The organism is Serratia sp. (in: enterobacteria) (assembly GCF_046715635.1).
In the GTDB taxonomy this organism is placed as follows: domain Bacteria; phylum Pseudomonadota; class Gammaproteobacteria; order Enterobacterales; family Enterobacteriaceae; genus Chania.
The window spans coordinates 1-56,258 of sequence record NZ_JBKJYW010000292.1 but is presented as its reverse complement, the minus strand read 5'-3'; the positions used below and the strand labels follow the sequence as shown (position 1 = coordinate 56,258).

Here is a 56,258-nt window from a genome sequence, read left to right as displayed (position 1 = left end):
TCAATAATGTGCTACTCATGTAAACAAGAACATATCGAAGCAAATTGCGATAACGAAACAAGATTTAAGATAATAGATAACTGGGAGAATATGCCTAATGGAAGTTAAAAAATGTGAATACTGCGATAAGGAAATAAACTTCATTAGTAATTCCATGTATAACGGAATTATTATTTTTTGTAATGATGATTGTTTATTAGATTACTGCAAAGATTACGCTAATGAACCACAGGATCACGATTACGAAGATAAGAGGCAAGATTTAGATTGAAATTAACAACAAAAGACTTAACAAATTTGGCATTATTCTTTGACGAATACCTACAAGACGGAGATATTGATTTAGAAGACGGATTAACTAGCACAGTAAATAAAATATTTAAAATTACTCACTGGTGGGATTAATGAATAAAATAAAAGATGTTAGAAAATTATTAGAAGAGTTAAACGAAATAGAAGATAAAAAAAGAACATTAGAATTAAAAATATATCCATATATGAATGATGAATCTATTGGTGAGATCGAAATATACACTTTATGTAATAACTGCAATGAAGAGTATACAATAATTCAGGATAACGATAATATAGATTCAGATAGGGGAATATGTCCTAATTGTGAGGATAAAGGATATTGAATAAATTCACTGCAAAATTAAACGACGTTAATAGTCCTTTACCTAATGCAGTAAAGATAAATAAAAAATGGTTAAGAACGTCTTCCCCTATTGAAGTGTTTATCACTGACGGCAACAAACTAAACTTTTATCAAAATAAAAATTATGTATCTCTTAGCAATAAGAAAAATGTCGATATTGTAGAATCAAAAAACATATCGATAAACTGGGATAAAATAATCGGATACACAGAAATTAAGGCAGTGATCACGTCAGCTTTAAACACAACAAGTAAGAAAAAAACTCATATCTTAATAATTGGCAGTGCGGGCACAAGTAAGACAGTATTCCTTAAAGTGCTAGAAGAGAATCTATTAACGCAAAAAAATGACGTTCATTATTTAGATTCTACAACTTTAAGCAGTTCTGGCGTTATTGATTACATGTTTAACAATGATGTAAGATACTGCCTTTTAGATGAAATTGATAAACTCGAAAAAATTCACCAGAATACTTTTTTAAATTTGTTAGAATCAGGAATATTGCAGGAAACAAAAAGCAAAAAGATAAGGAAAAAATCCATGAAAGATACTATTGTGATCGCCACTGGTAATTATAAAGAAAAATTAATCGAGCCGTTATTAACTAGATTCTTAGTTATGGATATACCAAAATATACAAAAGATCAATTTTTTAAAATCAGTGTTAAACTACTAACAGAGCAATATAATAAAGAAAAATCAATCGCAGAATATATTACAAAAGAAATATGGCGAGTTTACACGGAAAAAAGAAATATTGAACCTAATATGAGACAGTGTGTCCAAGTTGCTACATTAACGGGCAACGATAAACATCATATCGATATGATAATATCCGCATTAGACAAATACAGTTTAAGGGTTGAATAAAAATTGAGTTATTGCAAACATAAAGGAAAATATCAGATAATTGAGGATAACAAAATAATATGCTCAAAATGTGGATATTGCATAATTGATTATAGCAAATACGGATTATAAATAAAAACTGCTAAATCCCTTTTATCCCATAAATTTTTATTTCTTTATATAATTAATTCAGATTAATGCGTAAAACTGGCACTTCTGAACGTGAATTAATTCTCCGTAGGAATAAGGTATTCATGTTATTAACTCAGGGCAAAAACCCAAAAGAAATATCACATATCTTAAACGTATCATTAGACGCTGTTTACTCTGATCAAAAACAAATTAAAGATAAGGCAACGGAATACTTTAGAACAGAGAATAATAACGCATACGGCTATTATTATCATGTTATGTTTGAAACAATAGATAGATTAGATAATGAGTTATGGCAGTTATACGACAATAAAGATCAGTATTCGATAGGGGATAAATTAGCAGTAATAAAGTCAATACGGGAGAACACTACAGCTAGGAAAGAACTAGTTAAAGATGTAACTAACATATTTGATTTAACTAAACTACAAAAGGACATAAAGGAAATAAAGGAAATAGTAAACTCTGATCCCACTAATACTAAATCATTTATGAATATATCACTGCCACAATTAAACAATAAATCAAACAATAATGATCCACTGTCTAACACCTATATTGTAGATACTGATAATAGTAACAACAACAACAATAAGGATAACAACAATAAACAAGAATCAAACAGCAACACAAAAGACAATAGCAACACAACACACAACACAGACATATCACACACAGATAAAACAGAATAATAATAAATCAAAAGGTGATTAAATAAAACCGATAATAACTAATTGCTAAATCCCTTTAACAGTAACATTATAACATGTTCATAGTATAGTGTTGAATAAGCCTTTAACATGAATGATTATAGTATTCCACTGAGGGCATAAGCATACTACTATGATAAGCATGTATCTATATTATGTAAGATATGTTCTAATAGTATTGTGAATAAATCATAAAAGTCCTGCACACACTGTTACCAATCAACAGAAACATTTATTTTATTTTTTTCATAGTGTTACTAATCATGGTAACTTATAATTCATCCAGTATTTTTATTGTTACTAATGATTGGTAACGATTTGCCCTACCTCTTTATGTATACAGAATTTTTACATGAACTTTTTAGTGTTACTATTGTTAGTATCATTGTATTTTATATGTCGCATCCCAGACCTGCTGTGTATTTTGTCTGGCTTATCCCCTATTGTATGTATGTTAAAAATATACAAGAGAATGGTGGTATTTTAGGAAAGAGTAATATATTAACCTATACTAGAATAGTAAGCACATATTATTTATTTATTTATTTATTAATATTGATTTGTTTGTATAAAGTGTGTGGGTATGATGGGTAGCATAGCAGAGAAGAAAAAAATAATCCTTAAATAGTTTTTCACTTACATCTGGTTAATGGCTAATAAGAAAGAAGAAGAACAGGAATTTATACCACAGGTAGAGAAGGAAAGAAATGCTGCATTGGCAGGGACAGAAGAAGACAGGAAAGAAGCAGAAAAAACGGATAAAGAAAACAAGACAACCGCAGCTAACAAGGAAAGGAGAACACCGAAAAGATATGATATTGATACATTTTCTAAACCATTGAACAAGGAAGAAGAAAAGGAATTCAACAAGTTAGATAAAGACGAACAAAAGAAATTCATCATTAAAAAGTGGATAGCAGAGAATAAGGAACTTGATACACCAGACATGCATGAAGTGAGTCTCGCAGACGAAGCGTTTGTCGGCTACAGACCATCATAAGTAGGCGGTCTAACTTTATTTTTTTTAATGAAAAGAAGCAGTCACGTAGTATAGATAATGAAACTGTAAAAGGATTCTGTGCTGATTTTTCAATTAACGGTAGTCTGGGCAGATTCATGGGTCATGACAAAGACGGCAACATTGTTATCTTGCAGAATAACAAGACACATGACTGGGTTAATACCTAGACCAGAATGATTTCCAGTAATCAACAGAGAAAACGATATAAGCATACCAGGCATTCATAAAATCAAATGACACGGAGAGATACGTATTACTGTGATGCATGTGGTGTAGAAGTTCACATCGATGTCCTAAGTAAACTATACATAAAGATGGATAATACTTTCAGATGGTCATCGGATTACAAATGGAAATATTATGCAGAAGGCTTGCAGCATTTGTGTGAAGACTGTCATGACTCATTTTGGGAATGGAAAAAAGAAAGAAGTGATTTAGGTTTGCTGATTAGAAGAGGAATCGTCTGAGTCTGCATTAGTAAATCCTATTGTCTTTAACATTAGCCCTGCAAAATTTTTGAAATGCTCTTCTTCTAAATTAATTTTCATTTCCTGTCCTGCATACCTGTTTCCTTTTCTATCATGTAATATCTCTGTCATCTGTATGTAATATTTTCCGTTTTCCTTGTTGTGACCCGCCCTTATTTTCATCGTCTTTGGATCTCCTGTGATACATCCTTTCTTGCTTCTTCCGAACATTAGTTGTATTAAAAATCTACATCAGTTTTAAACTATATGCCTATAGTAGTAGGAGATTTATTAATCAGGCTTTCAGGCGGTGCAAGTAACACAGACCCTAACTTATCTTTGGGTGGTGTCATGTCAACTTCAACAACAGTTACAGATAATACGACTCATAATTTGTTTGATGTCGTAAGCGGTTCGGAATCTTTGGCAGGGGATACGGAATATCGAGCATGCTATTTGCTCAATAATCATGGAAGTTTGACAGCACAGGACACTCGAATATACATCTCATCAAATACCACATCTGCTGACACATCACTTGAAATTGCACTTGCAGGAGAAGGTCTTAACACCACGATAGAAACTGTAGTAAACGAAAACACAGCACCAGTAGGAGAAACATTCAGTTCACCATCGACTTATGCAGCAGGTCTGTCAATGGGTAACATACCAAACGGACAGAGATACGGATTCTGGGCAAAAAGAATAGTCAACTCATCAGCAACAGCAGTAAACGATGACACCGCAATAATGAAATTTGATTGTGACACCGCAGCATAGTGAATTGCTATGAAAGCACATTGGGATATGGTTCGGTCAAAAATCGGAGTTCCAACAGAATTCCCTGATTTTTCTTATAACCATTATTATAACAGGTTAAACGATGATGAAATGGAAATTATATTCCTAGTTCCTGAAACAGAGAAAGATGCAATAAAAGCAATGGCACCTAAATCTGAATATCTGTATGAGGTGTCAAAAAGGTAATGGCACAATTTGGTGTTACTGTAAATGCTACATCTAATACAACAGCAAACACAGAAGATACGTTTTTAGAATTAGCAGCAGCAGCAAACAAACTCATAAAGATAAAAAGAATAAGAATTGGATTTGGTAATGGAACTCAGACAGCAGGTGTAGATAATCATTTTCGTGTAAGGATAGTTAGAAAATCAGCAGCAGGTGCTACTGGTGTAGGTTCAACTGAGGTTGCAAGAGACCCAACTGGTGTGGCAACTGCAACTGTGGCAACAGAGAAAAACGGAACAACTGCTTTCTCAGTAGGAACAGTCAGTGATGTAATAGACCAAATAGCACCCAATGGTCGTATGCTGTATGAATTTATAGCAAGAGATGAAGATGATAAGATTGTATCAACAGCAGGTGGTATTCTAGGTATCTTAATACAGAGTCCAGTTGTTTCACAAACATTTCAGGTGACATGTGATTGGCAGGAGTAGTTAATGGCTGTTGGATTTACCACTTTTGTTAATGCCTCTACTCATGCAACTGCTAATACAGAACAAACATTTATTGAATTAGACCCTGCTGCTGGGAAACGAGTTGCAGTATATAGATTCAAGGCATTTAGAGGAAACGGAACTCAGACAACAACATCAAACAGACTATGGAAAATAAGGGCTGTTTTATTAAGTGCAGCAGGTGCAGGTGGTGTATCTGGAACTGTAGTAAAGAAAGACCCGACAGGACCAAATACTGTAGTAACAGCAACAATAAAGACGGGATCCACTAATTTCTCAGTAGGAACGATAGATAAAGCAGTTGACCAGATAATAGCAGATGCAAGTGTCATAACTGAATGGTTTGCAATAGACCAGGATGATATGATTGTTATTCCAGATGGAAGAATATTAGGAATCCTAGTATCAGATCCATCTACTACACAATCAATGACGTTGAATATAGACTGGATAGAATGGTAAAATGACAGGTGGTCCAACAACAGCACAAATGATGATTGCAGTTAGGAGTAGTTATCCAATTTCAATCTCACAATCAAATTCTGTCACAAAACGAGTTCTAGCAAATTCTCATATAGAAAAACAACAGGAGACACAAAAAATTCCATTATCAAGATATGCAATACGAGAATTAGTTACACTTGAAAGGGTGTCTAAACAACTCATACTCAAATGGAATATCACAGGTAGAATAAGCAAATCCCTTACGCTTAAATGGAATATTATTCAGAGAATCTCAAAACAATTAACTCTGAAATGGAACATACTGAGTCGTATCTCTAAACAACTTACCCTCAAGTGGAATATTTTAAGTAGAGTTTCAAAATCTCTAACACTCAAATGGAACATTATAGGGAGAATTTCAAAACAACTCACTCTCAAATGGAATGTAATCGGTAGAATCTCTAAACAACTTACCCTCAAGTGGAACATATTTTCACGAATATCCAAACAACTCACCCTGAAATGGAATATGAGAGCAAGAGTGTCCAAACAACTTACTCTGAAATGGAATATCATTGCACGTATTTCCAAAGAACTTACTCTGAAATGGAATACATTATCCAGAGTAGGAAGATACTCGATTAAACTCGGTCTTGGCAGTATTCCTTTCGGTAATATCAATGCAGGAAATCATGCTTCATTATGGTCACAGACATTAACCAAATTCAGTATTGCTTTTTGGGTAAAATATTGGAAACCCGTAGGTGGTGAAACAAATATCGTTCCGATAAGTCATGGTTATCAAGAAACCGATGCCTTCTTTTTTCAATCACAAATACAAGAAGGAGAAAACGGGACAATGCAATTCAATATTGGAAATCCTACAGGTTCAACATCAATGACAAGTGCGAATATTAAACATGGTGTATGGCTTCATGTAGTAGGACAGTTTGATGAAAGTCTAATAGAAGATCAATTAAGAATATACGTTGATAATGTTCAGGGAGAGAATGTTGGCAATTACGGAGATCCGATAAATGCTCTAAGTCGTAACCTCATAATTGGCGAATCAGGAGATCCAGCAGAAATAAAAGTTAAAGATTTACGATTCTGGAAAAACAAGGATTTAACTACACAGGAAAGGACCGATGTATTCAACAATTCAGCAAATGCACCAACTCCTGACTATTGGTTGAAAATGACTGAGGGAACTGGCAATCCTGTTGATTCAATAGGTTCACTTACTGCAACGCTACAAGATGGTGCAATATGGGAAAACGTTGATGCACCTTCTGTGTGGTCTAATCTTGGAAAATCTCTAACACTCAAATGGAATATTCTAAACCGAATATCTAAACAACTTACATTAAAATGGAATATGTTAGGCAGAGTATCAAAGCAACTCAGTCTAAAGTGGAACATCATTGGTCGTATTTCCAAACAATTAACCCTCAAATGGAATGTGTTGCAACGAATTTCCAAACAACTCACTTTAAAGTGGAATATTCTCAATAGAATCTCAAAGCAACTTACGTTGAAGTGGAACATCATTGCTAGAGTATCTAAATCTCTCATATTACAATGGCATATCCTAAGTCGTGTTTCCAAATCCCTGAGTCTAAAATGGAATATCTTACAACGAGTTTCTAAACAACTGACTCTAAAATGGAATATACTTCAAAGAGTGTCCAAACAACTGACACTAAAATGGAATGTTATTGCAAGAATCAGCAAGCAATTAACACTCAAATGGAATATCATTCAACGAATTAGCAAATCACTCACTCTAAAGTGGAATATAGAAGCAGCACTGGAACGAATCTCAAAATCACTGACGTTAAAGTGGAATATCAACAACAGAGTTTCCAAACAACTGACAGTGAAATGGGATATACTGGGCAGAATCAGCAAGCAACTCACATTAAAATGGAATATCATTGCAAGAGTCAGCAAGACACTGACTCTCAAGTGGCATGTTATACAGAGAGTGTCTAAACAGGTTACATTAAAATGGCATATTTTATCAAGAGTGTCGAAACAGGTTACATTAAAGTGGAATATTCTACAACTTGTCTCTAAATCCCTTACATTAAAGTGGAATATCACTGGCAGAGTGTCAAAGACACTAACCCTGAAATGGAATATCATAGCAAGAGTATCTAAATCCCTAACTCTCAAATGGCATATCCTCAACAGGATAAGTAAACAACTTACCATCAAATGGGATATTAGAAACAGAGTATCAAAATCCCTTACATTACGATGGCATATTCTAAACAAGGTTTCAAAATCACTCATTCTAAAATGGAATATAGATTCACCGTTAGGTCAGATTCCAAAGAAAATCAAAATAGGATTCAAAATAAGAGAAGAGATTCCCAGAATTACATCATTTATGCGTGGTCTATACAATAGGAATTTTGATGACCCCAGGTAGATTTACGGCAAGAAAACCGAATATTGAAAATATGACTGATGCAGAACTAGAAGCAGCAAAAGGAATGGAGAGACTGGCAGTGAGAACATCAGAAGTGATAGAAGTAAGGGAAGGAGAAAAAAAATACAGACGTATCAGAAGAGCATGATAGTTAAATAATTTCATTCTGAATACCAGATAATGTGCTCTGGTTGCGATACGAATTACCATTGTAAAAAATGCGGTGAACCACTTTTACAGGAACAGGGTGTCTGTTTCAAATGTGGACATATAATATTTGATACAATAATAGCGGAGTAGAAGCAATAAACTCCGCTATTTTTTTTGACGATGGGTTGGCTAAACGCCAGAAATATTAGATTGTATGATGATTATTAATAATCATTTTTTCAAACTTTTAAGCATATCATGGGAATATGGGATGACGACCCAACGTTCAAAGCAATAGAAAACAATAAAGATATTCGATTAAAACATCTTTCATGGCATTGTTCCAATCTTTTATGTGAGGACTGCGATGGATTTATTCATTACAAATTCAAAAAGGTAGAATCAGAATTTGTTGATGCATCAACTGGTAAAGTTACACAAAAAATTGTTGATTTTGAATGGGATACCGAACATGAATCAGTGTTACTAGATGGCGGTATTAATCAGAGCAGAGAAAATACGCCAGAAGGAAGCAAATGCGAATGTCATCACTGTCATGGAAGACCTGGCTATGATGAATGGAAGAAAAAGACCAAAGAAAAGAACAGCAAAAGACTTGTTGGTGTTGGATTCGTATCAAAATACAAGCAAAATGAACTAGCACCACAAGAAAAGGAAGATTTACGGTAAATTGGAAGTCTCGATTCCGAAGAAAATCCGTGCAATGTCACGGGAAACAGAGGATTTACGGGAACAGATTGTCAAAAAGAAATACAATATCGATAATTTGCAGATGGTCACGGATTCTGAGGGCAATGTAGTCTACAAAGACCCTCATTTATTCTACCTCTCATTTGGAAAACTCATGCATCCATATACAAGGCAAATTGTAGACCGTCTTACCCCATATCAGTATGAATGGTGGAATGATATTGTCAATAATCAATACAATATTGCAATAAAATCTAACAAAATTGGTCTATCAACTATTACCCTTATGGCATTATTTCAGAACTGCCTTCTGAGAGAAGGTGCGGGGAACGAAAAACTGGTTATTGCCCAGACCAGTCAAATGGCAAAAGACCATCTCTACACGCTTAGACGTGCTATTCTCGCTTCCCCTACATTTAAGCACACGCTGATTATGAGACCAGGCAAATACCTGCTCAAAGATGAGGTTACAAAGGTAACTCAGTTATTCATCCATAATCCGTATGAACCTGCCAGACCGTCAAGAATCATCGCTTTAGGTGCATCAGCAGGTATGGCAGTATCATGGAAGAATGTCGATTTTATCCATGTTTCTGACATTACAAAGGCACAAATCGACTACACAGAGGTCATTGATGGTGCTTTTACCCGTCTAGCCATGTCCAGAGGAAAGTTCGTAATCGAGACGATTCCACGTGGACCCAGAGGCAAGATATACTCATTATGGCAGGATGCAACAGCCAAACCCAAGAAAAACTCGTTTATCGCACACAAATACCCGATAGAAATGGCAATAGAAGCAGGTCTCGTATCACAGGATCATATAGATGAGGAAAGAAGAAGACTGGGTGCATTCTTCCCTGAATACTACGGTGCAGAGTTCATTTCTGTTGGTGGTAACGTATTTGTCCCCGAACATGTTGACAGAGCAACCAAACTGTTTACTGAATTACCCGCATATCCTGGGTTCGACATAATATCGTTACCCAAATCTATGGGTGTAGACCCTGCATTCGGTTCTGATTCTACATTCGCCATTTGTGTTACCATGAAAAGACCAGATGGTATAGTTGAAGTAGTTGATGTCCAGGAATTCCAGAGACAAGACCACGAAACCATGTGTAAATTTATTGTCGGTATGATGCACAGACTCAATATTACAAAGGTATACATCGATGCACAGATGCAGTCAGTAGCAGATAAACTCAAAGAAATGCAAAATGACCAGGTGTCCCCTGACGATATGCATAAAAAGGCAACACCGTTTCATCAGTTAAAATGGTCAAAATACAAGATAAATCCGATACGATTTGGTGGTGCAGCAGGATATGGAATGCAGATGATTCAGCATGCACAGCGAATATTCGCAGAAAATCTGATTGCAATAGACCCACGTTTCGGCAATCTTGTGACACAACTGAAAACAGCCACATTAGTCAATCCATCAGGAGAAGCACCTTCTCTGGACAAGGAAACCTACGGCACAATGGATATTTTTGATGCTTTCAGGTTATCATTGATCAACTATGGTTGGGAAAAAATGGAATCATATACGTAAGCACTATTACTGGGAAGATATTGTATATGATTTCAACTGTATGAAAGGTGGAAGACAAATTCAGTGGGAATTTAATGAAAAAGGGGTTCAATTATTCATGGATGGCAAAGAAGTAAACACAACTGATTATTATTACTGTGGAAACAGGTGTTATCTACATGAAAATTAATGTTCCCAAGATTATTGCATCAGACAGGAAGAAAGTATTCTGTCCACTGTGTATCTACGATGGTAGAGAGATTGTTATGGCATGGGAAGGCACTCTAAAGACTTTCAAATGCAATTATTGCAATTACATCGTTCCCAAACAACAGGATGCAGTCGAAAAAGGTTCGCTTGTCGCAGGAAATGAGGAATTATATCAAAGACCTTATGCCAGAAGTGTATCGATACACAAAAAAGTAAAGCCAATGGTGCAAGATGTCTACAATAATCCTCAAGATGCATGGCAAAATGACGAAATGTAAGCACAAAATTCAGTAATGCTTAATAATGAATTATATAAACAATAATTCTGGGCGTTACGAACTGGAAAAATTAAATCAAGAAGATTTTACGACCAGAGTTGAAGAGATTTCTCGCAATATTTCACGTATCTACGATGAAATGGAGTCAGATGAACGTTTAGGCAAGAGAGTTGAGAACACAAAAGCAGACCAGATTAGAAGACTGATTCAATATTACAAAGAACAGGTAGCTTTAGGCACTTTTGTTGACCCAGAAACGGGCAGAAAAAAGAACATGAATGAAATTTGCAGAACTGTCATGCAGGAGATGGATGCAAGAAATTTTACGGGTTTTACGAAGCACCAGGTATGGATAATTATGCCAAACGAGTGCAAGCGTGCCTGGCGAAAACCTATCGATACCATAGAAGGAAAACTTACTAAGGTAAGTTTACCAAAAGAGGATATTGAAGTTGAAACCGTTTATAATGCTTACATGGACCATGTAAACGAACTGATGGATTTCGATTATAATGAGTTACCCAAGAATTTAAGGATTTCTCTGGGTGAACATTTCTACAAGTGTTACCGTGACCATGAAAAACAATGGCAGACTCATGGAATGTCATTTATCAAACACAGTGATGGGCTAAATATTGACAATCCATTTGCTGATATTGTCAGACTGAGGAAAGGAAAACCGCAGGAAGGCATGTTATACAAAGCATGGATGGAATACATTGAAGTTTGCAAGGAAGTTGCCAAGAAAGTAAAGACAGGGATACTCGATGAGAATGGCAATAGGAGAATCAGCCTTGAAGACGAACAAGCAGCAGCTAACGGTCTTACTGTAATGGCAGGATTCCTAAAACCGATGAAAAATGACAAATGGAAACGTGATATTCTAGGATGGGCTGATATTTTACTAAAAAAGATTGAATTAAGGAGTAAGTCAGGTGCAGCAAAGTCATCTCGCAAGTCCTATGAGGTTGAAGGCATGACTGGCAAGCAATGGCGTGGTATTACCCGTGAAGAAATTGACAAAAATCAGGCTAGAATGATAAAATACTTTAAACAATTTGTCGAATATGTGCCCGCATTCTTTATGATTCATCAGCAATTCATAAAGATGTTTGAAGAACCCAGGGCAATTCACAGTATTGAATTAAGTGATAAATTATCCGATTCCGCATGAGTCTTGTGCAAGCCATCCGTGTAAAACTGTCAATAAGTGGCAGGGATTACGCAACAATCAGAATTCCTCATGTATTTGCCGAAAAATACGGCATAGATGAGAAATGCACTGTCGAAATCACTGACAGGGAAGACTTAGGCGGTATCCTGGTGAAAAAGTGGGCAAAAGAATAGTAGGAATGAATCTGGGATGTCCGAAATGCGGACATCAATGGAATACACAAAATCTCAAGGAAATATTCAATATTATCAAGACAGGGGAAACATATTGTGAAGAATGTCAAAGTCTTTTGGTTAGAAAGTTCTCTTAGTTATCAATTTCAAGTGTGACAATTTTCATTATATATTGAGTAAATTATTCGATGCTACTAACGATTATCATGATATGGTTAGGGGTAACAATATCAACGAAAAACCCCATGTAAGAAGCATCAGGTTTGCAAACAAATACAGATCACAGTATGCCACATACAACAACGGCAATTCTATGGTCATACCCAAACCTGGTGAAAATAGGTCTAACTGGAATCCGTTGGGAGAATCTGCACTTCAAACATTCGTATCAACGGAAATTGAAGAAGAGAAATTCAAAGACCTCTACGGCAGAGAGTTCAAAAAACAACTCTATGATATGTTTGCCAATGACTATGTTGCACAGGAAGCAACGCTTATCAGGTCATGGTCAGGATTTGCCAACCAGATTGAAGGAAAATTAGTGCCCAGAATAGACAAAGACTACGAATCAGAAGAGGCATTAAATTCTGCATTAGATGATGTAATGAAAGAGCAGGAACGAAAGAAATTACTCGAATACATAGAACAGGTTATCAGGATAACTGGATTTCGTTACTATCAGCAAGACCTTACACAACAGGCATCTGTAGGTGGCAGGGCTGCTATATTCTTAGAAACATTTGAAGATGAGAACAACGAATACAAGTTTCCGAAAGGAACACCCGCAATAATCAAACCACTTCACTGGTCATTTCTTGACCAGGTAAGAGTGAATACAGGTGACTGGGGTTTCCAGTCCGTCAGATACACTGATATGGAAAGGTCGATGGATCCAGAACGCAAATTCATACCTGCAAGTAAACTGGTCTATGTTACCAAAAATGACAACATGGTAATGCCAAACAACCTGTTCTACGGTATGTCAGATTACCATTCTATACTCAAACTATCACAGATTGTAAGGCGTTGTGAAGAAGTTGACCTTCCAGAGATAGTAGCATCATACTGGGCACAACCAGGTATTCTGAAATTCAACAACATGAATACGGATGAAATTGACCAGTTCATGGACTCGTTAGGTCCAGGTCTGCTGCGTGGATTTAACTCTAAAGTAGATTATCAACCAGTTCCGCTAAAACACGATGGATATTTCATAATGCAATTACTGGGTCAGATGATAGAGCACATGCTGATGAAACTGCGTGTGCCACAGTTCTTATTCTCATTTTCAGGAAAGTCAACATCCCGTTCAGAAGTCGAAATACAGATGAATGTATTCCGTGATGTAGTCCTGGCTTCTGACAGATGGTGGCTAGAACGACACTTATCAGACCAGTTCTACGACCATCTGATAGCGTTGCATCTGGGAGAAGAGTTTGTAAAAGACCCAAAGAAACTCAAAGTAAGATATGCTCATTCGTATATGCCACTGTCATTTGAGGACATTCTGGCTAAAGCAAACTCGCTAGAATTACTATCAAGACGTGCATTTATCGACAGATATGAGGGTAGAAAGATTATCGGATTACCCCCGCACAACAAGAACTTAGACAAATACTACAACGAAATAGGTCAGCTAAAAGACCTCTCACCAGTAGAAAAGATACAGCAAAAACACCAGGAAGAACAGGCAGAAAAACGCATGGAATCATTTGGCGGTGGAAAACAGACCAAATTCCAACAGTTCGGAGAAAAACAAAGTCAGGGACAGAAGGGATTTCAACCACCATCACAGAGGACTAATTCAAAGGTAGTGGCTTCTGTTGGTGCAGGGCGTGGTAACAAGACATGAGTTGGAAAGATACAGCAATAACTAATCCAGGAACCTCAGTAAAATATGGTGCTGATGACCTTGAAATGGTTATGCGTATGTTCAATGGTGTTACTACAGGAGTTAATACAGTTACAATAAAATCCACAAGCAAATGGGGATTCTGGGATAATGTTCTATATTTCAGAAATCAAGCAGATAGCAAAAACACAACAATAAGAGGTCAATCAAATGTTCCTGCAACAGATGTTACATTAGCGTTACCACCTACTACTACAAATGATACACTTACAGCAATAGGAATAACCAATATATTTTCTGCTTCACAGCGATTCGATGCAGGTGCGATACTAAAACAGCAATCAACCCCTGCAAACCCTGCTTCAACATTTCATCACTTTTATGCTGCTTCAAATGGACATCTGATAAGACGTAACAGTTCAGGTGTAGAAGTTGATTACGATACTCTGATAGCAGGATTGCCATCAGGACTCACCAAACAAATACAGTATAACAATGCAGGTGTATTCGCTGCTGAGGCAGGATTTGAATATGATGCAGCAGTCAACGAAGCAACAATACCAGGTCTAACAGTAACAGAAAACTTAATCCTCAATAATACGATTTCACCACCACAAATTACTGCATCACAGAGTAACTATAATCCAACAGGACTTGCAACCGCAACAACTCTCAGATTAACCTCAGATTCATCAAGAGATATTCATGGAATTGTAGCACAACCCAGCGGAACTGTGTTATTCATTCATAATGTAGGTTCGTTTAATATTGTCCTAAAAGACGAATCAGCATCATCAACAACAACAAACAGATTCGCACTTCCTGGTGATCTTACTTTAATACCAGATAACTCTGCGATGATAAAATATGATGGAACCACAGGAAGATGGAGATTAGTAGCAAGTGATACTGTTCCTGTAGGAGTAGCAGCACTGGCATCATCCAATACTTTCACACAGGACCAAACAATAGAAGAAAATCAAGAACAACTTCTTAGAATAAGAAGATTAAGCAATGCCGTTAGTGATGATATTGCTTTCGCATTTCAAGCGTTAGATTCAGGCAGTAATGTAACAACCTATGCCGAAGTAGAAAGCAGAATATCTGATGCTACAGATACAATAGAAACTGGCACTCTTAGATTCAATGTAAGAATGGCTAATATTTTCAACTGTGTTGGTGAGTTTGATGCAAATGGAAAATTCAGATGTGGTGGTCTTAATCGTAGGGTTATACTTGATGAAACTGGATTATCATCATCACGCACATACACATTTCCAAATGTTACTACATTGCTAGCAGGTGTAAGCACTCCTAATGTATTTATCGAAGAACAACAAATTGAAGAAACCAATGCATTAATTCTCAAACTTTATAGAAAGAGCACTGCAACATTTCAAGGGTCAGAAATATGGTTTGACCATAATAATACTACACCTGCACAAGTTAACAGTGGTAACATAAGAATGGAACTTGAAGATAATACAGCAGGTTCAGAGGATGCAGTATTTTCTGTAGCAACAAAAAGAGCAGGAGTTTTAAATAAAAATTTAATGATTAATGGATGGGGAGTTTTACGTGTTGGACCTGATGAAAGTAATGCAGGGGGTGTTACTAGAAATGTAAGCAGAAGTAATGCAGGAACTGTAATTAGTAACACTACATCAGAAGGAACATTATTCACTCAAAACATTCTAGGTAACACAATGGGTGCTAATGGGATATTGCATCTGAGATTAACGGGATTTCTAAGACAGGACCAAGCAACATCAACTATATATACAATCAGAGTGAAATGGGGTGGAACCACACAATATCAGGAAGATACACAAACTATTGCACAACAATCCAATTGGCTTCCTTATATTCTTGAAATATATCTTTACAATATGAATGCTACAAACATACAGGGAATGGTAGGTTCATGGAAAGTAAATGATGGTGCTAGTGCAACTACAGGTATTGGTGATGCAGGAGATGATGAAGGAATGATAAATGCTGTTATAGCAGGAACATCTGCTAATCTTAACAAGGATACTACAGCGAATCAAACATTCGCAGTTACGATACAACATTCGGTAGCAAGTTCTCTCGTACAAACATACGTCGATATGTCATGGTTGGAGATTAATCCATCTTAGGTGATTGGTTGAATGGCATTAACAAAAGCACAGGTCATAACATTTCTGGGTAATAAGAAAAACATAACACCACATGGTAGTATAAAGTATTATACCATAGGTGCATTGAAAATCCTAGTAGAAAAAGATATTATAACAGTAGCCGATATAGTAGCAGAGTTTCCAGAGTTAGCATAAGATGACAACAGAACCAGAAGATAATAAAAAAGAAGAGAATAAAGAAGAGGACCCAAAAGACAAGAAGATTGCAGAATTAGAAACAAGAATAAAGAAACTTGAAATCATAAACAATACGCTTGCTGGATTCATGCTTAATATAGCAACAGACATGCTTCTGATGTCAAGGAACGCAGGAAAAGAAATGTCAACATAGTTATAAAATTTTTTGATTCAGCACCGTCTTTGTGGAAAGTCAGGTTATCTCAGGATATGAACAAGACGGTGATATTTTTGTTACAGTGGTTCTTGCTGATGGTGATGTTAAGGGCAAGAACGGATTAGGATATAGATCAAAGTTACTTGAAGAATGGCATAAGGCAGGTGCATGGATAGGCAGAGTCCAGAATTCCCATCCATCGAGAAACCATCCATTAGTATACGAACCAAAGCCAGTAAAATTACTTGCGTTAGGTGAATCTGCTGTTCCGCAACTGGCAGAATATTATCAAAGAAAATCAGCAAAGTGGGCATTCGGAACTTACATCAAGACCAAACTTGTTGATTTGAAAAATGGTTCAAAGAGACTGTTAGGATTATTTAGAATCGATAGTGAGGGTGCAAGACAAGCCTGGCGTGAAGGGAAATTCCCTAAATTTAATTCAATGTCATCTTTGAATTATAAATTTGACAAAGATGGATTTGTAGAAAAGGGTATACCAGTTGGTTCTACAAGTGTAGAAATTCCTGCATACGGTGAAGATGTGGGCAAGATTCACAACCAATGTGTTGGTGGACCCGACAAATGTGTTCATGAGTTTGATACCAAATTAGGTGAATCATCTGCTGATTGCGAATATTGCCGATATACTGTGCTTACTTCTTACAAAAATAATTTTAGTTCTCATAGTAGCGTAAAGCTCTCAGAATCATCAATGGTAGACAGTAATGATGGTTCTCAGTCTCAATCTACTGGTGAAGAGCAGAAACCAACTGGCATAGAATCAGAAGGCAAAGTAGTCGATGATTCAGTCAGAATAAAAGGTGACGATACGGAAGAAACTAAACCAGAAGAAGAGAAAATAGACTGGAAAACCAAATTTGAAGAATCAGAAAAAGCACGCAAGAAACTTTTGAAAGATTCTGAGGAATATAAAACAGACACAAATCAAAAACTAGAAAAGATAATCAAGGAAAAATTAGAATCAAAGATTCGAGTAGTATTAGAGAAGATTCCTTTATTTGCTTTTGATAATAAGGAAGAGAACAGAGAAGCCGAAGTAAAAGCCTTTATGAAATTCTATCCTAGATTAACAGAAGAAGAGATAGTAGAACAGGCAACTGCGAAATATATGTTAGCACCAAAGATGAAGGCAGCCGTTGAGAAAGCCAAACTGGGTGAATCAGGTATTACCAATGATGGTAAACTAATTGCGGATAGCAATAACCAATCAAACAGTAATATACTGAATTTAGATGAGGTGTTCGGCTAGTGCCAGCACCACAAAATCAAACAGGAGACATTGAACTAATAGGTTCAATCATTCCTGTTTCAGTCCAGGTTGATGCTACAACCGCTGTTATAAACGGTGGAGATGTAGTTCACATGATAGAAGCCACTGATAACTGGGAAACATGTCCAACATCAGGATTAGGACCATTTGCAGTTGCTACCGTATATGGTAAAGCAGTTAACGCTTCACCATCAAAGGTAGAAATTTGGAGAGGTCCAGGTGTCTATGTATATGTCAAAGCAGGTGCGACAATTCCACCAAACAATCTAGTTGCTTCTTCTGCTGCAACAGCGGGCAGAGTAGATGCATTTGTTGAAGGAACAACAGCAGTAACTCGAAAAGTGGGAAGGTATCATGCAAAGGGTAACGTCAGTCCAATACAGGGTGACGGTGTAACAGCAACGACAACTGCCTCAGCAGGAGATTTGATTCTCATAGAGTTATTTGAGTAGGAGATAGATATACAATGAGAGATTATACCCCAACAAACAAACTGGTTGACCTACCTTACAAATACACACCAATGGATTCACTCTCTGAGACTTACAAAGAGACACCTGAATCTGTTCTGTGGATTAGTGAAGTAGACAAGACCATTACGAAAGGAGAAGAACAACTATCAGTTGGATACAAACCAACATTCAAAGAAGTCATTGTCAATTACGGAGAATACAACAGACAAAAGCAGTTACTAAAAGAAGGCAAGATTACTGACTATAAAGGAACAGCAGGAGTTCACCCACAATGGTATGACGATTTCGTCATGGTCCAAAATGCGTGGAACACCAAAGGCAAACAGGGAGTAGTCGAACTAGGAGAATCTGGTATGCTCACTGGTGCCGACTTTGCTACTGTAAAATCTGCCGTTGTTGCTCTAAAGACAACCTCAACACCAATCCGAAATCATATCTTGACAGACCCATCGATGGTTACAAGAATCCAATCAGACAGACTGGACTTGAAAATCGATGACTATGTAGGATATGATGCGATCAACGAAGAACTCGGTGTATGGAATATTCCTGTATCAGGAAAGGGTGGTTTCACAAGCCAGACTGTAAGCCAGAAGAAATACGGATGGCATTTACAGTGGAGTGAAGACTTTACCATGCAGGTCTACGACATCGATGTAATGCAATATCATGTCAATGCATTAAAAGGACAGATGGAAACTGTTATGGCAAAGAAAGTTGCTGCACAGTTCAACGCACTATCTGCAACCACACTAGCATCATGGTCAGCATTCACAGCAGGTCTTTCAAACAGGAACGCAAAGATTGATGTCAAGAACATTGCCAAAGTAGTAGATTCGTCACTCAGAGGAAGTCCACAAAGGATTGTCTCTAACAGAGATGTCTATGATGTATTCCAATCAAATACAGCAGTAGCACCAGGTGGCGTAGGTTCACAAGCAGGAGTCAACTATTCATTTGGTAACGCACTCATCAGGGGAGTAGGCGGATTCGATTCAATAATATGGGGAGTAGATGACCTGATAACGACAGACAGGTTCACAGTTTATGACCCACTCGGAATCATATTCGTAGACGGTCCACAGCGAACTGCACAATACGAAGACACAAGACAAGGCATCAGAGGAACAATCTTCAAAAGATGGTTCGTCAGCAAGATAGTAGACACATCAGTGTTCAACACTGGTAATACTATCCTCTAATCTTTTCTTTTTTATTTTTATTTTTATCTAAAAGTTTAAATCTAAAGTGTAAGCACATTTTATAAGATGTCATATCGTTTCGTTCCAGAACAAACTTCTTTTGATTTTCCACCCAGAGTAAAGGACATTGCCGATGAATTTGCAAGACACGGATTTGAATACAGACTCGACCAGGATAACGACATGGAATCATGGAAAGAGATGGGCTTTGAAAAGAGAGCAAAAGAAAGACCAGAAACAGTAAAGAAAGAAATCATTTGCGTTTACCGCATAAGAGATGAATCAACAGACAAAGAATACATGATTTACAAGGTAAAGAAATCCGCAGCAGGTGGTGATTCTATCGCAGTATGGATGGGCAAGAAACCCAGATTCGATGTGGTTCCTGTTGTTGATGGCAGCGGTGCAGTAATCAACAAACGTATTACAAGATGGAATATGGTCTACACAATCGAATGGTCACTCAAGGCATTCGATGATATTATGAAAGACTCTGATAAGAAAAACACCAGGCTGTATATTGCAGATGCATCGGAAGAATACCACACAAACTGGACAGGCACATCTATCATGATAAAGGATAGCAAGAAATTCAGAGAACTTTCTCATGAAGAATTAATCATGTATGATGAGAATCTAAAGGTAGAGAACCAGGCTAAACTTCCCAAATTCAAATAATAATGCTTACTTTAATTACATAGTTATTTCAACTAGGACTGTATACAGTAAGTAACTGAAAATATTTGGACCCATTAACAATAGTAGGCATCGTAGGTTCACCTGTAATTAGTGCTGTTGGAATCTATGTCCTGGTCAGACATAACAGTAAGCAAGATAGAAAAGATAATGAAACAAAAACCGAAGCACAGAGAGCAAAGATTTCATCAGAGATAAAAGAAGAAGCAGAAAATCTCGAAAAAAATATTAATGAAAAGTTCAACGGTATGTGCGGTTTACTAACTATTAATAAAGAAAATTTTGATCATCATGTAAGGATGTCAGAAAAAGATATGCAATCAGTTGCCGATGACATTAAAGCAATTCAGGGTAAACTTGTTGACATAAGTGAGAAGACGGTTCTTAATACGCATGATATACCAGAATTAAAAACAGGATTAGAGGCTGTCAAGAAAATGGTGTATGGTCTTGACATGGTTGCTAGCCTGGGATTGAAAAAAGAAGAATGAGTCAAAAAGAAGATAGAAAATATCTGTATATCAGTCTTATAATAATAGTGATACTGGCATTTAGTATCCCAATTTTATCTTATATCACAGTTAGGAACAGTGAAATAATTTTTCATGTTTATGATACATCAAACGATACAAAGGAAATTATAGAACGTGTTGATATAGCAGCAAATGAAACTCATAGACAAGCAGAAGTGGCTAAAAATCAGTCAATGAGCAATAGCAAACAGATAGCAGCATTGAACAGAACTTTTGTTGATTCTATACAGGATAGAAACATGGCATTCAATGAAACATTTGAAAAGTTCAATGAACTGGGAAACCAAACAAAGATAATTGCAGAAATATCAGCAGTAAATATTACCAATGAAGAAAAGAGAATAGAGGCAGTAAACAATATCACAAGCACATTACATGCAGACCATCTAATGTTAGAGAAGAAAATTGATGCATTCTGTGATGTATTGAAAAATGCTACACTGCTGAATACCTGTTGAATCTTATAATAATGTGCTTACAAAAATTATTATGGTAAGCACAAGTAATCTCATTTTAATAATCTGTGTGATATATTTGATACCGTCTTTGTTAACAGTGATTCCAGTATCACTGCATATTGCATTCGGTCAGGCAAAGCAACCAGACATTCCTGCCAATCCTGCTGTAACAAAAATACAGGCTAACAGTCTTTCCACAGATAACCTGAGATTACAGGAACAGAAAGGATGGTTATATGTAGAACCGCCACCAAATTCTAATGTTGCCAGTGCTCAGAACTTAGGCAGTGTTGACCCAGGTAGCATAATGGGATATGTTGCCACTGGTCTTGCTGCATTCAACTCATGGCAAAATAAGAAGCAGGGAGATGTTCAGAAAGCACAGGGTTCAGTTCAAGTTAAACAGGCAACAGTGCAGAAAGAATCTTTGAAACTACAGTATGATACAATGGGTGCAGAAAAGGCAAATGCGATAAACAATAGACCAGAAATAAAACTTGAAAATGTTGATAAACTTGAGCAGAAAGCAATAGACACGAATGCGAAAGCATGATGAATATGTAGAATGGTCAGACCTCTCACTCAAAGAAATCTATCGACTATACAAATGATGATTCTCTAATGGTCAAGACACTGAGTGTGGCTAATGTCAACAGTATTGACAAACGCAATAATCGGCATAATCATAGGCGGATTAGCAAGTGCATTCGGTGCATTCATGGGATGGATTTCATCTAATGATCCATTCATAGCAAGAAAATTTGTTACTGGAATTTTAACTGGAACTGTAGCAGGTATCCTGGTTGGATTCGGTAGTGCACCAGTATTTGCAGAAATCGAAAGTGATTTGGCATTGCTGATTGTATACGGTGAAATATTCGGAACTGCATTAGCAGCAACATTCCTGGTTCCTAAAATCTCACATGCAATCAACACAAGAGTCACTGGCACAGCAGATACAGAAGCACACCCAATAAACCCGCCTTCCTAATTTTTTTAGATAGTTTTATTATCTTTCAAGTAGTAGGTATCGATATGAAACCAAAGCACATGGACAACGTGGATATGAGTTTCGTAGCAGGAGAAGAAGTAAAAACAGAAACACAGAAGCCAAAGGCAACAGAAACATTTGAAAGAGATGGCACTAAAATTTATGAAGAAAGAGAAGACGGCATGACAGTATTCTTTGATAAGGATGGAAAAGAACTTCCCGCATCAACAGTAGAAAATCTAGCAATAGGTTATCCGCCTATCCCAGATATAACCGACAACGGTGCAGAGAAGAAGGGAGATTTGCAAACAAGATATGTAAAACAGGAAAACATTCCTGGTGGTGTAAAGTCTACTGATTGTGAAGAGGGAGATTGCGACATGGTAATACTGAGACAGGACTATGAAGATGGTAACGCTGTCATCCAGACCATACCAAAGAAACTTCATAACGTAGTGAAATTTTTAAGAGGTGAATATAGTGGCAAAGAAGAAGAGTAAAAAAGGACCGAAACCAGGCGTAAGAAAGGTAGCGATGGGCGGAAAGAAAGCAGGTTGGTAAAAGGTTAGGTGGAAGCATCCACCAACCATGTTACCATCTTGAAGACAATAACAGTGTGATGCCAGTCAGTCTGTTCTGGTTCTGGAACATTTCCACCACCAATAAGATACAGATGTTTGATATACCTGTTACCGCCTACAACTATTCCCGTTCTGCAATTTTGTTTTATAACTCGTTTTATGTAACGTCTCATTTTCCATCTAGCCATACCTGCTGTAGTTGAATGAATCGATGCATCACGTTCCCAGATATGACAGTTCATGTAAAACTCATCCTGAGTATATCTGTCTGCCAGGTCTGGTGAGAAATCCTCATTATCAATTTCTTCAATCTTTATGACATAACGTTCTGTTGTGTTAATATCTGGTTCATATCCAAAATTTATTTCTGCTTTTGGAACACCTGATACAGTATCATCCCATATAGCCATTAGAAAATTAGTAAACAGGACTTCTGGATCATCAGGAATATCTGGAAGAAGCGAACCGCTTCCACTAACACCATACGACATTAAAAGTCAGTCCTGGGTGATGAATACGGTAATGCATCTGGATTCAATGCAGGTGTTCTATAACCTCTTGCTACTGATGTTTGAGATTCACCTGGTGCAGAAGGCACTGATGCCATTGACTGATTATCGTTTATCGCACCGCATAATGATTTTGCTCTGTTGAATAATTCCTGTGATTTGTTATCAGGGTCACGCCACATTGATTTTACCATTGATGCAGCAAATAACGCTTCAATTATTTTTGCCTGGTTCCATGCAGCATCAGTGCTTACCCAATTCTTTTTGTTTGTATGAAGTGATAACATATCATGTCCGTATTCCATTGCCTCATCCATTTGTAAATCACTGAATTCTGTTGTCTTTGGATGACCGCCTAATTTTCTTGCTAGTGCAGGATCACCAATATAATCTACCATAGAAAAATGATTCACTGATAATGATTTGATAACTATTTAGTTCCTAATTGGCTGACATCGTGTTTTTGATTCATACATGAGCTATGAAGTTTCAACGATACAAGACTGGACTCGTCAAGTTCAATCAATGGAAGAAACAGTAAAAGGAACAACTAACACTAACGGCACATTCCTAAACATTGGAATCGGAACAAAGATTACAGAAGGTATTCCAATGGTGCATGAAGAAATTCCACTTCTGGGTCTTGAAGACAGATATGATGATTCATTACTGGAAGAGCACAACACCGTTACCTTATCATGGTTACTCATCGACACAAGATTTCTGAGATATTGCACTGAGGCAGCAGCAGGTGCAGGATCAATCAACAGAGGTAATTCTTTGCTGAGAAGTCAAAAGATAAACGATATTGCTAACAGCAAAGTCTACAAAGGTTGTGTGTGTGATAGGGCAACGATCAACCTTGATAAAATGGTAAACGTATCTGCAACATTCAAAGCAATGTCATCAACTGACTGGATGACACAGGCTGCACTTGATACTGCAATAGGTGCAACAACAGTATATGCACCTGCAATGACAACAACTCCCTGGACTCACCTTACATCAGGTGTATCACAACCGTTTACATACGGTGGTTCAGCAAGAGATATTGAGAAAGGAACAATTGAAGTATCAAGAAACGCAATGGAAGTAATGCCATTAGGTTCTAAACTCCCACGAACAATCAGATCAGGATTCAGACGTATTGCATTCAACTTTGATACATGGGTAAAAGACTCTGCATTAATCGGTGATGTAAAGAACATGACATCAAGAACAATCACCATGCAGTTGTTTACTACACCTGTCACTATCACACTGGGTGATTGCAGATTCAATTCCTATACAACTGATGCTGATGCAGGAACGGGAGACATCTTCAAAGAAACCCTAGTAGGAACAGCAAAAACAATTACAGTAACCGCACTAACTGTCGCCTCTTAGTTAGCGACACCCTACACTTTTTATATTTCAGTTCTATTCACATGACTATTGGATGCTAAGAAGGTAGACAAGAAAGAAACAATATCCACATTCGTTGATGATATTAAAACTCAAGACCAGTTAACAACAGAACTGGGTCCAGGTGTAGAGAAACAACCAAAGTTACCAGAAGAACCTGTCCTACAAACAATCAAACTTGATTTATCAGGGGCACTTGATGTAGCTGACCTTACCAAAGTAATCATTGACAAACTGGACATTGATCAGGCAAACAAATCAATGGACAGGTATGATGATTATCAGGGCATTGCAAAAAAGATATGGCGTATCAAAGAATCAGCAAGTGATGATTTTGAAATCAGTCTGAGAAAAGGAATCAAGGATAAAGGTAAATGGAAGTGGGAAAGAGATAAAGGAAGACTTCAATATGAGAAGAAAAGGTTTTACTATGAACCCGTAACACGACAGGAAAAAGAAGAGCATATAAAATTACTCAAGGAAAAAGAATCAGCAAATATGGACCTGATAATCGAGACACAAAAGATAAACAAACTCATAAGAAACATGAATACAGACGAGCAGGAAAAATATCTCAAGAAAAAAGAATGGCTAGAGATTTCTGACAAGTTTGGAAATGCACATTATAAATATTATTCAAATTTATTCCAGTCATACTACGGTGCAACTGATGAGGATATAGAACGAATCAATTTCGATGACATCATAAACTACGTAGAGATAGCCCTTTACAAAGAAGGAATCCGTTCCCCCCAATAAGAAGAACCCTCAAAAGATGGATTTGGGGGTTATCCTTACCAAACCAAGTTCCTGAAAGGGTATACTGGTATTGCAAGATGATAAACATGTATATCGTTTATGACAAATTCCCCTGGGAGTTAGGCTATCCGCCATACGCAGAATTCGATAACCTGTTTCCATTTATCATAAAGGAACTGCACAAGAAAGAAGAGCATCAACGCAAGACAGAACAGGATTTCAATGAGCAGAAAAATAGTAGATAATAGATTGTAAGTATAATTTTGTTTCATGTCAATGAGGCTTACTACAAGTGCCAGAGGCATAAACGAAGTTATCACCAAATTCAAAAACGCCCAGGGCAACTTTGAAGCATGGCGTATTGTAGAGATAATTAGATACTGTTTACAGCATGTGGTTGATGAGGCAAGAGGAAGAGCACCAGTAAGGACAGGTGCACTGCGTGATTCAATAGACCATATAATGTTATCAGAGAATTTTCCCATGATTGTTGGTGAAGCATTTGTAGGTGCACCTTATGGTGCAGCAGTTGAATACGGATATGTTGCAGCAAACGGAACAAAGGTTAAAGGTGCAAATTACTTTATGCCCGCAGCAATGCGTTCTCGAAAGATGTTCAGTGATATGATAAAACAATACATCAAAGCAACAGTTGATGGTGTTGCATATACCCCCCCCTCATCGGGAAGGGGGGGGTCAAAAAGGTTCAAGAAGTTCCAGTTCAAACAGGAAGTAGGTGGAAAGACAAGATACAAATATGGACCTAAAAGGGGAACAGTAGGAAGACAGTTCTCAACATTGAAACCCAGTTCCAGAAAGAAACCATCAACGAGATTCGCAAGCAGATACGGTGGCGGTGCATCAATTATTCGTGGATAGTTAATACTAACATCTTATTAGCATCTGGTTTCATCCCTTGTCCGCTAACAATACAGTTTCTATACAGTTAGTTCTACAAGGGAGTCCCGAAGTTGTTAACCAAATAAAATCTGTTCTTATGGGATTCAACCAGTTAAAGGTAGGTCTTGACGGTGCGAAACAATCAATGTCGGGGGGTTTTCGCTTAGATGGTTTGCAGGGTCTACAGGCAGCAATCGGAACTACCGAACAACAGACCAATAAATTTCGTTCAACATTATCAAAGATAGGCGGTGAAATATCCAAGAACGGTTCAGCGTTTTCTGTTGCTGCTGCATCAGTCTGGGGTGTTTACAACGCTTATGATTCTTTAACCAAAGTGCAAATCAGGGCAAGTCAATCAATAACCAGAGTCTCATCACTTACTACGACACTTGCTACACTGGAAAACAGACTGGCAGAAGCCAGAGATAAAGGAAACCTCTCGGCTGAGGAAATGGCTATACTTGAGCAAAGGATTACTGATACAAAGAGCAAACTCGCAGTAGCACAGGAACGTTCTGCTGACTTGCAGGGAGATGTAAATGAGGCGTGGGGACAGTTTGCATCACAGGTAGGACCGCAGGCAATAGCTGCTACTGGTTCTATGGCACAGGTAGTAACAACAATGAGAGGAAGTCTTACTGGTATTATACCCAGGATAAAAGAGTTCTTTGGTGGAATGTCTTCTATTGCGGGTTCATCGGCTGCTGCTGCAACATCAGTCACCCCTCTGGGTGGAATATTTCAAGCAACAGGAAATGGTGCACAGATAGGTGCTACTGGTATCCGTGCAATGTCAGGTGCAATAAAAGGTCTCTTAATAGGAACTGGTATAGGTGCTGTCCTTGTTGCAATAGGATTACTCACAGAAGGATTCGGTCTTCTTACAGAAGCAACAGGGGAAACATCAAAACAATTAACAGACGAATTTGGCAAGATGGGGGAAGGACCAAAAACATATCAGACTATGGTATCAGACCATCTTTCCAAAGCAAATGAAATAGTTCAGGCACATGCAGAAGTAGTAAAAAAATCCAGCCAGGAACAGACTTCTGCATACGTCAAGAGTGTAGAAGAACAACTGGTAGCAGACAGAGCAGTTCAAGAAATGATGACAAATAAAACTAAACTGCATTTGGATACAGCAAAAACCAGATTACAGCAACTTAAAACAGAAGAAGAAGGAATGATAAAGTTTGGTGTAGTATGGCAGGAACAAAATAGAAAAATCGAAGCACAACAAAATTCGGTAAACGCTTTAGATTCTTCATATAAAACATACAATTCAACATTAGGTCAGATTGATTCAACACTTGTTACTGTAGGTCAAAGATACACTTACCTTAAAGAACAGGAACAGGCAATAGCACAGAATCAGGATTTATTACGTAACAATTTAGGTAATGTAGTCGTTCAATGGGATAACACTGTAGAAAGTATGAAGAAAGCAGTAGATGCAACAATAAAACAGGAAGCAGCAACAATAAGGGCTACTGGTTCATACGAAGATGCAATAGGACCACTAGAAGCATGGGCTAAATCTACATTCGGTCAGGCAGGTAATCTTGATTTACAGGCAGCAGCAGTATCCTATGTTCGTGACAAAGTAAAAGAACTGTTACCAGACCAGGAGAAACTAACAAAGGCACAAGAAAAATCCGATAAAACTATGGATACAATTATAGACAAAATGGCTGATCTCGCAGTGAGATATGGAGTAGATGTTCCAGTTGCAATAGCAACAAGTGTAGAAGCAGTAGATGATTATGGTAAAGCACTTGAAAGAAATCAGAAAGCATTAGATGAATGGAAGGATAAACTATCGTTCCTCAATGATATTTCAGGTGCAGAAAAAGCATTCAAATTAGAATTCGATATTGACAAGGAAGCAAGAGATTTCGTTAAAGATTTACCAAAAGATACCAGGAAGAAACTGAAACTAATCATAGATACACAATCTGATTGGCAGGGAGTCAAGAGTATATTTGAAATCATTGCACCATCCATATTCAAAGGAGTTGTGCAACGCAATGAAAGAGGCGAAGTTATTTCAGCAACAGTAGAGATACACCCAGAACTTGACAATGAAGACAGTATTGGTGATATTGCAGACACAATGATTGAAACAATCAGAGACCACTTTGGAAAAGCAGCAAACAAAGAACCAATATCATCAATCATTGAACAACTTGAAGGTGCAGATACAGCAGCAGAACTTCAAGCAGCATTCCAAAAATGGAATATATATCTTGAAGATATTGTATTTGAAGACCCATCAGCAGTAGCATCAGCATGGGCGGGAAAAGCAACAAGTGCGGTAACTACTAAATTTAGTAATTTAGGTCCACTGGGTGATGCAATACTGAATCCCAAAGGAAAAGGGGGAACCACAGTAAATCAAGGTGGTAAACTTGTTAATGTTCCAAATGAACCAGGCGGTAACGGTGAAACTGCTGCACAGATAGCAGACCAGACAGCATTACAGGCTGCATTACAAAAGACACAGACTGCACTTGCTAATTTATCAAATGAAGGAACAAAGTCACTTGCTGCACTGGCTAAGGCATCGAGTGCAGCGATGAACGGTATTTCGGGTAATCTCAAAGTTGGTGAGGTCGCTGCACAGAAAATACAGACAGGACTTGCAAATCTATCTAATGAAGGCGTAAAATCTCTGGCAGCATTAGCAAAAGCATCAAGTGCAGCAATGAATGGAACAAGAAACAATCTGAGTGTAGGTGAAGTTGCTGCACAAAAATTGCAGAAAGGTCTTGCCAACCTGGCAATACAGGGTTCAAATTCACTGCGTATGCTAGCACAAGCATCAAGCACTCACATGAATGGATTTAGAAACAATCTCAAGGTAGGTGAAACAGCAGCAAGAAGATTACAGTCAGCAATAGATGATTTGAAGAGTAAGAGTATAACAGTAACAACAACTTATGTAACAAAGAAGGTTAATGCTCAGCATGGATTTCATGGTGTGGTAGCAAGTCCTACTAACTTTACTGTCGGTGAAGGATTCAAACCAGAACTTGTAAGCGTTACACCGCTTTCTCCTGGTGCATCATTACCACAATCAACAGGTGTGGAAATACAGTCAGGATCAGTTAATCAGGTTATAACAAGAAATAAAGGCAGAGGTGTAAGTGGAAGTTCAGGTCCAACGTTTCTAAGAATAGAGATGCCAGTATATCTATATCCAGGCGGTGATATGCTGCGTAAAGAAATAAGAGAAATTCCGCTTGAAGATACAGGGAGATTCATGACAGCATGAGCACATTGCTATCAACAGCAGAAGAATACCTGGACCCAACAAAGTTCAAACTCATTATCAAGACACCAGATGAATCTCAAACAACATATACATTTGATTCATTTGATTTATCCAGTCCACCATTTGACCTTACAAGCATTGATGTTAATGCAGGTATAGGTCAGACTGGAAACTTTTCTTTTACCATTGATGATACCAAAGATAGAATAATTGGTGATACAATAGAATGCGGATCTATAGCCATAATACAGGCAGCAAAAAAACAAGCAGACTACAAGAATATAATGTATGGAATAGTGGATGATGTTACTGATGATTATCCAAGTGGTAACAGACTGATATACAAATTCTCAGGTCTGGGTATTGGCGTAATACTTAATTATACATTTCTTAATTTTGTAAAGAGTGCAAATAAAGAAGATATTGTATTACCAGAGACAATAATAAATGATCCTGAATTCCGTATTGATAATCTTGCATTAGAATTATTTCAATCAACTTCTGTATTACCAATAGTAAATTCACCCACACTGCAACAGAGAGGTGGATACAATCTTGACAGTATTGCCAATACAATAAAAGTAATACTGCCTTCCATTAACAATCCATACTCAACTGCATCCACAATTCTTGAGAATTTTGCATCATCAAGCGGAACCGTATCTCATATCGATGCTAACAAAAATGTATACCTCAGACCGCCATACAAGGTTCACTCAGGAATTACAATAAGACAGTGGGAAACAGACCCGATAACAGGTCTGCCAACACGACTCAATGATTCTGCTGAGTTCACATCATACTATTTTGGCGGATGGTCTTCACGCAAGATGATGAGAGCAGATCAGGGATTTTTCAACAGGGTATATCTTACAATAAACACAGAGCAACTTTTATCCACGTCAACAGGACAGACCACGCCCAACTTTACATCTTTAGCAGTCAAAGATATTGGACAGCAATTCCTACCTGGCAGTGTAAAACTATTCAATGTATCACTTCTGTTATCAAAGTCAGGAACAGGTAGAAGCACAGTTGACGATTCATATAATCTCACTGGTGTGCAAGGACTTATCTGCGAAGATAACGGTTCTGATAGACCATCATCAAAGGTAATTGCTACATTCAATATTCCATACGACCAGATAAACACATCACCTACTGCTGTATACAAAATAGACCTTCAATACAACGTATCAAGCATTGATCAGAATAAACTACACTGGATAATACTTTTCAAACGTGGTGAAAGTGAAGATAGCACAATACAATGGTATCATGATTCTGATTTTACAACTGAGTCTACTGATGAACTGCCACGATATTCTGGAACAAAAAAACCGTTTACAGAACAACCACTTCCACAATCAGAAGATTTCGCAGCAGGATGGGGAACTAATTCCAGAGGTCCAGTATACCGTCATTCATTCTTTGTTACTAATAAAACCACAATGGAAGTATCAGACCCAATATCCATTAAAAAATATACACCAAATAGACCAGTAGAGATAAGAGTTAATGCACCCTGGATAACAGATGTCAGGACTGGCTTTAAGTATGCAAATACGTTGTTGCAATATGGGGCTAAACTCAAAAGAATCTATGAGAAAAAGCAGTTATCAATTCCTACAAAGGGATTTTCACCTCTTGAACTCGTAAACATAGTATATCCACCCGCAGGGATTGACAAAAATTCAAATCTCATGGCAGAAATAAACAATGTTCACTGGAATGCAAACGCATACAATCAGGAGAATCCATTTGGTTCATATTTTGTCGATTTGACAGCAGTTGGTTACATGAATCATTATCAAAATAAGGTAAGGGAGTCACTGGTATGCACGCAGTAACTTTTGATAATGTTGATGTAAGCGGTATTGAACGTGCAGTTCTATGGGATTATAAAACAGATTCCATATCAGTTATTAACTATATTAAAACACTGCGTGATTTAGAATATGAAATACGTTACTGTAGAGGGAGATACCCAGAGGAATACCGCAGACTCAAATTAATAAAACATAATATGATGGATGACTATGAGAGCAAAATAGATAGAATATGGAATGACCAAAAGACAGGGACATATTTCAGAAAGGGAGAAAAGTTTGAACCTCACCAGGTAGTCAACAAATTTGAACCACATGCAGAAAAGAATCATAACTTAAACATGTGGGATGGGATAACTGGATATACAGAATTCATAAGCGGTGAATCTACTGATTATTTCAGATACATGGGTGCGGGCACTGGAACCACAACACCCACATTCGCTGATCCTTCACTTGAAGAGGAAGTAGTGCGTGTTGATATTCTTGTTTCTGGTGATCTTAATTCTGATGGTATAGTGCTCAAGAGCACTGCTGCATTTCCACCTGCTATTCCTGATAGTGATATAACAGAATTTGCTTCATTTGATAAACCTACTGGCGGAAGGATGGAATACCGTGTAGTAATAGAAACACCTTTGTTCCATAAAAAGGATATTACATTTGTCCAGGCATCACACTCTACTGTATTTCAGGCGGTGCAGAATGAAGAATGAGTTATAACTGGGCGTTAATAAGAGGTGGAAGTGCTAATCCATCCAGTCTGAAATACACAGCACTTATGAACAAACAGACACTTGCAGAAAATGAATTGTTCAAACCAGAAAGACAGGAACCTCAGATAATATCAACTCATACTGAGGATTTAGTCCTTATTCAAGACCCATTCATGTTTACAAAACTAAAACCAGTAACGTTGATATACAAAGGACCATTTGAACCTGACGGAGTGCATCTAAAACTATGGTGCAAATTTAACCATATTGCAAAGGAGATGAGAGATATGGCATTTTCTGTAAATTTAGAGGATTATCCGTATCTTCCAGGACTTGTTCTAAAACCACATGGTAATCCAAAATTGTGTGAGGGTCCTGACTTTGATGGTATCAAAGGTGGCAGTATTGTAACTAAAATAAACAGTAATCCTAACATCATTGATTATTACACGATAAGTAATCCTGCATCAATGAATTTTGGTATTCAACCATCCTTTGATTTGAATCATGTTGGAATTTCAATATTTTTCAGGTTCATGCTTGAAGGTGAACCAGTTCAAGATAATGGTGTAGACCCTACATTATGGTATCATGCTGAGGAACTAACCACTTTTGGAAGTATGATAAGAATAGGAACAAACAGGGAATTGAAATTCTTTATAAAAAAATCAGGAAGCACATTTAATTTTATTTCACCAAACAATGCTGTTGTTCCTAATGTATGGACCACTGCATGTTTGACATACAAGTTCTCTGATAACGCAATGACTATGACAATAAACAATGTTCCACAGACTGACTCTGCGGATGAAACTCCAACATTTGATCATGTTGATAACAATGTAGTAATAGGTGCATCACAGTATCCGTTTAATGCAGGTAGATTTGTCGGAAGACTTGATGATGTAAGATGGTATAGTAATTTAATATTCAATCGTGACCATGAAACAAACATCTGGAATAATGGTCGAAGTATATGTGCTGCATCTGTATTATCATTTGATGGTGTTAATGATTACATTGACCTACTAGCAGATACAGGTCTGTGGTCAAGGTCATTAGATAAATTCAGTTTTTCAATATGGATTAATCCCACTACTATTCATGATATTAATTATAGAAACATCATGGCTATTGGAGATGGAAATGATGAAGTTTATCTTTCATATAATAGTCCAACCCAATTGGAATTAGGTGTTAGTAAAGATGCATACGTAACAGCAGGTTATGCTACAACAACACTAGCCAACACTACTAACAAATGGCATAATATTATTGGAACCTATGATAAAACATTAGGGTCAAACAATCTAAAATTATATCATAATGGTGCTTTAGTGAGTCAGGCTAATTATGCTTTCACACTAGCGATTGCATCAACAGCAAAAATGTTATTAGGAAGATATGAATTTGATGCACCTTCATCTTTTCAATATAAAGGTGCAATGAAAGATTTCAGATGGTGGTATAATACAGAACTCACACAAGCACAGGTTATCGCAGTCAGAGATAACAGAACAGATGCACCTCTTCCATCTTATTGGTTAAAAATGGGAGAAGGAAATGGCAATCCAACTGATTTTATTACAAGAACGAAAGTAGGAACGCTTACAAACGGTGCATTGTGGACTATAGGTTCTAGCCCACATCCTATTGGATTTGGTTCTCTTTCGGTAGTAGGATATGCTAGATTTAATGAGAATGTGTATGCTGGCGGTTATGATAGCACAGGATTTGATTCAACAGGATTTGATACAACATAAATGAGTAATTTAGGACCGAGATGGCAGGATGATGAAAACTATTCTCCTGCGAGAATGGATGCAAAAACAATTTTTAGAGATACGGGAACCAATATAGTAGCAACAGCAACAACAAGGCAGTTAGGTCTTGTATGTCCTACTGATACTTCTGGGGGACTGATAAAAAATGTCCTCTATTATGTAGATTATGATTCAAGTTTCAATAGACTGGGATTTGAACCAGTATTTCGTAAACATTTGCACAATGCTACTACTGCCGAAGCAGGTGGAAGATTACTTGATATTGAATTTGCAAACCTGAGTAATGTTGGAAGAATAGAAATGGTTTCATTAAGGGATCTTGATGGATGGGATATAGAAACAGGAAGCGGTGGAACTGCTGTATATGACGATACTATTCCTGCACATAAATTTGAAACTGGTGTAACCACTGGTGCATACGCAGGTGGATGTATTAAATCAGGACTTGATTTTGCATTTGATGATAATCTAGCATTTCAATTCGGTCTTGATACTAATGCAAATTCTAATCTTGTCATAAGAGTTGGTCTTAATGTAGATAATACTAATCAGACTCCCAATACAGCAATACGGAAAATTGGTATAGAAGGCTGTGATGGACATGGAGTTAATTGGGTTCTAATTAATGGTAATGGTAATTCTGGTAGTCAGATAGTTACAGCAACAACAATGCCATTATCAACAACATTCATTAATGCATACGCATTATTCCATATACCTGCAACAGAAAATAGAGTTTACAAAAATGGAATATCTAATGCGGTATCAACAACAAATATTGCATCAGATGGCGATACCGATAAAACAAGAGTAATGCGTGCAAGTATAAAACTAGCAGTAGGAACAACTACAAAGAAACTGTGGATTTCATATTATCAAATAGTTGGCAACATTGCAGGGAACCTCATAAACATAGTGTAGTAGTATGACAGCAAGAGTATATCATAAGTCAGTGAGATACAGACTTCATGATGTAGAGATTAACGCATACAAACCTGAATGTCCTGGTATACAGGTTACTTTTGATAATCATGACCCAGTTAATCATGAGATAACTGCTCATTATTCATGCAGTGATGACCCAACATTGCATCCAACAGAACAGAGAACATTAGATGATATTGAAGAAGAAATATCAAGAATGGAACCACGTATTGTTACTGAGAGTAGAATCAAATATCCAAACAAGTTTTACATGGAAGTCCATTCAATACTAGACCTTCCTGTATACGATGGTCAATATGATGTTCTTAGAAGTAAGGCAAAAGATGTAGTAAGCATGACAATATCAAAATCGCAAATGTATGACATAAACAAAAGATATGAAAAACTCGGTCTTAAAGGTCTCAAGACTAACAAAGTAGATATGGGAACAATGACATGGCACTGACTTCCTCTAACATAGAGATGAGACTGACTGGCGGTAGTTCCAATACAGACCCTAACCTATCTCTAGGTGGTAACGTATCAACTACTAAGGTAAACCCCAGTTCACTACATAATTTATTCAGAAGGATTACTGAATCAGAGGCTTCCAGTGGCGTAACACTTTATCGATGTGTCGCAATCAAGAACAATGCATCTGAGATAATGCGTAACGTGGTTTTCTACATGGTGCTTGATACAAAATCAGCAGATGATCAGGCATTATATTCATTTGCACAGGTAGGAAAAAATGCAGTTGAAACCGCTATTGCTAATGAATTTACCACACCAACTGGAAGCAATATTGATTTTATTGCTGCATTAAAAAGGACAGCAGGATTAAAACTGGGAGACCTGGCAGCAGGAGATTTCAGATGTGTATGGCTTAGAGTAACCGTAAATCCTGGTGCTGAAACATTTGCTGATAATTTTTTCAGAGTCAGGGCTGAGGTTAATCCATCAACAACAAGTGAACCATCAGTTCCATCGCCAAACCCAGATACAGGAAGCAATTTCAGTATGGCAGCCCTTGCTGACATGTCATGCAATTCTGAATTCCAGTCTAATTTCAACAAGATAAAGGGAAGAAACACTGGATTCATAATATTTGGTGGTGATAATGCATACAAAAGTGGCAGTCAATGTTGGCTGGACATCACATCGTCATACCGTAGTAAATCTGGAACTGCATTTGGAAATCATGATGTAGATGAGTCAGAATCACAACCAGAAACAAAGAACGCATTGAAAAATGCTTATGGATATGGTGCTACATATAACAAAAAAACATTCAATAATGTTGGAATAGTATTCTTAGAATCAGGGGAGAACCAGAGTGTATCTGATTCTGTTGGTTCTAACCAGTATAACTTTATTGAATCATCACTGAAATCATATTCAGAAAATCCTGCAATCGAATGGATAATTGTGTGCAATCATTACAACATATACGGACCGCCTTCTGATCATGGTAACAATACTGGTGGTCGTGATAGATACGATCCACTGTTTGACAAGTATGGCGTAGATATAGTCATAACAGGACACAATCACAATATGTGGCAGAGCAAATTAATCAAATACAATTCTGGTTCACCTGGCAATCCAACGATTATTGGAACTGATCCTAATTATTCTTACAGCAAGGCAGCAGACAATCATGGAAAAATGTGGATAGGTGCAGGTGCGGGTGGAAGAGCACTTGATTCCATAGACAGTAATCCTTCATACATTGCCTGGTCAAATGGCAGTAATTACGGATATGTGTTCTTTGAATTCTCAAACAGTGGAAAGAAAGTTACAATCAGATTTTACACGAACTCAAATAATTTACTAAAAACAGCGACAATAACTCATACATGATAGTAAATGGGCAATCAACTCGATAAATTCAACATAAAAATGATTTACGCCACAAGAGTGGGTGCTAGGGAGTGGTATATGAATAACAGTAATCCCAGTGATGATTCAAGAGTAGGTGGTGATTTTGAGGATGATATTGGTGAAGGTAACACAAATGATGGATGGACAGTAAAAGATGACGGTCAGGTTAGATTACATGTAAGTCCTGAGAAAGAATTAGTAGGATACAGCAATCCGAGTCTGGATCACAGTGTTGCAAAAGGCAGGGGTTACATGTCATCATCAAAAGACTGGGATATGAGAGGGTTTGAAATGACAGCCAGGATAAAATGCACAAACCATGACAGCGATGATGGAAGATTTATAATGAAAGGTCCATCTGGTTCTCACAAGAGTAACACTGTTGATTGTTCTGGTTCATCATATACATCCAGATTCTTTGTTGCTGATACTGGAAGTGATGCAGGAACAACTGAGTTTTCTAAAGAACAATGGCATGTCCATTATGTAAACAAGAGTGGAAGTCACAAGTCAACTGGTCTGGGTCATATTTTCAACAAATGGGTGATCTGCAAATACATAGTATATACAACAAAGTCATCAGACGGAACAAAGACTTTTGTAAAAATAGAACTATGGCTTAATGTGAATAACGATGGTATTACATTCAAGAAGGTTAATGAAACTGTAGATTCTGGTGGATGGGGAGATGATGCAACAAGATGCGGTGCAGATAGGGATGATGAGATAATGACATGGAGAGCACCGAATCTCACATTCAGATGGGATGGACCTGCAATAAGATTCAAGGATTTATCCATAAGAGAAGTAGACCCATCAAAGATTGCAGGTGATTCATCAGAACCCGCAGAACCCCCTGCTGCTGGAACAGTGCACAGGGATTGGGATATAAAATATAATATAATATCATTTCCAATAGATTCATGTTCTCTCGGACAGGATACTACTACATTAACTAAAATATACGATGTCACCGATGACGGGTCACAGTCAAACCTTCATAAAGATAGATACCGTGTGGCTGTCCTGGCAAACGGCAGTAGTTCACAGATGATAGGAAAGAAACCAAAGAGGATAGTATTAAGACTGTCAAAGACAGGAAATCCACCCGCAGGTAATGTTACATGCGTTCTGAGGAAAGGAAGCGATGACGAAGTAGCAGTGACGTATACATACACTGCTGGTGGCGGTAACTTAGCAGCATCAGCACTTACTACCTCAAAGGCAGACTATACTTTTGAGAATCTCACAGCGAACTATTCATGGCAAACAGGAGATAGACTATGTGTTGAATATTCAGGCAATACGGTAGATACAACAAATGAAGTAAACGTATATAGAAACAGCGATGACCCGTTTGACGGTGCAAATACATGTGCAATAAAATTCGATGCAGGGGGAGTCCCGCCTACGGCATACACATCTCCCGATGTATTCCGAGACTATGCATTTGTGATGTATGAGTGATTCTAAGAATCTAAGAATCCGAGAATCTGAGAGTCTAAGAATCTCATAGTTATCATTAGTATCTTCTTTGCCAGTGCTTACAATGGCAAAGTTAGTCATATTTTTAGTGATTGCAGCAATACTGCTAGCATCGACTATAACCTCACAAAACGTTTTAGCACTAAGTAAAATGGAAAAACAGGTTAAAAAATTCATACGAGCAGAAACATCAGGCGGAAGTAAACTATCTGACCTGTGCACTGTCACATTACAAATTAAGGATAAAGAGAATGTAAGCAAGACATTCAGAGATATATGTGAAGAAAAGCAACAACCAGACGATAATCAAACAATTCCACCCACAGACAATCAAACAATACCACCGATAGACAATGGAACTGTAATTCCACCAGTTGACAATCAAACAGGAAATCCACCTGAATGCAACACTGGTGAGTTCTGGAATGGAACTGGATGTGAAACAAATCCACCATTACCAACCTGTGATACAGGAGAATTCTACAATACTACTTCACAACTTTGTGAACAACTACCGACTACAGAACCAGGAAATGATACACACACCCCACCAACACCAGTTTCACAAGTAAAGATAATTGGAGTAGGTGATGTAGAATGCGAAGGCGATGGAATCAAAGTTCTAAATCAAATCAAGAAACAAAATCCAACACTTGTATTGAACCTGGGTGACTTGTGTTATGACAGCACTTCAAGTAAATACATTAGCACATGGGGTTCATTGGGTAATCTTCTTGCCTGTCAGATAGGCAACCATGACTCAGAAGAAGATGGAAGTGCATCACTGTATAGAGATTTCCTAGCATACTGCGGTAATGATTACACAATAAAGCGTGGAAATGTTCTTGCTGTAGGACTTAATACAAACGATAACAGTGCAGGAATGAAACTGCAATCACAGAACGTAGTAGCAAGACTATCAAACTCAACATATATGAATGACGTTGATATTGTTATTATCGCATCGCATAAACCAATATGTCAAACTCCGCCTAATTCACATCATCCTGTAACTGAGGATTCAGCAGCAAAGGCAGTAAAGACAGCATTTTGTGAACCGATAAAACAAGCAGTTGGTCCAACAGCGAAACTCATTTTCCTAAACGGTCATAATCACATAATGGCTAAAGGTGTGCAAGATGGAATAACATATATTGAAAGTGGTGCAGGTGGAAGGAATCATTATGAATGCGGAACTAATGCAGTATTCACATTCTGTAATAATACCAAATATGGATTCTGGGAACTTGTATCAAAATCTGATGGCACAGCGACAATGAAATTCAAAGATGTTAATGGGGGAGTAGTAAATTGAAGTTCACAGGAAAGATAAACGAACCGTCAAAGATGACCGTCACATCACCTGGTGACTGGACTCAAACAAAAGGTCCAGTAGTAAACCTGCGAGTAGCACTTGACGGCAAATCAGCAAGTTTCACGCCATCAGAAAACGGACTCTATGAATTTAGATGCAGCAGTGCACCAGAAGCATTTGAAGTCCAGGTAGGCGGAACAGCACCAGAACCACAACCAATACCAGACCCAGATCCAGACGTTCCACCGACACCAGAACCAACACCGCAAGAAGGAATACTATGGGATAGTAACATTAATGGTAAATGGAATGATGGAAACAAAAGAGAGATAACAGTAAAGCAAGGTTCACAACAACCAGACGATAAATCAATATTCGTTGCTGCATCAGGAAGTCCTAAACTTGTAGTAGATGGAAATGGAGTTGCACATCTTGTAGCAGGCAGTGGTGGGGTAGATAACCTATCACTCAAACTCAGAAGCCGACACCAGGAAGGCGGAGATTGTGCCAACAGATTCGGTGGTCATGGCTGTGCTATTGATTCAAGCACTGTAGATTTTAAAACAGAAACATGTCACAACGAACACACAGGCAGCAAATCATTTAATCATGGAGTAAATATAGGAACATCGTGGCATCGTGTTGACTTTACCTGCAAAGATACCAAAGTATCTTGCGTAATCGATGGTAAAAAGATAGGCGAACACACAGTAAGTATATCTCATGGAACCAAAGAAAAATGTGACCAGAACTCTTATTTCTGGATTAGACTAAACAACTCAGATCATGGCAGAATCTATGTAATGGCAAAGAACTACAATTCCAAACTAAGCCTGGACTTTATGTTTGAACCTAGCAAAAATTCAATAGCACTGAGAAACGTAAGACTGGTAGCAGTATAAAAAAATTCAGGCTAGCAGCATAACTGCTAGCAATATGATTGCTATCACAACAACGACAACACCAATGACCATGATCACATAACCAATTTTTTGTATTATTGGTTCACTGAACACTCTATTGACAATGTAGCCGATTGCTATCAAGACAATACCCAGGATTAAAGTTCCTAACCAATCCATCATTATACATCGCTAGAGTAACAAGATTATTAAATCTTTATCTTATTTGTGCTTACACATTGATTATCTTAGTAATCATCTGATATATGACGATACTCTAACTATTAGTTTTATATAGAACTTGTTTTCTAGTTGCTATTGATGAATAGAATACAATACATAGTATATCTAGTTGCATCGTTACTGTTTGCCAGTAGTATACCATTGGTAACAGTCAGTGCGGAAAAATGTGAAGACATCACAGGTGTTGAGAAATGGGGTTCTGAATCTCATGGTGACAATAACCCATCAGAAAAGAAATTTGAAAAAATGCTGAATGATGAATCCGTAGGTATATGCAAACTTGCACAGGCAATAGATCACATGGAAGTCACTGGTTCTGTAGATGATTGGTCAGATTTTAAAGAAACCACAGTATTCATGGGAACCACAGAGAAGGTTCAGGATTGTCTAAAAGATAGATATGAACTTCCTGACGATGACGGTGATGAGCACCTGGCAGATTACGAAATACAAAAATGTGCAACTGGTGACTACTAAAAAAATACCCCCCCATTTAAAATAGGGGGTATGTTTTATTTGCCGAATACGTAGCTGAGTCCTACAAGTCCTATTACTACAGCAACAATTATCCAGACAGATATTTCCCATTTGTATCTAATCATTTTCTTTTTTCTTTTTCGCTTTTTCATACAGTGCTTTCAAGTCTATCGGTTTCTCTGGATTCTGCGATATTCTATTAAATTTGTATTTCTCTTGACTAACTGGCATTCTCTTTTCCTCTGTTATCCCATAAATAAGAAGTTTGCAAAGCACAATCATTGCATAGATAGACCCACCTTGTATCAAAAACCAAACTTCTTGCAATCATACTGGGTTGGAAATGTTCATCAAATTTCTTTCTGCACTTTCTACATTCACCTTTATCAAATAAACTCATTTATCATTCTCCTTTTCACAATCACAATTATAATACAATCCTTTATCCTCATTAGATTTAATTTCGCAATCTTTTCCACATAAAAGACATTTGATTTTTATTTTCTTTTACACTCCTGACATGGATTAGCCCAACTCTCATCATAAAACTCTGAAACACTACAGTATTCGGTCCTAATTTTTGCTAGATTATTGATTATTAACATTTCATTTACATTTCTGTTATCGCATGTAATAACTCCAATGACACGCCCAAAACTTTTTCGTGGTTGCTCATCATCAAGATTTACATAAGCACTTTTACCCAGACATAATGATTTTACAAAGTCCTTTGCTTCCTTATATCCTGCTTCACCTCTTTCTGGTGTATCAACTAATGAGAATCTAATTCTTGTTTGATTTATATCGACTGTATCACCATCCACCACATAAGTAACTTTTCCAACTATGTCTGCACTTGCAATGGGAATCGAAATTAGGAATATTAATGAAATCAATGATAGAATAATTTTCATTTCTTCTTCTCCTTTTTTACTCCATTCGTATCATAAGGATTATCATGTCTGTAGTTGGTTGTGGTTCCACATTTTGAGCATATCACATCAATAGAAAAACTCGTTCCATCCCAATGGGCAACTTCAATCTCATAATGAGAACAGAATTGACAATAGATTTTATGCTTTGAATAGTGTTTGGCATCGCCCTCTTTGTAGTATTTTTGATTTCTTTCACTCATTTCTCTGATTCCAATAATTTGTTTATCTCTACACATCTGAGTTGTTCTTGCTCAGTATCGCATGGTAGAGGCACTCCATTAAAAATGCAGTATTCTATATAGGTAACATTTAACCATGTTTCGGTTACAGTGCAATAATCATTATCTGCACCATAACTATCATGAATATACCATCCCATAGAGATACCTGATAGATATACCACTATTCCAAACAATAGATTCTTTATTGCTGTATTCATTTTCTCAGTTCTTCCTCACTTAGCAATTTTCCTGTTTTCACATAGGTGTCAAGTTTCTTTTTTGCTCTTTTTAGTTTCAACTCTTCTATTCTCAAATACTCTTTTGCCCTTAGCACTGCACCTGTCCATACATCAACATTGTCTTGAAGTATCTGGACCATCCCTGTATCTGGTTTGAATTCTTTTTCTTTTATTCCAGAACCCATTCTAACTCCCTCAAAATTGCTGCCATTGTCAATATCTTTTGAGGATCCTCAGTCCTCTTTAGTGTGTTCATTACCACTTCAACCTTTTCACGTATCTCTTTCTCTGTTTTCATAGTGAATAATTCCATGTTACTGGGTTCCTGCATTTGCCTTTACCGATTGCATAGCCCATTATCCATCCATACATTATTTTCATTACATTGTATTCGCTGTTGTTTTCCCTTGTCCATGCACGCTGACTTAGCAAATCTGTTTTCATCATATCGATTAGAAATGCAGGCAGTGTCAGGTCCTCATCAACTACGCCCTGTATCTTCATTGTTTGCAGGAAATAGTTTGCTGCTTCTGCGGGACTGTTTGTCTTAATTGATTCTGGAATCTTCATTTCTCTTTTACATCCACATAGCCTTTGCCCATAACGAATTTTTGTCCTGGCTTTGGTGGTTGTGTGAACTCTGGATGCTCTTTTGCAAACTTCTCATCTGGGTCATCACCTTTCGCAATCAACTCTCTTGCTTTGTCACGAAACTGCACTGCTAAGTTTACCATCATTGGTATCTGATCCATTGTGTATCCCTTCTCATCATAGTTTCTAATCAGTAAATCCATCCCATCTATTATCATCTGTGCATATTTGTCGTCTACGTTGATTATCATGCTTTAGTCGGGTCTCTGCTTCCTGGCATCCAGTCTACTCTCAACATTGAGATGTTTGACATCGGGATTATCATCTCTCCGTTCTCATTTGGATCTGGATGTTTACCAATTATGTGTAACGCATCACATGTCTTTATCGCTTTGACTTGTGTATATCCTGCATTTATCCATTCATCTCTACCATTAACTGAGAACTTTCCGAATACTTCATGAACAAGATTAATCCTGATGTTTTTCACTAGCATTAGGTCGTCATCACTTCCTATTGCAAAGTAAATTTTAAGTTCACTCTTTAAGGGCTGCGTTCCTGATATACTCAAATTCGTCTTTCAACCTTTTCGTGTAGTCCAGTTCATCCATGTCATCCTGTGCTATTGATTCTCCTTTTTCCTTTCTTGTTGTATATTCCATTTCCAACTTTTGTATCCTGTCGTTAAAGCATCTGATTACGTATGCCAGACATTTGTTATCCTGCTTTGTTATTGTGTATCCGTGTTTTTTGTCTGCTTCCTTCAATATCACATAGCCTAATTTATCTTCGATAAAGTGTTTCATGTTACTATTTCCTCAACAGAATCATATCTATAAATATATGGATTAACGAGCACCCCATTATCAATATATTTCGTGCTTTTGCCTATTAACCTGCAATTTCTAAAGTTATGCAATGTCCCTGCCACTGTGCTTATTTCTGCAAGTTCAATCTGTCCTGGCATTACCATAGGATTGTCATCACATTCACGCATCCTGAATTCTGCCATGTTATTCTGCAAGTCTACCCACGATGTTACCTTGAACTTCATGTGTCAAACTCCGTAACCATCACACTTATTCTTTTTATTCTGCGATAATCAGCACACTTCGTGCACATCAGCATATTGCCTGGCTTGTTGAAGTTGATGAATGATTCGTATTTTGATACCTGTATTTCATTGTCTTTAATGTTGTCTGTGTTCCAGCAATAATCTTTGTTCTCTTTTATAATATCACCGCATTCTAATCCGAATGAAATTTGCATCTTCATTTCCCTAGTTTCTCATTCATTTGATTTCTAAGCCTTTGCAAATCTGGGTCGTGTTTCATCATTTCATCTATTATGGAAAGCTCTTTTTCAAACTGTGTTGCATCGTTAGACAGTGCACGCATTCCCTCAGCTATATCAAGTTTCATTTTACTTAGCACATAATACACCAGGATGAATCCGTCTATACTGTCTTCTGAACGCATAACCCGTGTCAGTATTGGTCCTATCTGACTTTTCAACATTGATGCACTGGCAAAGAATTCGTTTGGGTCTTCCATGATACGTGTCAAAATGGTTTCGCCCCTTCTCTATACATGTATTCTGATGCATCATTATATGTCAAATCGTTGCCACATACCATACACCAGAATCTAGTTACACCGATTACCTGTCTGTGCACTGGCTTCTGCTTATCTTTGCACTCACACAATTTGTATACGCCTATACCTGCACTCTGCCTGGGAACTTCTGACCATAGACCATCACTATCAGCAGGATTAAACTGTGAATCCTGCTTCTTTGGTGGTTCTACTTCTTCTTTTTTCTTAATTCCTATTGGCATTATTCCTCATCTTCTTCCTCATCGTTATCACCGTGATCACCGAATGATGATGATGGTCTTGATACATAGGATGAATCACCTAGTTTCAAATCTGTCATTGTAACTGTGAATGGTCCTGATGGATATGGTATATGTTGCATACGTGGTGTTGCCCATGTATCAAACATGTTTCTTGTTTCTTCTTTTGGTAACTGTGGTATCTTCTTATCATATAACTGCTCTTTTAATATTCTTGCAATATCAAGATTATTGAGTCTGAGTCTCGATGGGTTCGTTCCGCTGTTTTCAAAATCATTATCGCAATACATTGATGCAATATAATATGCTAGCAATGGTTCATTGTATTCATTTATGTCATGACCGCCACTGTAATAATGACTGTCAGGTATAGACACCATCACATCTCTATCAATGAACTTTACTTTTTTCTCTCTAAGTGCATATATCATCTGATCATGGTCTTGTTGTTCACCACGTTGGTCATAATGCGGAATCAATTCAAGTAATTCGCATACACAGCATATAGGACAGTAGTATGTATACTCTGAATCTGGAAAGTCGTTTGCCGTGTGTTTCCTGCTTCTAATTCCATTGTGCCATGATTCCTCAAGCAGTTCGTAGAAGAACTTTGGTTCATCCTTTTTCTTCTCTATCTTGCTTTCCTTCTTTTTCTCCATGTTCTTATTACTGGTATCGATTTTAATTGCACTTGATTTTGATTTCAGGTCAGGGAGTGTGATTTCTCCCATGCTGAAACCAGATGATTTTTGCTCTTTCTCTCTTACCTGGATACTCATTTTGATTCCTCAAACAAATGCCAAACATACTGCCCTTGAAACACTGTGTTAATATATCTCATGTTGAGTTCATCGGGGACTGTTATATGCCCTGTTGGAACCAATATTAGAGTTCTTGATTCCAATTCTGCATCTGGATCAACAAGTGCCCAGAACATTAAATCTGTTCCCTGAAAATCGGCATGTAATATTTCTGCACCTATTGGAACCTGAACCGTGTCTGCCCATTTGTATTTGAATATTGTTTTACTCATTATAGACCGCCCTGACCGTTGCCACCGCCACCGAATATCTGGGCAAACAAATCGCCTATTCCACCACCGCCTTGCTTTGGTTTCTCGTTTGCAGGTTTGAATTCATACTTTGCCATAATCGGTTCTGCACCTATAATCATCATAAAGAATCTATCGCATGACTGGCAGTAATACGATTCATATCCTGTGCCGTCTGGATTAGCACCGTATTGGACTAACTGGAAATACTGTTTGCCGTCATCGTTTTTGACCTGTTCAAACATTGAAATCTTTAGTTTACACAAAGGACAGTTATGAAAAAGTAGTTTGATAATACGCCTGGACTTTATATCACGTATCTCTACCTTTGGTTTTTCTTCCTGGACAGTTGCCATTATTTCTGTGCCACCATGCTAACGTTTCTATTAAGAGGGTCTACTAAGAGATGATATGTTACACCGTTGTATAGCAGGTCGTAATCCCACATCTCAAACAGGGTTCTAAGTCTACCTAGTTCAAATTGCAAGTCGTCTTTCTCCGTAATCTCGTTTGCGGGCTTGAGTCCTAAGTCGAGTTCCTTACTCGACAGTTGTGGACTCTGTTTCTTCTTCGCTTTCAGTTTCGCTTTTACTTTCGGTCTTTGTTTCGCTGCCACTGGTATCATCTGCTGATGGTTTATATGGTCTCTTGTTAAGTAACAAGAATTTATCACCCTTTGTATCTGGTTGGAGTTGTATTATTTCCCAGTTGTCATTATCACCCTGGTTGTCAATGATTTCTGCAATGTGTTCAATCCTGCATTCCTTTGCAGTGACGGTTCGTAGATGTATATATCCTGCACCTTTGCTGTATCCACCTTTTTGATATGAACCCTGCTTTGAACGACTTAATGCAAAATTGCCATTATCAAACTGGATAATCTTGTATGTGAATCCATCGGTGTGCTTGTAGTTAAATCCCTTTTTGAAATCCTTTAGTTCTGCTTTCTTTGCTTCCACATCGCCTTCTGCCATCCATGCATTTAATTTCTCATCTAAGAGGTCCGATAATACTTTGTCTTCCTCTTCTAACTTTGCCAGACTGGAACATCTCTCAAGTCCCGCATACGCCTTTCCTGTTGACTTGTTGATAACAGGTGACCATAATGCCACTTCTTCCTTTTGTCCTAGACCCATTATGCATACGCCCCCTTCTCAAAGTCGTCAAGAATCTTCTGAACCTGCAACTTACTTTTGTTCAAGACAAGTATCAATCCCGCTTCTGTAAAATCTCTCATTTTGCCACCTTCCTGGGCACAATGAGATTTCAGCAAAGAATGAACTTTCTTGCTAATTTTGGTAGCGATTTGATAGTCGCCACTAGCCTTAACTATTTGCTTAGTCATCATCGTCAAATATATATAAAAAAATGGGTATATAAAGTTATCTAGTTTTCTAGTTTTTGCTCTGCCAGTTTCTCCATAATGTCAAACAGTGGTTTGTATTTGATGATATGGTTAGATATATTCCACCTTAATGATACATTTGCATCCAACCTGCTTTTATCACTTCCAACAACTCTTAGTGAATATTCAAACATTTCTTTTAGTTGCGAAAAGTCCTTGCCATGCTTGTATTTCAATTCCTCAAACATCCACTCTGGCACTGAGTTATGAAACTTGTAATAGATTCTTTCATACTCATGCAGCTTGCTCATGATTTCGTCAGATGTCATTGGATTCATTTCGTATAGCCTTTCAATCTCTGTCTCTCTTCAACTGAGAGTTTGGAATATTCTACAACTCTATGCATATCCATTTGAATGATGCAATAACCTATCGGATCTGGTCTGTAGAATAATAGTCTGGTCATCCACATATCATTTACAATTTTAGGAAGATTCATTTTCCACCCTCACTTAGTTTTACTTTGTAGTGTTTCTTCACCTTGCCCGCATCTATTGATACTGAATCGGCAGGTATCTTTTTGCATATAACGGCAACTGTCTTCAATGGTTCAAAGCAATGTGTCACTGATTCAACAGATAGCATTTTCTCCAACTGTTCTGCCGTGTATTTGTCCAGGCTATCATCGATGTAGCCAATTATGTTAACAGCAAATCTGGTTGTCATTCTTCTGGTAAATCCTCTCCTTCCAAATCTTCCCATTCCTTTTGCTCATCTGGTTGTCCATCTTCACTCATTTTCTTTTGCTCAACTTCTTTCGTTCTTTATCAAGTATCAATTCTGTATCATCATGTTTTACTTTTGGTAACGGTTTGTTTTCTTCAATGATTTTTCTAATATCAACTGTGACACTGCGACTTGCAGCATCTCCATAGCGGATACCAACGACTTTGTATCCTGCATTTGTCCAGATTTCTGTAGTCTGTCTGTATGTGATAAACTCTTGCTTATTTGTTGGTTCAATTTCTTCAATGTATTTATTTGCGAATACTCTTTTGGTCTGCGGACTTTGTGATTTGACTGTGCTTTTGTCTTCAATCATTCTTCAATCCCCTTGTGCCGTTGCATTATTTCTCCTGTATCGATTTTAATCTCATGTGTTGTCCAGTCATATCCGTATTTGACACTGAGTAGATTCAGGAATGTATTGAGTTTAAGTTTGGTCTGTTCCGTCTTGTTCTTGCTGTATTCACCGAACAATTGGACTACGGTGAAATGTTCTGGATGCGTTATAAACTTGCCAGTTGATTTTACTGTTGTCATCTTCTTTGATTCTCCCTTTCTATCTTCACAAGTTCCACAAGTGCAGCAGCAATAATCATTTTCACACCAATGTCCAATTCTTTATACTCATCATTCAAATGCATTTCTGCATAAACAGCTCTTAACGCATTCAGTCTGTCACCAATATCTGTGAGTTGTGTCATTGCTCGGCAATCACTCCAATGCTTATTGCATACTTTCTCACAATATTGTATAATTTTGTGTTGAAAGGCTTATCTTCTGGGTCTATTCTGTGTATTAAATCCACAGTAGTTGTATGAATCCTTCTTGATTCACTTTTCTTTTTAGATTTCATGTGGCTAACTTACCACATTTGTGGCTTATATGGATTGTGGTAGGTAGTATTTGTTTGCTGCTTTATCGAATGCGATAAGGTCCTTGTCCTCTGCATCCTCTAATGCTTTATCAAGTGATTTTTCATCAGGAAAGTATGACGATGGAACCTGGATAACAACAAGTTCTTCCCTGCTCATAGCACCGCTGTATTCAAAGGTGCGTAGTAATTCACGTATTCTTGCTGATTCTGATACAGTCATTTATCAATTTCACTCCTGTCATCTCTTTCTCATGTATAAACAAGTCAAAATATAAAGAGTTCTGTAGTATTGCCAGGCTGATATATCGCAGCATTGCATGAACGATAAACTTTTTCTGTTGTGTCAATTCATACACATCATCGTTTTCAAAGACGTATACAATGTATCCTAGTTTTAGTAACTGCCTTATCTGATGCTCATCTTTCTTTGCCTGCTTGTGTTTGGTATGAATAGGACCGTTTACAAATATTACAATCTTGCCTATCATAAGGTCAGGCATCATATACATTCCCTGCAAATACCTGTTATCTTTTTTAAAATCTCCGCATTTCTTGCATGCAGTAGGATACCTGGTGCTATCCTGTAGTTCGTATGCCAGTCCGCATCTAAGGCACACATACATATCCATCTGAGGATAAACGTCTATTTCCCAGAAAAGTTGTTGAAGCATTGTTTCATACTTTGTTTTTCCTTTTCTTACTCGCTGTCCTATTGTCACCGACATATTTCCATACCTGATGTCGTTTATCCCATTTAATAAAACCTTCTAACTCTAAATCTTCAAAAATAAAGTCGGGTGGTCCTTTCCACATCTTCAACATGTCAGTGATAAGGACACCATTGTATTTACCAGAGTTGTCCCTGATAAACCTCAACACTTCTGATTTCTTCCTATTCATTGGAACTGGTCCACATAGGAAATACATCCATCAATGATAACAAAGTCATACTACTTATACACTCGCATATAGTCATGTGATTTTGTTGTTCCGCAATTCTCACACGAATAATTAATTACTGTTTCATTGTAGTATGTCATCTCATCTTTTATCTTGTCATACCATTCCTTTTTATACAAACTGGTTGTCCATCCTGGCGGATATGCAACTGGTCTTGTTTCATGTCCACAGTCACGGCATCTTCTAACCCAACAGTTAGGACAGTTTATCAATTCCTGTTCATTCCAGTAACTAGCACACCACAAACAGTAACGCATTGGATTGTATACTGCCTTCTGCACCCTGTGAAACTCAGAAAATAATCGGTAAGGGCATACATGTTTTTCATCCTGCATTCCACCTTTCAACATACTTGTCCTGTAGTTGAGCACCATGTTCTTGCCGTTCTCATACTTTTTTGTTGATGAAATGTATATCTCCTGCTGACATAGTTTGCACGGGAATGGTCTGTCGTATTTGTTAGGGCAATCATGTTTCTGTCCCTTCTTTCCACCCTTGCCTGATAGGTAGTTGTAGAGTTTGCGTTCAACTTCTATCCTTGATTTTCCAAATATGCCTTTCTTTTTCTCAACAACTTCCACCCATTGCCCGCAGTTCTTACATGCAAACTCAACCACTTAGCAACGAACTCCTGCGAATCAAAGGTGTAGTGATTACTGATTCATCTGGTGTATGTATTTTCATCCTGCAAACTCCATTGTTACTGCATGAGGTAATAACATTTTTTGCACTCTTTATCTCTGTCCAGAGATTATCATGAACCTGAAAAAAATATGTATTTTTATACCCATGTCCAAATTTGAATGATAATACTACTTCTTTATGGCGATATAACTCAAATATCTCTACCATAGTTATACAGCGAACTATCTGGTCGTGAGGAACATATAGTGATACAAGTCCTTTCTTTTTACTCATCAATGATTTACATTCTGTTGCAATGATTGTTGATATGCTGCTATTAACACAGAGTAAATCAGGCATGTTAGCAGAAGAACCGCCCAGTCTTCTGCAATGCCAGTTCTCAAGAGAGTTTACCAATAGTGCAAGTTTGTGTTCCCATGCATAACCCCTACCTCTACTTATTCTTCCAGGCATTACTTACCCATCATCTCACTTTTCTTGTTATCAAAATAGATTATTTCATCAAGTTCATCATCATCTATTTTCAATTCTCTTTCAATGAATAATTTAAATTCAGTCCAACATCTGAGACATAATTTAAAACTATAATCTATTTTATCATCTTCATTTTGTATTTCATGATTCCAACTGGCTTCAAAATGAAATAAAAGATGATCATCAGTATTGAAGCTAACCTTTGTATCTCTTTTACATCTATCGCATTTCATTTATGAATATACCCACAACGAAAACATTTCCAGTAATTGTCGAACCTGTTGTGTCTCCATTTTGAACTGTTGCACGCAGGACATGTCTTTCTCAATCCAGGATTTCTTTAATCCGTTTCTCTGCTTCTTCTTTTGAACGGAATCTTTCTTCATCGCAATCTAAATCTGTGTTACCTATCTGCATTATTTCCCAAAGGTCTATTCCATCAAGAAAATAATTTGGCATTTCTACCAGACTGATTTCTCCCTTCTTTGATGTATAAATATAGTGATATTTTCCTAAGATGGGTGTATTCCTGTGAAGGGTTAATGGAGAAGGTTTCATTTCCTGCATCATTCTCCAATCTAACCACACAGGGTGTATTCGCTTTGTTACTGAAATATTTTCTGTAAACTTGTAGTTTTCTATTTGTTGGTAATCATTCATGTTTTTCCAACCTCTTTTTTGCTTTATGGTTTTCAAGAGTTGCCTGCCATCCCAGTATACAGAACTCAGGAACCCATTGTGTGAATGTAACAGCAGGTGTCCAGTTTTCTGCACACCATGTTCTATACTCACTATATGCGTTTTTTAAACGCATCTTCTGAGTAGGGGTTATCCTTAAAACCATTGAACTTTTTTGAGCACCAGTGAGTTTTTTATTCTCTGCCATATTACAACTTGCCTTTTTTGATTAACTGCTTTCTCTTTTTGTCGAACTGGTCCTGGTATGTCTTTTTGCATGTTGGGCATACAACATTAAATGATGGCAGTAATTCATCTGCATTCATTATATCAGAATAAAATGCGGGATTACCGCATATACCACAATAGTATGTTCCACCGCATTTGGCAGCGTATCTTTGCTGAGTAGAAAAGATTTTGTAATAATCTAAATTCATATCCCAAACTTCCTTCTGAATTCCTGGAACAACGGATCTGCTTCTGCCCTTCTTATTGCATCAGGGTCATTAATTTCATCCAATGCATGTGTTGACTTTTGTTCAAATTTCATTTCCAGTGCTTCGATGTATGCACGTAATACAGTTTTATAGAACTCATTGAGTGTTTCAGGATTGAAGTTACCGCTATGAAAATCACCAGATTTGATGAGTTCTCGCATCGCCATTTCTATTATATCATTTACATGGTCCTCAGAAATATCAAGAATCCTTTTTGTTATTTCATTTAATGCATCGACTATCATTTCAATTTGCCCTCACTGGGTTTATCCATTATCCCACCGTATACCATATCACAATCAGGTGAATTTATTGCCAGTCTCATGCATGTTTGTGTAAGCCATTCATCCTGCATCTCTGATTCACTCATGTTGTATGTGTAGTTTTCACCATAAGCCATGTGCGAATAGTATCCAAAAATCCATGATAATAGAAGACCAAGAACAACCATGCTTACTTCAAAATAATTCATATTCTATCTCTTACCTCTTGTGATGCTTTGTTGAGTCTGTCGAGTGCCAGTTTGATATGCTTTGTGCATCCCGTTAATCCAATATTACCGTATCCTAGTTGCATCGTTCCTATCCTGTAGTAAGCAATCATTCCTGCTGCCTGTGCTTTCACGCAAAAATCACATGTCATTGCATATACACACTCGTTCTTTTACGGTCATCAGAGACCCGATTCCTTCCATCCTGCATTGCCTGCTGAGCATGTGATGCTTCTGAATTATAACCGTTTGACATGTAATGCATTGCCCGTTCACATACATTGCAAAATGCAGTATATGTGGTATAGTTATTGTATTGGCTTCCACAGTGAAAGCATCTGCCGTATGGAATAAGTCCTGAATGTGAACTCTCGTTCTTGTATCCCTTTGGATCTTTTTTCCAGTCGTATCTTTTGATATTATCAATAGGACCGTTTGACGGTGGCTTCTTTCTGTATATCTCTGCTACCTTTAAGAATAGATTAGTCAGTGCGGTTGTCATCTGAACTTCTCCATCCCTGCATCTCTGACACGGCTTGAATTTCTTGCTGCCGAATACCCTTGTGCCATAACACCCTTTTGTATTGCTATCATAAATTCTATTAACTGCATAAAGGTCATGCTTTCGTTTACCATATACCCAGTAAGTGTGTCACATCTTTTCATAATCTCATCAGATGTAGATGTTATTGTGTGAAGTTTCAAACATGTTTCTTTTGCAAGTTGCACAATCTGTTTACCCAATGGAGTATCACTTGCATTAACAATATCACGGGGGTCTATTCCAGATTTTCTTAATATATCATCAAACTCTGTCATAATGATCCCCTTTTTCCAATCTTTTTTACCATTGCTTCAATTTGTTCACGCATCTTAAAATCTTCTTTCTCATGTAACATCATATCATCTAATTCCTGCATCATTGATTCAAACTGAGCATGTTTTTCTGGCGGGCACATACCTCTGAGTATCTCAAAAAATATTGTTTCCATCTTCTTTGCTGCATAGTATGTAGCAACTGGATCAAACCCACGAGCATCCCAAACTTTTACCATAGCAAGCAGGAAACCCATGCCAATCTCACGCATGGTCTCAAACGACTCTTTTCCCATACTCATTTGTTTGCCACCATCACATACTCGGAAATCTTTCTCTGTCGCTTCTCAAGTGCCTTCTTTTCTGCTTCAAGTTCATGTATCCTTTCATATAATTTTGCCATATTCCTCTTGCATTGCTCAAACTGTTCAACAACCTGGGCAACGTCTTTCTGTCTATAATATCCGATTAATCGGTCAACTGCCCGATAAAACGGTTCGGCATCATTACTCCTATATTTGTATAAAAAATTATAAGAAGCCTCTGAAACCTGTATGGTCCTTTTGACCACTGGATTACTTACCCTGTGTCTTCCCATCGTATAAACAGTATAGATTTGTAACTAAATAAACATTCCTATTTTTTAAAAATTAATTTACAAGGAATCATTGAATTTTGTATACCCCCTATTTTTTTCGCCCCGCTATATTATTATATAACATACAGCATACTATATGCTAGCTGATGCAGTCCGCTGCATCGGCATTATTGTGGCAAATGTTATTTATTCCAGAAGTATTTATTATTTTATTATAACTAGGATTTACTAGATAGTAAATTATTATTGATTATAAATAAATAAATAAAACAAGGTTATTTTACAAACAGGGATGGATGGTGATACTCATAAGTTCACATAGAACAAAAGGTATACGGGATCTCGGTTATACACCCATTGAATTCCATCCCTGACATCGACCACCCAATGGGGAACTTCACTGTCGGCTGGGGAAAATGCTAATCTTCCCATACAACTTCACACACGGACATGGAAATGCTTCACCATCGCATACAATTGTATCCTTCTCACCGATGTAATGCAGGTTCCACCTGTGCCCACAACGGACACACCGCTTCTCAGCTTCTCGATAACTCATATTTCACACCAATATGGATTATTAACTGAAAAACCACATTCACAAGAATATCTAATTATTTCACAATCTTTCCATAATTCCAATAATATATTCATCTTGCATTTAGGACAGTTCATTTCTCTAGTTCCACACCGCAGATATGGCATAGGAAATATTTCCTGCTAGCAAGTTCGGCATGGTCCTCATCACTGCATTTTGTGATACCCTGCAATTTCTCTAAACAACTCATGCAATGCCCCTGCCACTCACCATTCATACAGATAAAATAATCTAATACATCAAAATGCCTGCCACAGTCAAAGCAGTTCTCATCTGGATTCTTTACAATCTTTCCTCTACTAACTGTCATTTCTCTATTAACTCACCTGTTTCAGTATTCCATAACCATACTTTTCCACATTTGTAACAGCCAATTACATCAGTTCCATCTTTTCTTGCATAGACCATCCCAATAGCATGACCAAAAAGTTTGCACCGAATACTAAATGTCATCTTCCAAATCTACCTCAACTTTATGATTCCTATGACCTACTGTTAATTTGTAAAAGTCCTCATCACAATCGTAGCAATGGTATATCACTTTAATTTAACCTGGTCAAGTTTTCCTATTTTGAATCCCACTTTTTGGTAACACTCATCACACAAATATCCAACTTTATTTTGAACAAGAAATCTTACAACATAATCAATACCACCAGGACATAATTTTGTATTCACAAGAACATGACCACCTATTCTATTCATACACTGCATACATGCTATTTCACATTGCTCATATCCTGATTTTATATATCCAGGTCCAGGTTCATCGCCTTCATAATACTCTGACCTAACCATAGAAAATAAATAAATAATCCTGCTATAAAAGTAATCTTTATCCTGCTCATGATCATGCCTAGATAGGTGATCATCACAGGTATGCTAGCCTCTGGGGTGCTTTGAAAAAAGTGGGTCTCAGAGGTATGCATTTTAAACATGGGGGTATTAAAATTAGCGGGGGGTGTTTCAAACCCTCTTATGCTCATGCCGTTTATTTTTTCTCGGCACAGTCCTCACCCTGTGATTTCTTTCATTGCAGTAATATCCCATAGTATCACCAACATGGACCTCTTGTAATGAATAATGTTTCTGACATACACTGCAATAAAATCTATCCCGATAATGTCTACCCCCTGTATGTAACATG

At 37.4% G+C, this 56,258-nt stretch carries 74 protein-coding genes; 41 read left to right on the top strand and 33 right to left on the bottom strand.

Features of this window, described 5'->3' with window-relative positions; translation table 11 throughout:
* Positions 1 to 404: 404 nt before the first annotated feature.
* The 4 genes from ACLQ7H_RS14770 (at position 405) to ACLQ7H_RS14755 (ending at position 3,370) form a co-directional block, all read left to right on the top strand.
* A complete protein-coding gene (locus tag ACLQ7H_RS14770) occupies positions 405 to 638 on the top strand; it encodes a hypothetical protein (RefSeq protein WP_411753329.1) in 234 nt (77 codons plus the stop codon).
* A complete protein-coding gene (locus ACLQ7H_RS14765; protein ID WP_411753328.1) occupies positions 635 to 1,528 on the top strand; it encodes an AAA family ATPase in 894 nt (297 codons plus the stop codon). The genes ACLQ7H_RS14770 and ACLQ7H_RS14765 overlap by 4 nt, the downstream gene beginning before the upstream one ends.
* A gap of 233 nt (positions 1,529 to 1,761) precedes the next feature.
* Complete coding sequence (locus ACLQ7H_RS14760) at positions 1,762 to 2,352, top strand: hypothetical protein (RefSeq protein WP_411753327.1); 591 nt, start codon at positions 1,762 to 1,764, stop codon at positions 2,350 to 2,352.
* Positions 2,353 to 3,019: 667 nt separating this feature from the next.
* Positions 3,020 to 3,370: a hypothetical protein gene (locus ACLQ7H_RS14755; protein WP_411753326.1), complete on the top strand. Its 351-nt coding sequence runs from the start codon at positions 3,020 to 3,022 to the stop codon at positions 3,368 to 3,370.
* Between the two features lie 455 nt (positions 3,371 to 3,825).
* On the opposite strand, the gene ACLQ7H_RS14750 is transcribed toward ACLQ7H_RS14755, so the two are convergent.
* Positions 3,826 to 4,041, bottom strand: a complete 216-nt coding sequence (locus ACLQ7H_RS14750; RefSeq protein ID WP_411753325.1) for a hypothetical protein — start codon at positions 4,039 to 4,041, stop codon at positions 3,826 to 3,828.
* Positions 4,042 to 4,209: 168 nt separating this feature from the next.
* Between ACLQ7H_RS14750 and ACLQ7H_RS14745 the strand changes: the two genes are divergently transcribed.
* From ACLQ7H_RS14745 to ACLQ7H_RS14635, 23 genes are all read left to right on the top strand, one after another.
* Positions 4,210 to 4,638: a hypothetical protein gene (locus ACLQ7H_RS14745; protein ID WP_411753324.1), complete on the top strand. Its 429-nt coding sequence runs from the start codon at positions 4,210 to 4,212 to the stop codon at positions 4,636 to 4,638.
* Between the two features lie 9 nt (positions 4,639 to 4,647).
* Entirely contained in the window at positions 4,648 to 4,845 is a 198-nt protein-coding gene (locus ACLQ7H_RS14740) for a hypothetical protein (RefSeq protein WP_411753323.1), read from the top strand.
* Complete coding sequence (locus ACLQ7H_RS14735) at positions 4,845 to 5,318, top strand: hypothetical protein (RefSeq protein WP_411753322.1); 474 nt, start codon at positions 4,845 to 4,847, stop codon at positions 5,316 to 5,318. Before ACLQ7H_RS14740 ends, ACLQ7H_RS14735 begins: the two co-directional genes overlap by 1 nt.
* Before the next feature lie 3 nt (positions 5,319 to 5,321).
* Positions 5,322 to 5,801 (top strand): hypothetical protein, encoded by a 480-nt coding sequence (locus ACLQ7H_RS14730; RefSeq protein ID WP_411753321.1) that lies wholly within the window; start codon positions 5,322 to 5,324, stop codon positions 5,799 to 5,801.
* A 1-nt stretch (position 5,802) separates the two neighbouring features.
* Entirely contained in the window at positions 5,803 to 8,220 is a 2,418-nt protein-coding gene (locus ACLQ7H_RS14725) for a LamG-like jellyroll fold domain-containing protein (protein ID WP_411753320.1), read from the top strand.
* Positions 8,207 to 8,368, top strand: coding sequence for a hypothetical protein (locus ACLQ7H_RS14720; RefSeq protein ID WP_411753319.1), 162 nt, complete (start codon positions 8,207 to 8,209; stop codon positions 8,366 to 8,368). Before ACLQ7H_RS14725 ends, ACLQ7H_RS14720 begins: the two co-directional genes overlap by 14 nt.
* A gap of 260 nt (positions 8,369 to 8,628) precedes the next feature.
* Positions 8,629 to 9,060 carry a hypothetical protein gene (locus ACLQ7H_RS14715; RefSeq protein WP_411753318.1) on the top strand — a complete coding sequence of 144 codons (432 nt, stop codon included), beginning with the start codon at positions 8,629 to 8,631 and terminating at the stop codon, positions 9,058 to 9,060.
* 1 nt (position 9,061) lies between these two features.
* Positions 9,062 to 10,639, top strand: coding sequence for a hypothetical protein (locus tag ACLQ7H_RS14710; RefSeq protein ID WP_411753317.1), 1,578 nt, complete (start codon positions 9,062 to 9,064; stop codon positions 10,637 to 10,639).
* Between the two features lie 158 nt (positions 10,640 to 10,797).
* A complete protein-coding gene (locus tag ACLQ7H_RS14705) occupies positions 10,798 to 11,106 on the top strand; it encodes a hypothetical protein (protein WP_411753316.1) in 309 nt (102 codons plus the stop codon).
* Between the two features lie 25 nt (positions 11,107 to 11,131).
* Positions 11,132 to 12,280: a hypothetical protein gene (locus tag ACLQ7H_RS14700; RefSeq protein WP_411753315.1), complete on the top strand. Its 1,149-nt coding sequence runs from the start codon at positions 11,132 to 11,134 to the stop codon at positions 12,278 to 12,280.
* Between the two features lie 384 nt (positions 12,281 to 12,664).
* Positions 12,665 to 14,305: a hypothetical protein gene (locus ACLQ7H_RS14695; protein WP_411753314.1), complete on the top strand. Its 1,641-nt coding sequence runs from the start codon at positions 12,665 to 12,667 to the stop codon at positions 14,303 to 14,305.
* Positions 14,302 to 16,446, top strand: coding sequence for a hypothetical protein (locus ACLQ7H_RS14690; RefSeq protein WP_411753313.1), 2,145 nt, complete (start codon positions 14,302 to 14,304; stop codon positions 16,444 to 16,446). The genes ACLQ7H_RS14695 and ACLQ7H_RS14690 overlap by 4 nt, the downstream gene beginning before the upstream one ends.
* Before the next feature lie 12 nt (positions 16,447 to 16,458).
* Positions 16,459 to 16,623 carry a hypothetical protein gene (locus tag ACLQ7H_RS14685; RefSeq protein WP_411753312.1) on the top strand — a complete coding sequence of 55 codons (165 nt, stop codon included), beginning with the start codon at positions 16,459 to 16,461 and terminating at the stop codon, positions 16,621 to 16,623.
* 1 nt (position 16,624) lies between these two features.
* Positions 16,625 to 16,819, top strand: coding sequence for a hypothetical protein (locus ACLQ7H_RS14680; protein ID WP_411753311.1), 195 nt, complete (start codon positions 16,625 to 16,627; stop codon positions 16,817 to 16,819).
* 31 nt (positions 16,820 to 16,850) lie between these two features.
* Positions 16,851 to 18,095 (top strand): hypothetical protein, encoded by a 1,245-nt coding sequence (locus ACLQ7H_RS14675; RefSeq protein ID WP_411753310.1) that lies wholly within the window; start codon positions 16,851 to 16,853, stop codon positions 18,093 to 18,095.
* Entirely contained in the window at positions 18,095 to 18,568 is a 474-nt protein-coding gene (locus ACLQ7H_RS14670) for a hypothetical protein (protein ID WP_411753309.1), read from the top strand. Before ACLQ7H_RS14675 ends, ACLQ7H_RS14670 begins: the two co-directional genes overlap by 1 nt.
* Before the next feature lie 14 nt (positions 18,569 to 18,582).
* Positions 18,583 to 19,791: a hypothetical protein gene (locus ACLQ7H_RS14665; RefSeq protein WP_411753308.1), complete on the top strand. Its 1,209-nt coding sequence runs from the start codon at positions 18,583 to 18,585 to the stop codon at positions 19,789 to 19,791.
* A 66-nt stretch (positions 19,792 to 19,857) separates the two neighbouring features.
* A complete protein-coding gene (locus tag ACLQ7H_RS14660; protein ID WP_411753307.1) occupies positions 19,858 to 20,469 on the top strand; it encodes a hypothetical protein in 612 nt (203 codons plus the stop codon).
* A gap of 65 nt (positions 20,470 to 20,534) precedes the next feature.
* Positions 20,535 to 20,978 carry a hypothetical protein gene (locus ACLQ7H_RS14655; RefSeq protein ID WP_411753306.1) on the top strand — a complete coding sequence of 148 codons (444 nt, stop codon included), beginning with the start codon at positions 20,535 to 20,537 and terminating at the stop codon, positions 20,976 to 20,978.
* Positions 20,975 to 21,478, top strand: coding sequence for a hypothetical protein (locus ACLQ7H_RS14650; protein WP_411753305.1), 504 nt, complete (start codon positions 20,975 to 20,977; stop codon positions 21,476 to 21,478). The genes ACLQ7H_RS14655 and ACLQ7H_RS14650 overlap by 4 nt, the downstream gene beginning before the upstream one ends.
* 88 nt (positions 21,479 to 21,566) lie before the next feature.
* The gene (locus tag ACLQ7H_RS14645; RefSeq protein ID WP_411753304.1) at positions 21,567 to 22,031 is read left to right on the top strand and encodes a hypothetical protein; all 465 of its coding nucleotides are present in this window, start codon (positions 21,567 to 21,569) and stop codon (positions 22,029 to 22,031) included.
* Positions 22,032 to 22,124: 93 nt separating this feature from the next.
* Positions 22,125 to 22,469: a hypothetical protein gene (locus ACLQ7H_RS14640; RefSeq protein WP_411753303.1), complete on the top strand. Its 345-nt coding sequence runs from the start codon at positions 22,125 to 22,127 to the stop codon at positions 22,467 to 22,469.
* Positions 22,470 to 22,513: 44 nt separating this feature from the next.
* Complete coding sequence (locus ACLQ7H_RS14635; RefSeq protein ID WP_411753302.1) at positions 22,514 to 22,969, top strand: hypothetical protein; 456 nt, start codon at positions 22,514 to 22,516, stop codon at positions 22,967 to 22,969.
* A 65-nt stretch (positions 22,970 to 23,034) separates the two neighbouring features.
* On the opposite strand, the gene ACLQ7H_RS14630 is transcribed toward ACLQ7H_RS14635, so the two are convergent.
* Positions 23,035 to 23,541 carry a hypothetical protein gene (locus ACLQ7H_RS14630; protein ID WP_411753301.1) on the bottom strand — a complete coding sequence of 169 codons (507 nt, stop codon included), beginning with the start codon at positions 23,539 to 23,541 and terminating at the stop codon, positions 23,035 to 23,037.
* Entirely contained in the window at positions 23,541 to 23,957 is a 417-nt protein-coding gene (locus ACLQ7H_RS14625; protein WP_411753300.1) for a hypothetical protein, read from the bottom strand. The genes ACLQ7H_RS14630 and ACLQ7H_RS14625 overlap by 1 nt, the downstream gene beginning before the upstream one ends.
* Before the next feature lie 76 nt (positions 23,958 to 24,033).
* Here ACLQ7H_RS14625 and ACLQ7H_RS14620 point away from each other — a divergent pair, with 76 nt between their 5' ends.
* The 14 genes from ACLQ7H_RS14620 to ACLQ7H_RS14555 all read left to right on the top strand — a co-directional run bounded on the left by ACLQ7H_RS14620 (position 24,034) and on the right by ACLQ7H_RS14555 (position 41,458).
* The gene (locus ACLQ7H_RS14620; protein ID WP_411753299.1) at positions 24,034 to 24,945 is read left to right on the top strand and encodes a hypothetical protein; all 912 of its coding nucleotides are present in this window, start codon (positions 24,034 to 24,036) and stop codon (positions 24,943 to 24,945) included.
* A gap of 48 nt (positions 24,946 to 24,993) precedes the next feature.
* The gene (locus ACLQ7H_RS14615; protein WP_411753298.1) at positions 24,994 to 25,722 is read left to right on the top strand and encodes a hypothetical protein; all 729 of its coding nucleotides are present in this window, start codon (positions 24,994 to 24,996) and stop codon (positions 25,720 to 25,722) included.
* 270 nt (positions 25,723 to 25,992) lie between these two features.
* Complete coding sequence (locus ACLQ7H_RS14610; RefSeq protein ID WP_411753297.1) at positions 25,993 to 26,601, top strand: hypothetical protein; 609 nt, start codon at positions 25,993 to 25,995, stop codon at positions 26,599 to 26,601.
* Between the two features lie 37 nt (positions 26,602 to 26,638).
* Entirely contained in the window at positions 26,639 to 29,899 is a 3,261-nt protein-coding gene (locus ACLQ7H_RS14605; protein ID WP_411753296.1) for a hypothetical protein, read from the top strand.
* Positions 29,896 to 31,749, top strand: a complete 1,854-nt coding sequence (locus ACLQ7H_RS14600) for a hypothetical protein (protein ID WP_411753295.1) — start codon at positions 29,896 to 29,898, stop codon at positions 31,747 to 31,749. The genes ACLQ7H_RS14605 and ACLQ7H_RS14600 overlap by 4 nt, the downstream gene beginning before the upstream one ends.
* Positions 31,737 to 32,444 carry a hypothetical protein gene (locus tag ACLQ7H_RS14595; RefSeq protein WP_411753294.1) on the top strand — a complete coding sequence of 236 codons (708 nt, stop codon included), beginning with the start codon at positions 31,737 to 31,739 and terminating at the stop codon, positions 32,442 to 32,444. The genes ACLQ7H_RS14600 and ACLQ7H_RS14595 overlap by 13 nt, the downstream gene beginning before the upstream one ends.
* Positions 32,441 to 34,207 carry a LamG-like jellyroll fold domain-containing protein gene (locus tag ACLQ7H_RS14590; RefSeq protein ID WP_411753293.1) on the top strand — a complete coding sequence of 589 codons (1,767 nt, stop codon included), beginning with the start codon at positions 32,441 to 32,443 and terminating at the stop codon, positions 34,205 to 34,207. The genes ACLQ7H_RS14595 and ACLQ7H_RS14590 overlap by 4 nt, the downstream gene beginning before the upstream one ends.
* Positions 34,208 to 35,149 carry a hypothetical protein gene (locus tag ACLQ7H_RS14585; RefSeq protein ID WP_411753292.1) on the top strand — a complete coding sequence of 314 codons (942 nt, stop codon included), beginning with the start codon at positions 34,208 to 34,210 and terminating at the stop codon, positions 35,147 to 35,149.
* 4 nt (positions 35,150 to 35,153) lie between these two features.
* Positions 35,154 to 35,618 carry a hypothetical protein gene (locus tag ACLQ7H_RS14580; protein WP_411753291.1) on the top strand — a complete coding sequence of 155 codons (465 nt, stop codon included), beginning with the start codon at positions 35,154 to 35,156 and terminating at the stop codon, positions 35,616 to 35,618.
* Complete coding sequence (locus ACLQ7H_RS14575; protein ID WP_411753290.1) at positions 35,609 to 37,015, top strand: metallophosphoesterase; 1,407 nt, start codon at positions 35,609 to 35,611, stop codon at positions 37,013 to 37,015. The genes ACLQ7H_RS14580 and ACLQ7H_RS14575 overlap by 10 nt, the downstream gene beginning before the upstream one ends.
* A 6-nt stretch (positions 37,016 to 37,021) precedes the next feature.
* The gene (locus ACLQ7H_RS14570; protein WP_411753289.1) at positions 37,022 to 38,503 is read left to right on the top strand and encodes a hypothetical protein; all 1,482 of its coding nucleotides are present in this window, start codon (positions 37,022 to 37,024) and stop codon (positions 38,501 to 38,503) included.
* A gap of 82 nt (positions 38,504 to 38,585) precedes the next feature.
* Positions 38,586 to 39,836: a metallophosphoesterase gene (locus ACLQ7H_RS14565; RefSeq protein ID WP_411753288.1), complete on the top strand. Its 1,251-nt coding sequence runs from the start codon at positions 38,586 to 38,588 to the stop codon at positions 39,834 to 39,836.
* Complete coding sequence (locus ACLQ7H_RS14560; RefSeq protein ID WP_411753287.1) at positions 39,833 to 40,738, top strand: hypothetical protein; 906 nt, start codon at positions 39,833 to 39,835, stop codon at positions 40,736 to 40,738. The genes ACLQ7H_RS14565 and ACLQ7H_RS14560 overlap by 4 nt, the downstream gene beginning before the upstream one ends.
* Before the next feature lie 321 nt (positions 40,739 to 41,059).
* Positions 41,060 to 41,458 (top strand): hypothetical protein, encoded by a 399-nt coding sequence (locus ACLQ7H_RS14555; protein WP_411753286.1) that lies wholly within the window; start codon positions 41,060 to 41,062, stop codon positions 41,456 to 41,458.
* A gap of 220 nt (positions 41,459 to 41,678) precedes the next feature.
* On the opposite strand, the gene ACLQ7H_RS14550 is transcribed toward ACLQ7H_RS14555, so the two are convergent.
* The 30 genes from ACLQ7H_RS14550 to ACLQ7H_RS14405 all read right to left on the bottom strand — a co-directional run bounded on the left by ACLQ7H_RS14550 (position 41,679) and on the right by ACLQ7H_RS14405 (position 54,217).
* Entirely contained in the window at positions 41,679 to 41,858 is a 180-nt protein-coding gene (locus ACLQ7H_RS14550) for a hypothetical protein (protein ID WP_411753285.1), read from the bottom strand.
* A gap of 97 nt (positions 41,859 to 41,955) precedes the next feature.
* Positions 41,956 to 42,372: a thermonuclease family protein gene (locus ACLQ7H_RS14545; protein ID WP_411753284.1), complete on the bottom strand. Its 417-nt coding sequence runs from the start codon at positions 42,370 to 42,372 to the stop codon at positions 41,956 to 41,958.
* Entirely contained in the window at positions 42,369 to 42,593 is a 225-nt protein-coding gene (locus tag ACLQ7H_RS14540) for a hypothetical protein (RefSeq protein WP_411753283.1), read from the bottom strand. Before ACLQ7H_RS14540 ends, ACLQ7H_RS14545 begins: the two co-directional genes overlap by 4 nt.
* Positions 42,594 to 42,828: 235 nt before the next feature.
* A complete protein-coding gene (locus tag ACLQ7H_RS14535) occupies positions 42,829 to 43,038 on the bottom strand; it encodes a hypothetical protein (protein WP_411753282.1) in 210 nt (69 codons plus the stop codon).
* A gap of 109 nt (positions 43,039 to 43,147) precedes the next feature.
* On the bottom strand, positions 43,148 to 43,423 hold the full coding sequence (locus tag ACLQ7H_RS14530; RefSeq protein ID WP_411753281.1) for a hypothetical protein: 276 nt from the start codon (positions 43,421 to 43,423) through the stop codon (positions 43,148 to 43,150).
* On the bottom strand, positions 43,420 to 43,605 hold the full coding sequence (locus ACLQ7H_RS14525) for a hypothetical protein (RefSeq protein WP_411753280.1): 186 nt from the start codon (positions 43,603 to 43,605) through the stop codon (positions 43,420 to 43,422). Before ACLQ7H_RS14525 ends, ACLQ7H_RS14530 begins: the two co-directional genes overlap by 4 nt.
* An 86-nt stretch (positions 43,606 to 43,691) precedes the next feature.
* Positions 43,692 to 43,940: a hypothetical protein gene (locus tag ACLQ7H_RS14520; protein WP_411753279.1), complete on the bottom strand. Its 249-nt coding sequence runs from the start codon at positions 43,938 to 43,940 to the stop codon at positions 43,692 to 43,694.
* A gap of 40 nt (positions 43,941 to 43,980) precedes the next feature.
* A complete protein-coding gene (locus ACLQ7H_RS14515) occupies positions 43,981 to 44,250 on the bottom strand; it encodes a hypothetical protein (RefSeq protein ID WP_411753278.1) in 270 nt (89 codons plus the stop codon).
* Positions 44,247 to 44,498, bottom strand: coding sequence for a hypothetical protein (locus ACLQ7H_RS14510; protein ID WP_411753277.1), 252 nt, complete (start codon positions 44,496 to 44,498; stop codon positions 44,247 to 44,249). Before ACLQ7H_RS14510 ends, ACLQ7H_RS14515 begins: the two co-directional genes overlap by 4 nt.
* Before the next feature lie 217 nt (positions 44,499 to 44,715).
* Positions 44,716 to 45,009, bottom strand: a complete 294-nt coding sequence (locus tag ACLQ7H_RS14505; RefSeq protein WP_411753276.1) for a hypothetical protein — start codon at positions 45,007 to 45,009, stop codon at positions 44,716 to 44,718.
* Positions 45,006 to 45,281, bottom strand: a complete 276-nt coding sequence (locus ACLQ7H_RS14500; RefSeq protein ID WP_411753275.1) for a hypothetical protein — start codon at positions 45,279 to 45,281, stop codon at positions 45,006 to 45,008. The genes ACLQ7H_RS14505 and ACLQ7H_RS14500 overlap by 4 nt, the downstream gene beginning before the upstream one ends.
* On the bottom strand, positions 45,281 to 46,078 hold the full coding sequence (locus tag ACLQ7H_RS14495) for a hypothetical protein (protein ID WP_411753274.1): 798 nt from the start codon (positions 46,076 to 46,078) through the stop codon (positions 45,281 to 45,283). The genes ACLQ7H_RS14500 and ACLQ7H_RS14495 overlap by 1 nt, the downstream gene beginning before the upstream one ends.
* Positions 46,075 to 46,332, bottom strand: a complete 258-nt coding sequence (locus tag ACLQ7H_RS14490) for a hypothetical protein (protein ID WP_411753273.1) — start codon at positions 46,330 to 46,332, stop codon at positions 46,075 to 46,077. Before ACLQ7H_RS14490 ends, ACLQ7H_RS14495 begins: the two co-directional genes overlap by 4 nt.
* Entirely contained in the window at positions 46,332 to 46,706 is a 375-nt protein-coding gene (locus ACLQ7H_RS14485; RefSeq protein ID WP_411753272.1) for a hypothetical protein, read from the bottom strand. The genes ACLQ7H_RS14490 and ACLQ7H_RS14485 overlap by 1 nt, the downstream gene beginning before the upstream one ends.
* A gap of 183 nt (positions 46,707 to 46,889) precedes the next feature.
* Positions 46,890 to 47,486 carry a hypothetical protein gene (locus ACLQ7H_RS14480; protein WP_411753271.1) on the bottom strand — a complete coding sequence of 199 codons (597 nt, stop codon included), beginning with the start codon at positions 47,484 to 47,486 and terminating at the stop codon, positions 46,890 to 46,892.
* Positions 47,487 to 47,736: 250 nt separating this feature from the next.
* Positions 47,737 to 48,033: a hypothetical protein gene (locus ACLQ7H_RS14475; RefSeq protein ID WP_411753270.1), complete on the bottom strand. Its 297-nt coding sequence runs from the start codon at positions 48,031 to 48,033 to the stop codon at positions 47,737 to 47,739.
* A 157-nt stretch (positions 48,034 to 48,190) separates the two neighbouring features.
* A complete protein-coding gene (locus ACLQ7H_RS14470) occupies positions 48,191 to 48,457 on the bottom strand; it encodes a hypothetical protein (RefSeq protein WP_411753269.1) in 267 nt (88 codons plus the stop codon).
* Positions 48,458 to 48,488: 31 nt separating this feature from the next.
* Positions 48,489 to 48,797 (bottom strand): hypothetical protein, encoded by a 309-nt coding sequence (locus ACLQ7H_RS14465; RefSeq protein WP_411753268.1) that lies wholly within the window; start codon positions 48,795 to 48,797, stop codon positions 48,489 to 48,491.
* Complete coding sequence (locus tag ACLQ7H_RS14460) at positions 48,794 to 49,018, bottom strand: hypothetical protein (protein ID WP_411753267.1); 225 nt, start codon at positions 49,016 to 49,018, stop codon at positions 48,794 to 48,796. The genes ACLQ7H_RS14465 and ACLQ7H_RS14460 overlap by 4 nt, the downstream gene beginning before the upstream one ends.
* Complete coding sequence (locus ACLQ7H_RS14455) at positions 49,015 to 49,182, bottom strand: hypothetical protein (protein WP_411753266.1); 168 nt, start codon at positions 49,180 to 49,182, stop codon at positions 49,015 to 49,017. The genes ACLQ7H_RS14460 and ACLQ7H_RS14455 overlap by 4 nt, the downstream gene beginning before the upstream one ends.
* A gap of 177 nt (positions 49,183 to 49,359) precedes the next feature.
* Entirely contained in the window at positions 49,360 to 49,575 is a 216-nt protein-coding gene (locus ACLQ7H_RS14450; protein WP_411753265.1) for a hypothetical protein, read from the bottom strand.
* Positions 49,544 to 50,074, bottom strand: coding sequence for a hypothetical protein (locus ACLQ7H_RS14445; RefSeq protein WP_411753264.1), 531 nt, complete (start codon positions 50,072 to 50,074; stop codon positions 49,544 to 49,546). The genes ACLQ7H_RS14450 and ACLQ7H_RS14445 overlap by 32 nt, the downstream gene beginning before the upstream one ends.
* A gap of 231 nt (positions 50,075 to 50,305) precedes the next feature.
* On the bottom strand, positions 50,306 to 50,932 hold the full coding sequence (locus ACLQ7H_RS14440) for a hypothetical protein (protein WP_411753263.1): 627 nt from the start codon (positions 50,930 to 50,932) through the stop codon (positions 50,306 to 50,308).
* Between the two features lie 826 nt (positions 50,933 to 51,758).
* A complete protein-coding gene (locus ACLQ7H_RS14435; protein WP_411753262.1) occupies positions 51,759 to 52,094 on the bottom strand; it encodes a hypothetical protein in 336 nt (111 codons plus the stop codon).
* Complete coding sequence (locus ACLQ7H_RS14430; protein WP_411753261.1) at positions 52,087 to 52,320, bottom strand: hypothetical protein; 234 nt, start codon at positions 52,318 to 52,320, stop codon at positions 52,087 to 52,089. The genes ACLQ7H_RS14435 and ACLQ7H_RS14430 overlap by 8 nt, the downstream gene beginning before the upstream one ends.
* A 225-nt stretch (positions 52,321 to 52,545) precedes the next feature.
* Positions 52,546 to 52,854 carry a hypothetical protein gene (locus ACLQ7H_RS14425; protein ID WP_411753260.1) on the bottom strand — a complete coding sequence of 103 codons (309 nt, stop codon included), beginning with the start codon at positions 52,852 to 52,854 and terminating at the stop codon, positions 52,546 to 52,548.
* A complete protein-coding gene (locus ACLQ7H_RS14420; protein WP_411753259.1) occupies positions 52,851 to 53,081 on the bottom strand; it encodes a hypothetical protein in 231 nt (76 codons plus the stop codon). The genes ACLQ7H_RS14425 and ACLQ7H_RS14420 overlap by 4 nt, the downstream gene beginning before the upstream one ends.
* A gap of 166 nt (positions 53,082 to 53,247) precedes the next feature.
* Positions 53,248 to 53,601, bottom strand: coding sequence for a hypothetical protein (locus ACLQ7H_RS14415; RefSeq protein WP_411753258.1), 354 nt, complete (start codon positions 53,599 to 53,601; stop codon positions 53,248 to 53,250).
* Complete coding sequence (locus ACLQ7H_RS14410) at positions 53,598 to 53,918, bottom strand: hypothetical protein (RefSeq protein WP_411753257.1); 321 nt, start codon at positions 53,916 to 53,918, stop codon at positions 53,598 to 53,600. Before ACLQ7H_RS14410 ends, ACLQ7H_RS14415 begins: the two co-directional genes overlap by 4 nt.
* A complete protein-coding gene (locus tag ACLQ7H_RS14405; RefSeq protein ID WP_411753256.1) occupies positions 53,915 to 54,217 on the bottom strand; it encodes a hypothetical protein in 303 nt (100 codons plus the stop codon). The genes ACLQ7H_RS14410 and ACLQ7H_RS14405 overlap by 4 nt, the downstream gene beginning before the upstream one ends.
* Between the last annotated feature and the right edge of the window lie 2,041 nt (positions 54,218 to 56,258).

Bases quoted from the DNA above. Each gene is read 5' to 3' on its own strand.
- ACLQ7H_RS14530 (WP_411753281.1), bottom strand. From the start codon at position 43,423: ATGAAGATTCCAGAATCAATTAAGACAAACAGTCCCGCAGAAGCAGCA.
- ACLQ7H_RS14425 (WP_411753260.1), bottom strand. From the start codon at position 52,854: ATGATAGTCGATGCATTAAATGAAATAACAAAAAGGATTCTTGATATT.
- ACLQ7H_RS14770 (WP_411753329.1), top strand. From the start codon at position 405: ATGAATAAAATAAAAGATGTTAGAAAATTATTAGAAGAGTTAAACGAA.
- ACLQ7H_RS14465 (WP_411753268.1), bottom strand. From the start codon at position 48,797: ATGATTGAAGACAAAAGCACAGTCAAATCACAAAGTCCGCAGACCAAA.
- ACLQ7H_RS14550 (WP_411753285.1), bottom strand. From the start codon at position 41,858: ATGAGTTTATTTGATAAAGGTGAATGTAGAAAGTGCAGAAAGAAATTT.
- ACLQ7H_RS14610 (WP_411753297.1), top strand. From the start codon at position 25,993: ATGTCAATGAGGCTTACTACAAGTGCCAGAGGCATAAACGAAGTTATC.
- ACLQ7H_RS14695 (WP_411753314.1), top strand. From the start codon at position 12,665: ATGGTTAGGGGTAACAATATCAACGAAAAACCCCATGTAAGAAGCATC.
- ACLQ7H_RS14430 (WP_411753261.1), bottom strand. From the start codon at position 52,320: ATGGCAGAGAATAAAAAACTCACTGGTGCTCAAAAAAGTTCAATGGTT.
- ACLQ7H_RS14460 (WP_411753267.1), bottom strand. From the start codon at position 49,018: ATGACAACAGTAAAATCAACTGGCAAGTTTATAACGCATCCAGAACAT.
- ACLQ7H_RS14515 (WP_411753278.1), bottom strand. From the start codon at position 44,250: ATGAAACACTTTATCGAAGATAAATTAGGCTATGTGATATTGAAGGAA.
- ACLQ7H_RS14635 (WP_411753302.1), top strand. From the start codon at position 22,514: ATGAAACCAAAGCACATGGACAACGTGGATATGAGTTTCGTAGCAGGA.
- ACLQ7H_RS14735 (WP_411753322.1), top strand. From the start codon at position 4,845: ATGGCACAATTTGGTGTTACTGTAAATGCTACATCTAATACAACAGCA.
- ACLQ7H_RS14535 (WP_411753282.1), bottom strand. From the start codon at position 43,038: ATGGGTTCTGGAATAAAAGAAAAAGAATTCAAACCAGATACAGGGATG.
- ACLQ7H_RS14485 (WP_411753272.1), bottom strand. From the start codon at position 46,706: ATGGCAACTGTCCAGGAAGAAAAACCAAAGGTAGAGATACGTGATATA.
- ACLQ7H_RS14475 (WP_411753270.1), bottom strand. From the start codon at position 48,033: ATGAATCCAATGACATCTGACGAAATCATGAGCAAGCTGCATGAGTAT.
- ACLQ7H_RS14540 (WP_411753283.1), bottom strand. From the start codon at position 42,593: ATGAGTGAAAGAAATCAAAAATACTACAAAGAGGGCGATGCCAAACAC.
- ACLQ7H_RS14755 (WP_411753326.1), top strand. From the start codon at position 3,020: ATGGCTAATAAGAAAGAAGAAGAACAGGAATTTATACCACAGGTAGAG.
- ACLQ7H_RS14725 (WP_411753320.1), top strand. From the start codon at position 5,803: ATGACAGGTGGTCCAACAACAGCACAAATGATGATTGCAGTTAGGAGT.
- ACLQ7H_RS14595 (WP_411753294.1), top strand. From the start codon at position 31,737: ATGCACGCAGTAACTTTTGATAATGTTGATGTAAGCGGTATTGAACGT.
- ACLQ7H_RS14660 (WP_411753307.1), top strand. From the start codon at position 19,858: ATGTCATATCGTTTCGTTCCAGAACAAACTTCTTTTGATTTTCCACCC.
- ACLQ7H_RS14600 (WP_411753295.1), top strand. From the start codon at position 29,896: ATGAGCACATTGCTATCAACAGCAGAAGAATACCTGGACCCAACAAAG.
- ACLQ7H_RS14495 (WP_411753274.1), bottom strand. From the start codon at position 46,078: ATGAGTATCCAGGTAAGAGAGAAAGAGCAAAAATCATCTGGTTTCAGC.
- ACLQ7H_RS14415 (WP_411753258.1), bottom strand. From the start codon at position 53,601: ATGACAACCGCACTGACTAATCTATTCTTAAAGGTAGCAGAGATATAC.
- ACLQ7H_RS14620 (WP_411753299.1), top strand. From the start codon at position 24,034: ATGAGCTATGAAGTTTCAACGATACAAGACTGGACTCGTCAAGTTCAA.
- ACLQ7H_RS14665 (WP_411753308.1), top strand. From the start codon at position 18,583: ATGAGAGATTATACCCCAACAAACAAACTGGTTGACCTACCTTACAAA.
- ACLQ7H_RS14410 (WP_411753257.1), bottom strand. From the start codon at position 53,918: ATGACAGAGTTTGATGATATATTAAGAAAATCTGGAATAGACCCCCGT.
- ACLQ7H_RS14680 (WP_411753311.1), top strand. From the start codon at position 16,625: ATGACAACAGAACCAGAAGATAATAAAAAAGAAGAGAATAAAGAAGAG.
- ACLQ7H_RS14685 (WP_411753312.1), top strand. From the start codon at position 16,459: ATGGCATTAACAAAAGCACAGGTCATAACATTTCTGGGTAATAAGAAA.
- ACLQ7H_RS14500 (WP_411753275.1), bottom strand. From the start codon at position 45,281: ATGCCAATAGGAATTAAGAAAAAAGAAGAAGTAGAACCACCAAAGAAG.
- ACLQ7H_RS14650 (WP_411753305.1), top strand. From the start codon at position 20,975: ATGAGTCAAAAAGAAGATAGAAAATATCTGTATATCAGTCTTATAATA.
- ACLQ7H_RS14480 (WP_411753271.1), bottom strand. From the start codon at position 47,486: ATGGGTCTAGGACAAAAGGAAGAAGTGGCATTATGGTCACCTGTTATC.
- ACLQ7H_RS14490 (WP_411753273.1), bottom strand. From the start codon at position 46,332: ATGAGTAAAACAATATTCAAATACAAATGGGCAGACACGGTTCAGGTT.
- ACLQ7H_RS14405 (WP_411753256.1), bottom strand. From the start codon at position 54,217: ATGAGTATGGGAAAAGAGTCGTTTGAGACCATGCGTGAGATTGGCATG.
- ACLQ7H_RS14715 (WP_411753318.1), top strand. From the start codon at position 8,629: ATGGGAATATGGGATGACGACCCAACGTTCAAAGCAATAGAAAACAAT.
- ACLQ7H_RS14760 (WP_411753327.1), top strand. From the start codon at position 1,762: ATGTTATTAACTCAGGGCAAAAACCCAAAAGAAATATCACATATCTTA.
- ACLQ7H_RS14745 (WP_411753324.1), top strand. From the start codon at position 4,210: ATGTCAACTTCAACAACAGTTACAGATAATACGACTCATAATTTGTTT.
- ACLQ7H_RS14455 (WP_411753266.1), bottom strand. From the start codon at position 49,182: ATGACACAACTCACAGATATTGGTGACAGACTGAATGCGTTAAGAGCT.
- ACLQ7H_RS14575 (WP_411753290.1), top strand. From the start codon at position 35,609: ATGGCACTGACTTCCTCTAACATAGAGATGAGACTGACTGGCGGTAGT.
- ACLQ7H_RS14740 (WP_411753323.1), top strand. From the start codon at position 4,648: ATGAAAGCACATTGGGATATGGTTCGGTCAAAAATCGGAGTTCCAACA.
- ACLQ7H_RS14590 (WP_411753293.1), top strand. From the start codon at position 32,441: ATGAGTTATAACTGGGCGTTAATAAGAGGTGGAAGTGCTAATCCATCC.
- ACLQ7H_RS14435 (WP_411753262.1), bottom strand. From the start codon at position 52,094: ATGAATGATTACCAACAAATAGAAAACTACAAGTTTACAGAAAATATT.
- ACLQ7H_RS14470 (WP_411753269.1), bottom strand. From the start codon at position 48,457: ATGGGAAGATTTGGAAGGAGAGGATTTACCAGAAGAATGACAACCAGA.
- ACLQ7H_RS14525 (WP_411753280.1), bottom strand. From the start codon at position 43,605: ATGGATCAGATACCAATGATGGTAAACTTAGCAGTGCAGTTTCGTGAC.
- ACLQ7H_RS14510 (WP_411753277.1), bottom strand. From the start codon at position 44,498: ATGAAGTTCAAGGTAACATCGTGGGTAGACTTGCAGAATAACATGGCA.
- ACLQ7H_RS14700 (WP_411753315.1), top strand. From the start codon at position 11,132: ATGAATTATATAAACAATAATTCTGGGCGTTACGAACTGGAAAAATTA.
- ACLQ7H_RS14585 (WP_411753292.1), top strand. From the start codon at position 34,208: ATGAGTAATTTAGGACCGAGATGGCAGGATGATGAAAACTATTCTCCT.
- ACLQ7H_RS14720 (WP_411753319.1), top strand. From the start codon at position 8,207: ATGACCCCAGGTAGATTTACGGCAAGAAAACCGAATATTGAAAATATG.
- ACLQ7H_RS14450 (WP_411753265.1), bottom strand. From the start codon at position 49,575: ATGACTGTATCAGAATCAGCAAGAATACGTGAATTACTACGCACCTTT.
- ACLQ7H_RS14640 (WP_411753303.1), top strand. From the start codon at position 22,125: ATGTCAACAGTATTGACAAACGCAATAATCGGCATAATCATAGGCGGA.
- ACLQ7H_RS14580 (WP_411753291.1), top strand. From the start codon at position 35,154: ATGACAGCAAGAGTATATCATAAGTCAGTGAGATACAGACTTCATGAT.
- ACLQ7H_RS14630 (WP_411753301.1), bottom strand. From the start codon at position 23,541: ATGTCGTATGGTGTTAGTGGAAGCGGTTCGCTTCTTCCAGATATTCCT.
- ACLQ7H_RS14690 (WP_411753313.1), top strand. From the start codon at position 14,302: ATGAGTTGGAAAGATACAGCAATAACTAATCCAGGAACCTCAGTAAAA.
- ACLQ7H_RS14545 (WP_411753284.1), bottom strand. From the start codon at position 42,372: ATGAAAATTATTCTATCATTGATTTCATTAATATTCCTAATTTCGATT.
- ACLQ7H_RS14625 (WP_411753300.1), bottom strand. From the start codon at position 23,957: ATGGTAGATTATATTGGTGATCCTGCACTAGCAAGAAAATTAGGCGGT.
- ACLQ7H_RS14555 (WP_411753286.1), top strand. From the start codon at position 41,060: ATGAATAGAATACAATACATAGTATATCTAGTTGCATCGTTACTGTTT.
- ACLQ7H_RS14705 (WP_411753316.1), top strand. From the start codon at position 10,798: ATGAAAATTAATGTTCCCAAGATTATTGCATCAGACAGGAAGAAAGTA.
- ACLQ7H_RS14520 (WP_411753279.1), bottom strand. From the start codon at position 43,940: ATGCTAGTGAAAAACATCAGGATTAATCTTGTTCATGAAGTATTCGGA.
- ACLQ7H_RS14730 (WP_411753321.1), top strand. From the start codon at position 5,322: ATGGCTGTTGGATTTACCACTTTTGTTAATGCCTCTACTCATGCAACT.
- ACLQ7H_RS14750 (WP_411753325.1), bottom strand. From the start codon at position 4,041: ATGAAAATAAGGGCGGGTCACAACAAGGAAAACGGAAAATATTACATA.
- ACLQ7H_RS14565 (WP_411753288.1), top strand. From the start codon at position 38,586: ATGGCAAAGTTAGTCATATTTTTAGTGATTGCAGCAATACTGCTAGCA.
- ACLQ7H_RS14570 (WP_411753289.1), top strand. From the start codon at position 37,022: ATGGGCAATCAACTCGATAAATTCAACATAAAAATGATTTACGCCACA.
- ACLQ7H_RS14420 (WP_411753259.1), bottom strand. From the start codon at position 53,081: ATGAATTATTTTGAAGTAAGCATGGTTGTTCTTGGTCTTCTATTATCA.